The organism is Alishewanella sp. BS5-314 (assembly GCF_025377695.1).
GTDB classification, from domain to species: domain Bacteria; phylum Pseudomonadota; class Gammaproteobacteria; order Enterobacterales; family Alteromonadaceae; genus Alishewanella; species Alishewanella aestuarii.
Genome location: NZ_JACEHJ010000001.1, coordinates 287730 through 345400, shown reverse-complemented (window position 1 = coordinate 345400; position 57671 = coordinate 287730). Strand labels below are relative to the sequence as shown.

The following is a 57671-nucleotide window of genomic DNA, read 5'->3' as shown; positions in this document are numbered from 1 at the left end:
TACCAGCAGTTGCACCAGCAACATCGCCAGGCCAGCGGCCAGCATAATCAGCGCCGTGAGAATTAACACATCATAAATTATTGCGGCCAAACGCCGGGCAAAGCCGGCGCGGGGGGCATCCTGATACATAACTACTCCTGTCACGAATAGCGCTAGTCTAGCATGAGGTCTGGACAGCGCCCAGTAGCCGGCTTGTGTTCGCCGCCATGTCCGCGTTGTTATTGACGGACACCCGGACTGTCCGCGGACACTTTTTTCTCTGTGAAAAATATAAAAAACACAATAAAAACAGTGTGATAAATTCTGGCATTAAAGCTGCTATAGCTGCTGCAGGTTTTCATTATTATCGTAAAACGGATCTCACAGATGCAGCCAGTAGTCATTCAAAGCACCGCTACTCAGGACCGGGTACTTGCCCCCAAGCCATCACGGCAAAAGTATCTGTTATGGACGCTGCCCGCCGTCGCGCTGCTGTTGGTCGTTGCCTGGTTATGGCAGCAGAGCGGCAAGCACGCGACCTTGGTGATCCCGCGGCAGCAGGTACAAATTGCCACTGTTGAACGCGGTGATCTGGTGCGGGATATCGCCGCTCAAGGGCGTATCGTTGCCGCCAATGCGCCGACATTATATAGCCAGGAAGCCGGGCAAATCGCCTTCCTAAAACAGCCCGGCGAATCGGTACAAGCCGGTGAGCTGCTGGCGCGCATTACCAGCCCGGCATTATTAAGTGAATACCAGCAGCAGCAGGCAGTACTCAGTGCCTTGCAATCCGACGCCGAACGCGCGGCGTTGCAGGCGCGTGAGCAACAGCTGGATATGGAGCAAATCTTAAATACAGCACAGGTTAATTTGCTGGCGGCGCGGCGTGAGCTGCAGCGGGCGCAGCAGTCGATCGACCTTGGCGTGATCCGTAAGCTGGATTTTGACGTGGCGCAGGACAGATTAACCCAGGCTGAGCTGGAGTTCGCTCATGCTGAGCGCAAGGTCGCCTTGGCCAGAGACAAGCTGGCTTTTGAGCAAAAATCACGGCAGCAGGACATTCAGCGCCAGAGTCTGGTGGTGGCCGAGCTGTCGCGCAAACTGCAGGCACTGGATATTACCGCGCCGGTCACCGGCCAGTTGGGTAACTGGTTGGTCGAGCAGCAAAGCCATGTACTGGCTGGTCAGATGCTGCTGACGGTAATTGATCTGTCGCGCTATGAGGCTGAACTGCAGGTGCCGGAAAGTTACGCCCGTGACCTGCTGCCGGGGATGGCGGTGGAGATCACCGCCGGTAATCAGCAGTTACGCGGTCAAATCAGTTATGTGGCACCTGAGGTGCGCAACAATCAGGTCAGTGCCCGGGTGCGTTTTGCCGATAACGACGCCCAGAGTTTGCGCCAGAGCCAGCGTCTGACCGCGCGGGTGATTCTGGAAGAAAAGCAGAATGTGCTGAAAATTCCCCGCGGTGACTTTGTTGCCTCCGGTGGTGGCAAGGTCGCCTATCAGCTGGTGCAGGGACAGGCGGTAAAAAAACCGGTTGAGCTGGGTGCCTTATCGGTACAGTGGGTAGAGATCCTCAGTGGCGCCAGTGAGGGCGAGCAATGGGTGATTTCTAACCTGAGCGAATTTAAAGATCAGGCACGCGTCAACTTAAATTAAGCAAGGACAATATCATGATAAGCATCAAAAACTTAAATAAAGCCTTTCGTACTGAGCTGATTGAAACCCAGGCGCTGCGCGATATTCATTTGAACGTTAGCGAAGGTGAATTTGTCGCCCTGACCGGCCCGTCCGGCTCAGGTAAATCCACACTATTGAATATTCTGGGCACCCTGGAAAGCTTTGATAGCGGTGAATACCTGCTCGATGGTCAGGCGGTGCAAGGCTTAACGGACCGCGCTTTGTCGGCACTGCGAAATGAAAAAATCGGCTTTATTTTTCAGAGTTTTAATTTAATCAAAGATTTCAGCATCTACGACAATATTGAGCTGCCACTGCGTTATCGTGGTTTTAGCAGTGCCGAGCGTAAACAGCGCGTAGAGCAGGCACTGGAGCGGGTAGGGCTGGCTGGGCGGCGCAGCTATTTACCAGGGCAATTATCTGGTGGTCAGCAGCAGCGCGTCGCAATTGCCCGGGCTCTTGCCGGTTCACCCCGCATTTTACTGGCGGATGAACCTACCGGTAACCTGGATTCGTTAATGGCACGGCAGGTGATGGAGTTGCTGGAGCAGCTTAACCGTGAAGGTTGTACCATTTTAATGGTGACCCATGATCCTGAGCAGGCACGTCGCGCTGGCCGGCATGTGCAAATTGTTGATGGCATGCTCAGCGAAGCCACAGTTTATCAGCCATTGGCTGTCAATCAGTAAGGGGCCCCAATGCAAAACTTTAGCTACTATTTGCGGCTGTCGCTGCACAATATCAAACGGGCGCCACTGCCTTATGCGTTGACGCTGATGATTTTAAGTATTGGCCTGGGCGTGTTTTTCAGTAACGCGACGCTATATTACTGGATGAACCGCGATCCTCTGCCAGAGAAAAGTCAGACCTTGTTTTTCCCGCGGATCAACGCGGTACAGCAGGCCTGTGACAGTTGTACCGAGCCGCTACGGATCCATAATTATCGGTTGGTGGAAAAACTCAGCAGCTCGGGTATTCCCAGTGCTCAGGCCGGGATGTTCCAAAGTGCCGGTTACGCCCGTCTACCGGAAACCAGCAATGGCCCAACGCCGGTCAGCATCCGCGTAACCCAGCGTGATTTCTTTACACTTTTTAACGTGCCTTTTTTGCACGGCCAAACCTGGGCCGATAACAGCGCCCGGATGGAGCTGGTGTTGCACGCTAACGCCGCAATCAAGTTTTTTGGCCGCACTGCTGTCGTGGGTGAACGCCTGTTACTGGACGGCGAACTGTATACGATCGTTGGCGTGCTGGATAACTGGCAGATGTTACCCCGGCTTTACGATGTTAATAATGGCTTGGCCAGCAACCAGGTTGAAGAGATCTATCTGCCGTGGGAAACCGCCTACGATCTGGCGCTTAAATCCAATACCACCACGCAGATCCGCGATGATCTGGATTACAACAGTAATTTTTCCAGTCTGGCACGGGAAGGCGAGTTTTATCAGGCACAGTTCTGGGTGCAGTTAGACACGCCGGAGCAGGTACAGGCATATCAGCAATTTATGGATAATTTAGTGGCTAGTGAAAAAGAGGCCGGTCGTCATCCGCGGCCCAATGCCAATAAACTGCACAACATTCTGGACATCGCCGATGCCTTTAATGCCCGCAACCGCCAGCTCGACGCCTTTGCGTTGGTGTCCTTGCTGTTCTTGCTGGTGTGTCTATTCAATGCCAGCCACCTGTCATTAAATCGTTATCTGGCGAGCCAGTTTGAATTTAGTCTGCGCCGCGCCCTAGGTGCCAGCCGGTTACAGCTGCAAGGCCAACTGCTGACTGATGTACTGGTAAATGGCCTGCTGGCCTTTACGCTGGCCTTACTGTTTGCCTTACTGATGCTGCTACTGACTAACAGCTTATTGCCGGCAACCTCGGCATTGACCAACTGGCAGCCACCACTGCTGTTAGCGATGCTGGCTGTTGCCCTGCTATCGAGCTATCTGGTGACCTTGTATCCAGCCTGGCGTGCTTCCTATAGCCCGCTGAATCAGCAACTGAAAGCCTGAGGATCTGACGATGAGCTTTTCATTATTGTTAAAGTCTTTACTGCGCCGTAAGGTCGTAACCGTACTATTGCTGATCCAGCTGGCGTTAACGCTGGCGTTGCTAACGAATAGTGCAGTATTAGCCTGGCAGGCAAGGCAGCTGGCGAATCAGGCTACCGGCTTACAACTGGACCAAGTGTTACAGGTGAGGTTAAAGCCCACTCTGCCAGAACTGCGCAAGCAACCCGCGCTGGATGAACTGATTGAGCGGCAGCTGGCGGCAATAAGGGCTGTACCTGGCGTGCAGGCAGCTAGCTGGAGTAATCAGAGTCCGTTGGTATTTGGTGGTATGAATGGCAATATTTTTGTACCAGACCAACAGGAAACCACAGATGTTGGTATGGTGCCGGTGCAAATTAACGGCATCGCGGTAAAAGAAGTGCTGGACTTACAATTGCTGCAGGGGCGTTGGCTGGAAGAAACCGATCAGGGTACCGATGCTCTGGTGATCAGTGACAAGCTGGCGAAACGCTTGTTCGGTGAGCAAAGTCCGGTTGGGCAAGCCGTGAGCCGCGGCACTGTGGTCGGAGTGGTCGCGGATGTGTTTATGCAGCGTTATGCTGATGATCAGTATTATGCCAGCTATAGTTATTACAGTTTACCGGGCGCCGATTATGGTTATCAGTTACTGGTAAAAACGGCTCCTGGTCAACTGGATCAGGTACGCCAGCAGCTACCTCAGGTGCTGAGAGGGGTAGAACTGGAAACTGATATCAGCACTATTCAGAGTTTCCGGGAATTACACCAAACGCTATTTCGTAGTGAAAGCGGGCTGGCGACACTGCTGGCGGTACTAAGTGCACTGATGTTACTGGTAGCCATGATTTCAGCCTATAGCCATGCGCTGTTTCATGGCGTACAGCAGCAAAAAGAAATTGGCATTAAGCGGGCACTGGGTGCCAGCCGGCCGCGGATTATGCTGGAGGTGTTAACGGAGAGCTGGCTGACTACGCTAACCGGCGCCGCTGCCGGTATGCTGCTGGCGCTGCTGTTGCAGCAGCAGTTGGCTAAGGTATTGAGTATGCCGGCGCTGCCATGGTTTTTGCTACCGGCCAGCCTGGTGTTACTGTTACTTTGTGTCAGTTTGGCAACATGGTATCCTGCTCATTTAGCGACCCGGGTATCTCCGGCTACGGCAACTAAGACCTTATAATAAATGATAAAAATACTGGTACTTGATGATAATCCGGCCATAGGGGGAGCGCTGCAAACGCTGTTTAGCCTGCACGGCTATCAGGTCTTGCTGGCGGCAACACCGGCTGAAGCACTGACGCTATTGGCCAGTGCTAAGCCTGATTTACTGCTGCAGGATATGAATTTTGCCGCCGGCGTCAGTGATGGCGAACAGGGACGGGCGCTATTTTATCAGATCCGCCAGCAGTTTCCGGCGCTACCTATTATTCTGATGACCTCCTGGACCCAGCTCAGTATGGTAGTTGAACTGGTGAAAGCCGGTGCGGTGGACTATATCGCCAAGCCCTGGGATGACCAGCGTCTGTTGCTGACTGTTGCCAATGCCGTCAGGCTGGCGCAACTGCAGCAGCAACAGCAACTGGCACTGCAACATCAGCAAAGCCTGTTTGCCGGTAAAGAGCTCTGTGGTTTGGTGTTTGCCAGCCGCCAGATGCAACAGCTGCTGCAAATGACGCTGCAACTGGCGCCGTCACAAGCGGCGGTACTGATCACCGGCCCGAATGGTGCCGGTAAAGAAGGTATCGCCAGTGTGCTGCATGCTAATTCCAGCCGCAGTAAGCAGCCGTTTCTGAAGGTCAATATGGGCGCGCTGCCGGCAGAGCTGATGGAGGCTGAGCTGTTTGGAGCCGAAGCTGGGGCCTATAGTGGCCTAAGCAAAACCCGGATCGGGCGCTTTGAAGCGGCCGATGGCGGCACCTTGTTTTTAGATGAAATTGGCAATTTGCCATTGGCTGGCCAGATTAAACTATTGCGGGTGCTGCAAAGCGGTGAATTTGAGCGGCTCGGCTCCAGCCAGACGCGCCGGGTTGATGTGCGGGTGATCAGTGCGACCAATAGTGATTTGCAACAAGCGATTAGTCGCGGCAGCTTTCGTCAGGATCTGTATTATCGTTTAAATGTGGTGGAGCTCAGATTGCCGCCATTAAAGGCACGGCCAGACGATATATTGCCACTGGCGCGTCACTTTTTAGCGGGCAACAAGGCCCTGGGCGCTGACGCCGAGCAGGCGCTGTTACACTACGATTGGCCAGGCAATGTGCGTGAGCTGCAGAATGTCTGTCAACGGGCGGCGCTGTTGGCCAGTAGCGAGCAAATTACTGCCGCTGATCTTGGTATTGCCGCTGAAGTGTCAGGCCGCAAAGCGCTGGATGATATCGATCAGGCCAGCTTGCTGGCGGCACTGGAGCAGGCCGGCGGTATAGTGTCACGCGCTGCTAAACAGCTGGGGTTAAGCCGGCAGGCCTTTTACCGGCGGCTGGAATTTTACGGGATTAAATTACCATGAGTCGGCGACAGCGCTGGTTGCAGGCTTTGCAACAGCCGGTAGTGCGGCTGAATCTGGCCTTGCTGCTCGGTTTGCTGGGGCTAACTGTGCTGCTGGGCCTGGCAGCACAGTGGCAGTGGTTAAACCCGGCGTTAGCCCAGACCTTGTTAGTTGCGCTGTGGTTACTGTTGCCGCTGTTGATGTTACTGGTACGCTGGCAATTGCAGCCGCTGACGCGAGAGCTAACGGCGCTGAATTTACATGCCCAGAATTTGCAGGATGGCAGTTTTAATACCGGTGCCAATCCGCAGCAATTACGCTTATTAAAACCGCTGGCGGCGCAACTGCAGCAAATGAGTGAACAGCTACGGTTACAACGTAATAGCCTGTATCAGCGCGAGCTCTTGCTCGATACGCTGGTGCAGAGCAATCCGGGGCCGCTGATCCTGACCGATGATCGCGAGCGGGTGCTACTGTGTAATCCGGCTGCCCGCCAGCTGTTGTATGGTGGTAAAGACTTTAGCGGTATGGCTCTGGCTCCATTGGTGTCGCCCTGGCCGGAACTGGCTGCGGCAGTCAAGGCCGGACGTAGTGGGCTAATGCGTCTGAACCAACAGGGGGAAAGCGTCTGGCATCTGGCACTAAGCCAATTTCATTTGCACAACCAGCAGCATCGCTTATATGTTCTGAAACCCCTGAGCCGTGAGATCGCCCGTGAGGAGCTGAACGCCTGGAAAAGCTTGCTGCGGGTGATCAGTCATGAGCTGAATAATACGCTGGCGCCGCTATCGTCGCTGGCATTTTCCGGTAAGGTTGTGGCAGAGCGGCAGCAACAGACTGAGTTATCAGATATTTTTAATACCATCAGCGAACGCTGTCAGAGTTTGAATCAGTTTTTGCAGGCCTATATTCAGTTTGCCAAGTTACCGCCACCGACGTTGGCACCGCTTAATTTTGTAAAGCTAATTAATGAGCTGCAGGATCAGTATGAGTTTGAGTTAATGGGGGAGTTACCGCGGCGCCCCTGGCAGGCTGACCAAGCGCAGCTAAGTCAGTTATTAGTGAATTTGCTAAAAAATGCCCACGAAAGCGGCTCACCACCGGAGCAGATTAGCCTGACGCTGCATGAAACTGCAGAGCGGTTGATCTTTGAACTGCGGGATCAGGGCGGTGGTATGGCTGAAGCTCAGCTACAACAAGCACTCACGCCCTTTTATACGACCAAAACCGGTGGCTCGGGGATCGGCCTGACGCTATGCCGCGACATTATTCAGGCCCACGGCGGCGACTTGCAATTGCAGAACAGCGCCGGTGGTTTGCTGGTACGCTTTAGTTTGCCGGCTATCTAGTCTTCGTTAATCAGCTGGTACTGTGCCGCCAGATAATCGATCAATGCCCGCACCACAGGTAACAAACAGCGTCTTGATGGGTATACCAGATGGATTACCTCGCGTTTGGGCTCCCAGTCCGGCAGTAAACGCACCAGTTGTCCGCTTGCCAATTCCGCTAATAGCATCAGCTGCGGTAGCTGGACGATACCAGTCCCAGCCAGAGCTGCCGTTTTCAGCGCCAGCATATCAGTGGTGACAAAGCGTGGTTGAAAATGCAGCAGCAGTTGCTGGCCATCACGGTGTTGCAGTTGCCAGCTATGCGGCTCCTCCGGCCGGGCGCGGCTTAGCGCCGGTAAACTTAACAGTGCCTGCGGCGTATCCGGCTCGCCAAAGCTTGCCAACAGTGATGGGGCGGCAACGAGGCATTGGCCACGGTCGGACAGGATTTTCAGGACCAGTGAGCTGTCTTCCAGCGGCAGCGGTCTGACCCGCAGCGCTAAATCAAAGCCTTCGGCAATGACATCGACCCGACGGTTGGTCGCCTCCAGCTGGATCTGGACTTTCGGGTATAGCGTCATAAAGTCAGCCAGCATCCGGCTAATATGAAAATGCAGCAAACCCACCGGGCAGCTTAGCCTAATCACCCCGGCCGGCTCGGCCTTTAGCGCATCTATGGTTTGCTGGGCGGCATCGGCTTCAACCAGCACTGTCTGACAATGTAGATAATAGCGTTTACCGGTCTCGGTCAGCGTCAGCTGCCGGGTAGAGCGCTGCAACAAGCGTACCCCCAGCCGCTCTTCGAGCAGGGCCAAACGCCGGCTTAATTTAGATTTCGCTACCCCCAAAGCGCGGCCGGCGGCGGCAAAACCGCCGTGCTCGACCACTTTGGCAAAATAATAAAGATCGTTTAAATCCTGCATTTATCCCTTCCTTCGTTCTCAGAATGGAACGCTGTGTCGCATTCTGATGGACTACTGCTATTCTTAGCTTGCTATAAGCTTACCGGGTAGTACCGGCTGTGCCAAACAGCCTTTTTGTTCGGATGAAACAGGAGACCTGACGATGAACAAACCCTATGTAAGATTAAATAAAGCGGATGCGGCCGTCCTTTTAGTCGACCACCAAACCGGATTACTGTCACTGGTAAGAGATATTGATCCTGACCGCTTTAAAAACAATGTACTGGCTCTCGCCGATCTGGCCAAATATTTTGCATTGCCCACCATTTTAACCACCAGCTTCGAGCAGGGACCAAATGGTCCTTTGGTGCCAGAGTTAAAAGAAATCTTTCCCAAAGCGCCCTTTATCGCCAGACCGGGCCAGATCAATGCCTGGGATAATGAAGACTTTGTGCAGGCGATTAAAGCCACCGGTAAGAAGCAACTGATTATCGCCGGGGTCGTCACCGAAGTCTGCGTTGCCTTCCCGACCCTGTCAGCCCTGGCCGAAGGCTTTGATGTCTTTGTGGTCACAGATGCTTCCGGGACCTTTAACGAACTGACCCGCGACTCGGCGTGGCGACGGATGGAAGCCGCTGGCGCCCAGCTGATGACCTGGTTTGGTGTCGCCTGTGAACTGCACCGTGACTGGCGCAATGATATTGAGGGCTTGGGACAGTTGTTCTCTAATCATATTCCGGATTACCGCAATTTGATCAACAGCTATGTGACCCTGACCGCCAATAAGTAATCGGCAACGGGCCTGCGCTGGCAGGCCCCGGGATAGCCAGAACATGACTACTGAGCATAGCACCAAGGCCGGCGTCTCGGTCGGCATTGACCATCAGGTCAGGATTGAGCAGCAGCAGCGGTATGAGCAATGGCTTGCTGATATTATCCAGGTTGCGGCGGGCTTTCCTGGTCATCAGGGAGTTGTGGTGCTAAAGCCAGCTGCCGGTCAGCAGCGTTATTGTATTTCGGTGCGTTTTTCCAGCCAGCAGGATGCCGAGCGCTGGTTAAGCTCTGCTGAGCGGGCCACGTTAATTGAACAGGTCAAGCCCTGCCTGGCGGTGCCGGAGAATGTGCAAATTCTGTCTGGTATTGATTATTGGTTTGAACCGATGAACCCGCAGTCGCCACATCCGGTGCGCTGGAAACAATGGTTACTGACCACAGCGGTGATTGCCGTGCTAACAATGCTGGTCCCCTTGCTGTTACAACCGCTGTTTGCGCTACTGCCGTTTTTACAATGGTTCGGCGTGCGGCATGTCTTTTCAGCGGCCATCATTGTCGCTCTGGTGATTTATGTCGTCATGCCAAGATTAGTGCCGCTGTTGGCGAAATGGCTGTTTCGCTGAAGGTGCTTTGAGTTTTTCCGGGCTGCTGTGCCAGCCCGGCTTTCCCTGCTTGATACTTTTCTGCCATGATTAGCGGATGAACTTATGCTGAGCAACGAAAAGCATGCGCTATTTGGCTGTGTTGGTAATCTTGCTGCACCTGGTTGGCTGCAGCAACACCCGTTTTATCAAGCTTGAGCAAACCGCGGCACCGGCATTGGATCCGGTAACCAGTCTACTGGCTTACCGCTTTATTAGTTTACAGCAGCAAGATGCTGCCAGTATCGCTGGCTATTGTCAGGCACTACGCGCCCAGTCGCCAAGTGGCCAACTCTATCTGTTGCAATTAGCCTGTGCTGAGCGCTGGCTGGCGCAACCGTTAAGCGACAGCGAACGGCAAGCGGCCATAGCGCTGTACAATGCCGCCTTATTACCACTGGTCAGAGCGGCATTACAGCCCGCTGCACAACAACCCGCTGCACAACAACCTGCCTATCTGGCATTACAGTTAGAAGTTTTGTCAGACGACGGCTTACCGCTGACCCACTTTACGTTGGCCGCTGATGTGCAAGCTAAAGATCCTTTAATGCAGGCTCCTGCGGTGCAGGCGCTTGGCATTAGCCTGGTTGGGCAGCGACCGAACACGGGGCAGGGACGGGATCGCTGGTATCCGCCGGAAGGGATTTTTCGCGCTGTGACAGTGTTACCGGCAGGCTTTGATTTTCGAAACCCGGTGCAACCGGTGCTGCGGCTGCAGGCCCGGGTGATGACTCAGGCTGAGGAGTTGCAGCTTGGCGAGCAGCGTTATCCGGTGCATTATGATTTGGCAACACCTTATTTATTGCTGGCCGAAGCGGCGCAAGTTGACCGCTTTGAACTGACCGGTTTGCTGCGTGCGGCTGAGGTTGAAAGTAAGCTTGGGATCTACGTGATAGAGCCGCTGGTTACCGATAAAATTCCGATCCTGATGATCCACGGTTTATATTCCAGCCCGCTGATCTGGCGGCGTTTAAGCTGGGCCATCTATGCCGATCCGCAGTTGGCCAAACGTTATCAAATCTGGCATGCCTTTTACCCAACAGGTCCGCCCCCCTTTTTCAACGCGATGCGGCTACGCCGTGAGCTGGAGCAACTGCGGGCAGAGTTGCACAACTTAGCTGTCAGTAATACGGCGGCTACTGCACCGGCGCTGGCGCAAATGTGGCTGATTGGGCATAGTATGGGCGGTATTATCAGCCGGACTATGGTGGTCGATAGTGGCAACGCCTTGTGGGATCGCACCTTTAAGGTGGCACCAGAACAGTTAAGGCTCGAGGAGCAGGCCTTAGAACCGCTGCGCGAGATCTTTTTCTTAACACCAAAGCCATATGTCAGTGCTGTCGTTTTTCTTGATACACCGCATCAGGGCAGTGACCAGGCGCGTGGCCTGGCCGGCCGGCTTGCCAGCTCGTTAATCCGCTTACCCGGCAGTATGTATCAGGTGTTTTCCAGATTGTGGCAAGACGAGCGCATGCATTATCTGACTGACGAAATGCGGCCTTATATGTCAGCACAGGGACCAGATAGCGTACGGGTGCTGTCGCCCGGCCACCCACTGCTGCAGGAGCTGAGTAAGTTACCGCCGCAGGTGCCGGTGTATTCGGTAATTGGCAATAACAGACCCAAGCGCTGCCAAACTCCATTAGTATGCCCCGGCCTGAATGATGGTGTGGTCAGCTACCACAGCGCGCACTTACCGCAGGCACAGGCTGAACTGATAGTGCCGTCTAAACACGACTCTTATCAATCACCAGAGGCGATTGCCTTTATTCTGCAGCAGCTAACCGCCTGGCAAAGCGCCAACTGAGTTGCTGTTATTTTCAGCAGTTGAAGCGGGGGGCCGGAAAAAGGGGCGAGAAAGCACTTGCGCCTGCTAAGCGGCATCGTATAATGCAGGCGTTTACCTCAAACAACTCCTCTCTGCCTGGGTGGCGAAATCGGTAGACGCAGCGGATTCAAAATGCAACGCGTCTTCGTAAAAGGTAGACTTAACTATTTGAATAGTTTAGAGTTAAAGAAATAAGAGCTCGTAAAAAAGCTTGTAAAGTTTTGTAAAGGTCTGTAGCTACACTAGATACAGATAAAAAAAGTCCTCTCAATGCCTGGGTGGCGAAATTGGTAGACGCAGTGGATTCAAAATCCACCGTTGGCGACAACGTGCCGGTTCGAGTCCGGCCCTAGGCACCATAATAGATAAGTATTACTAACTCCTCCAAACCTGGTATTTCTAATCGCGATTGATCTTTAGTTGTTGAAATTAAACCATAATATTCAAGCGTTATCGAAATAACAGTCTGATTTCAATGCTAGCATCGAAACTAATCGAAAGTTGAATCGGTTTTATAAAATTCAGCTGCAAGAATGCATTTGGCTTGATTCAAAAATTTAAAATGGCTCCCCACTTAAAATTTAACTTTATAATTACATTTTTGACACTTCTAACTTTTACTAATACCTAGCAAATTTCAAAATGGCTCTTGATATTCCTTTGATAATTAACCTAACTAGTGGTTTTTATATCTAGGGTTGTGGCAGACTCTGGTACAAAGAGTATAAATTCTGGCTCATTTCTCCAAGAAAAATAATTAGCTCGAGTAACGCTTGCGTTGAGAGAGCTTGTAAGGGGGTGGGATTTTTAGTTTTTAATATACTTCTTAAATTCCCGAAATATAGTCATGGATGTTGAAATGGAATCAAACGATTCAGGTGGTGTAGCTGCAAAACACGGTTTTCTATTTCAGGACTGCGTAGCTGCTTATCATGTTACTCGAATGCTCCGAGACAAGAATATTCGAAGTGTTCGCTGTGAGGTCACAGATGACATTGATATTGTATATGACGGTTATATTGATTTCGTTCAGGTAAAAAGTACCGACAAATTGCGATGGAGCACTGCACAACTCGCTCTGAATTCCAAGGGAAGCAACAAAAAAACCATTCCACACAGCTCAATTTTGCATAAATCGATGCAGTGTAAGTCGGATCCAGCTTTTGGCAGAAGATACTCCATAGTAACAGAGGAAAAAGTTAATAATACCCTCGAGTACCTTTTAATCAGTCAGAACGCTAGGCACGGCAAGCCTGGTCGTCAGGAGCTAATTGATGATCTGAACTTACGGACTAACAATTATCAAACAAACTCTGGTATTTGTGTTTCAGATTGGGTCGATTCGGCAACATGGGAAGTATTTTCCTCTCTTCGCGAATTGGAACTACTGGGTATAAAGAACATACGACTTGCCTCTAATGATCTTCATGGAGTTATTCTCAGTTCCGAAACCGTCGCAGAGGATATCTGGTGCGATATTCTTCACTCTGTGACACTTAAAGGCGAACTATCTCGACGCATCAATAGTATTGATGACAAGTCTTACTCTCGGTCCGATCTTCTTAAATGGTTTAAGCAATATGTAGAAAATGATCAATCTCGTTCAGGCCGAAAAATCTATGTCAAAAGAGATTTGCCGCATATATTGACCCCATTCAGAGCTCAAATGATTTCGACCTGCGCTAAGCGCAAAGGGCAAGTCCTGCATCAGCAATATACACTCAAGCAATATCGCTATAAGCACATCGCAGACAATATCTGCCAATGGTTAGATGAGGTCTTTCTCCGTCCTAACGAAATGGCTGATAGTCTGAAGCTCACATTAGTTGAAAAGCGACAGCAGCTAAAACAATCTGTTTTCAACTCGCTAAATGACGTTAGGGAATTCCTGGGCCGAGTGCTGTTGCATGCGACGATCAGGCAATATCACGATAGCCAGCCGATACCCTGTTTACTTTTTATGGAAAAGAATGGAACGGAAAAAATTCTTGAAAACGTACACATCGTTCGCCGGGATCCAGATGATGATCAGCTTTGGATTGGCTTCAGTGAGTTGGTAACTGATATCGACATTGCAGTGAGATTACCAGAGATACGTGATCAGTTGTACGCAGAGATATTGGAGTGTATCGATGTGGCTCGCAAGAAAATACTAGACATCAAAGATGATAACTACTTACTTCGTCACGACATCAATGAAATTCTTGACGGCAGCCAACCTTTCGATGTCCACCTAGATCGATTTACTTTCGTACTGTTTGTAGGTTACAACTCAAAATTACTTACTGAACCAGAAACGTTAGGCTACGAGGATGACTTAGAAAAAGAAACGGTAGAGCTTTTTGACAAATTTGCTTCGGATCTAAAGGACAATTCTCCATTCACGGGAATTTGCGTCCAGGTATTCATCTATCCTGCTCCGAGTCTTGATCGGTTGACCCAGTTGGTTGAGAGTAAAGTAAAGGAGGCCATATGACGTTGGTCTATGAGGAAGCGAAAAGCAGCCTTCGCGATGAATGCTTTTCATGCTTCAAATACCTGCATGCTATTAACAAGTTACTGTCCAACCCTGTATCGAGAGACCTCGGGCGGGACTTAATCGTGCGCGCTCTAGATGTTCCGGAGCGTTTTGTTTCACACTCCACCATCTTGAAAAATATGGTGAGAAAATCTGGCTTGTTTCCGTATTTGGTTAAAGAGTTCTCCGATCTGACGCCGGAAGAGCTCAGAGTGCTTGATGTGTACCGAACGCCATTTTCAGAGAACTTTGTCTTCCATTCTATGCAATTCCAAATATTCGATTTGCTTAAGGCCGGCAAGAATGTGGTACTCAGTGCTCCGACAAGCATGGGAAAAAGCGCTATCGTAGATTCGTTGCTAGGTTTGGGCACATTACATAGGCTTGTTTTGGTAGTTCCAACTGTGGCCCTAGCAGACGAAACTCGCCGTCGATTGCATGAGAGGTTCGGTGACAGATACCAGATCATTCACCATAGTTCTCAAATATGTCATTCTGATAAAGTTGTTTACGTGTTAACTCAAGAGCGGGTTAATGAACGAAACGATATTGTCGACATCGACCTTTTTGTGATTGACGAGTTTTATAAGCTTGCATTCCGACAATTTAAAAATGGCGAGGTAGATCATCATGACGAGAGAGTCGTCGAGTTGAATATTGCGCTGAGCAAGCTGCTCAAGGTTTCAAAGCAATTTTACCTAACCGGACCGTTTGTTAAAGGCATCCATGGTCTCGAAAGGCTAGGTTATTCACATACCTTTGTATCCACTGACTTCAATACAGTCGCATTAGATGTAGAGACATTCAACATCAAACCGACGGATGATGTTGCGAAGAAAAACGCTTTGGCGGCGATAGCTCACAGATGTGTGGGCGCAACGATTATTTATTGCAAATCACCAACGGTCGCAGGCCAAGTCGCTCGTGAGCTTATCAAGCTAGGACATGGCACCTCGTTTAAGAATCCTCATATCGAATGGATCAGTAACGAATTCGATGTCGATTGGGATTATACTGTTGCTCTCAAGAATGGCATAGGTTTGCATTTTGGTGCGCTGCCCAGAGCACTGCAGCAATATACTATAGATCAATTCAATACTGGAAAACTCCGCTTTCTACTCTGTACCTCGACAATAATTGAGGGAGTTAATACTGTTGCAAAAAACGTCGTAATATATGACAACCGCGACGGGATACGCAGCATCGATAAATTCACTCACGGTAATATTAAAGGGCGTGCTGGACGAATGGGAGTTCACTTCGTTGGCAAAATCTTTTGTTTGGAAGCAATCCCTGAAGATAAACTAAATCAAGAAATTGATATTCCACTTGGAATTCAAGACATTGGTACACCGCTCAATCTCTTAGCAAATGTTCAGCCAGATCATTTATCTGAGTTTTCACAAGATCGCTTCAACAATGTCTTTGGCGATGATCGCATTTCCATTAATCTCGTTAAGAGACACTCGTACTTCCGTGTTGAACAACTAGAAGAACTACAAAGCATATTGGAAATGATGGACGACAAAGAATTTGCCTCGCTTGTGTTTCACTGGACACCTGCGACAAACTTCATGAAGACCTTCGCAAATATTATTGCCAGATTAGTTCCTCACACATTCCGCCGAAATGGGGTTCCGATTAAGCCGACTGATGTCATAGTTGCAAAACTTGTAGCCTATTATAATGCGGCAAGCTATTCAGAGTATATTAAAGATCAGATTGATCACGCTCGGCAGAGGATATCTGAAGGGGAAAAAAATACTCTTTCTTTCTATCTAAACAATGACTTGAAGATCATCACAAATACATTCGGATATACACTACCGAAGGTGCTCAGCTTGATGGAAGATGTCGTTAAACACAATGCGCTGAAGAGGGGCTTCAGCAACAAAATTGATTACACTCACGTTAAATTGATGTTTGAGAGTCACCACTTACCGCCAGGAGTTAACTCTCTTGAGGAAATGGGCATTCCTATTCAGACGTTACACAGACTGGTAGAATTGTTGGAGTTTCCAGAACAAGCCGATGTGGATGTGTTAAGCCAGTATCTTCGCGATACTCAAGATATTTGGAATAGATCTATTGGGTACGTCGATCAGGCATTCATTAGGCGAGCGCTAGGTATTTGAATTCCTTGCTAGTATTTATTCTATAAGGTCAATTTTTAAATATAATAAAAATGCTTGCTTAGATGTAAAGCAAGCATTCCTCGTTCTAGATGGAATTACAATTTGTATACCTGGTTTATAGCTGAACGATAATCGATACCTAGCCACTGACAGAGCTCCAGAAACTCCAGAATATCCAACCCCCGAATACCCTGCTCAATCTTGCCGAAGTAGCTATGTGGTAAGCCACTGATCGCTGCCATGTCACGCATAGTAAGACCTTTAGCGTTTCGCTGCTCTCGTAACCAATTACCGAGTGCAATGCGTTTAGGGCTGGCTTTTAAGTGGGCTTCACCCCGTTTAGGTTTGTATGCTTCCATTAGCTTACCCCCACCTCAAAAACCCCCATATCCAGCCAGTAGGTTAAAAAGTTATCTTCCCATATCGGGTAGATTTCTCTTGCGACTTCAATAGGGTAGTAGCCGGTCATATCCTGAAAGGTGCCAGCGATAAACTCGAAGTCCAAAGACTTCACCAGCTCTGCGCAATCGCCGATACCGGCATAACAAAAGTCAGTGATGTAGCAGATGTCATAACGGCCACTGGTGCCGGTCAGTAGTATCTCAACGGGATGGTAGCCGCCATCTTCTGCACTGTATTTCGGGTCCCGAAAGTTCACGCAGACAAACTCTGCCAGTGGCTCTCTGTGCGGCTCGATTACTTTAATCAGTTCATCAATAAATCGCTTTGAAACAGGCAAAGCTAAGCCCTCGTACTGAATACGCATAATGTTTACTCCTGAATAGATGGGGTGTTACTTAAAAATATGACCGTGGGTTTGTCGCATACTGGTGTGCTGGTTTAAGCCGATAATCACATGGTCCAGCACGGTGATATTTAAGATATTGCCAATCTCGATGACCCGCTCGGTAAAGCGCACATCGGCCTGGCTTGGCTCACTTAACCCAGATGGGTGATTGTGAATTAGGATAACCGCCTTTAAGTTTAAAATGACTGCCGTGCGTAGCAGCTCAACAGGCCTTGTGCTGATTGCATCGGCAGTGCCTTTTGCCACCACTTCAAAGCAATTCACTTCGTGCTGTGAGGTGAGGTTCACCACGATAAACACTTCTTTGGTTTCATGCTTTAGGTAGTCAAAAAGCTTGCCTATGACTTCAGGGCTGTTAGCTGTTTTACCGGTAATGTCACAGTCCACCTCTTTAAAGCGGTAGGTCAGTTCTATTTCTCGCAGGGTTGCCATAACGCACCTCCAAAACCTGCTAAACGTTTTTTAACCTGATTGAATGAATTGGCCGGCACAGTGACCGGCCATATCACCTCATTTCTTGTCAGTGGTTTTGGCTTTCGGCGGTTTCGGTGGTTTTGCCGGTGACAGTTGTAATATCTGCGCATCCAGCTCACCGCTTTCTACAGCTTTGATGATGGTGCTGATGACGGTCGGTAAATCTTCTTTTTTACCGACATCAATTGCCGCTTTGCCTTTTTCCAGCTCCAGCGTTTTAAGCCCAACTTTGATTTCAAAGTAGTAGTGCTCGTTGTCATCAAAGTACCAGGGGCGTACCGCTTTGCGTGTGCGTACGGTTTTTCGCTCACCGCTTTCGGGGTCTTTCACCTTTTTATCTTTATAGGCTTCATAAGCCTGACCATCTAACATGGCCTGCGCCATGGCTTGCTGTTCATCCAGCTTTTCAATCAGTTTTAGGCGTTTGCCTAAGATGGGTGCTTTGGGCTCAATTTTTGGGCGAGCGATAACCTTGAGCGAACTCAATATAGACATAGTGTGTTTTCCTTATGATGTTGGCTTAGTGGCTATTGCACAAAGCCGATGGGGGTTTTAGGTTGCTTGCGGTTGTTTTCATCGGTCAGCACGGCAAGCGCTAACTGACGATGTTCGTGCGCTGCGCTAAAGCGCAAACGACGGGTTAAAAGTGCAAAATCGCCGGGTGTTAATCTGCTGAGCGAACTTAGCTGCTCAGTCTCTAACGTTGATAGCTGTGGAACGCTCACAGTGCGCTTGTACAGCGTTAAAACTTGCTGCGCGCTCAAGTAGTCACACTGCAACTTGAAATCAAAGCGGCGTAATATAGCGCTATCCAAAGCTGTTTCGAAATTAGTTGCAGCGAACAGCGGGTAGCTAAAGCACTCAAGCTGCGCCAGCAATTCGTTCACCACTTGCCGCTCATGGTGCATGTTTAACCGCTCCCGGCTCGTGAGCAGGCTGTCTACTTCATCCAGCAGTAACATCTGGTTGTTGCGATGCGCTTGCTGAAATAGTCTGGCGATTTGTTTTTCAGAGCCGCCGACATATTTACTCAGTACATCCGAGCTTAATACGCGCTTCAGTTCCCGCTTATGCTGCTCGGCCAGGTGATGCGCCAGCGCGGTTTTACCGGTGCCAGGTGGGCCACTGATTAACACCCGTATCGGTGCGTTAGTAGCAACAGCATGGTTTATCTGCTTGAGTACCGCTGCGGATTCTTTGATGTTAAGCAGTGACATATCGAACGCCAGCTCCGCCTGATAGCGCATACTGTCATCCCACAAGTCGCAGGCGGTAAGGCTGTTCTCTATCACATCCTCGATAACGCCTTGTGCCAAACTACGTTTAACGCCCAGCGCTCTGGCAACATGGGAGGCGTTAGCCAACAGTGCCGGTGTCAGGTTCGGGGTTTTACTAAGCCGTGTATGAAACTCACTGCTGATGCCTAAGCCTTTAAACTCAGCACGGCTCATTTTCTCAAGCACTTCGTCTTTCGGCGCATTAACCGGCATCACCAATTTAAAGCGGCGAATATAGCTGTGTTCTAACTGGTCAACATAGTTGGTAATCCAGATAGTCGGCACCGCGTTTTGCTCTAATAACCGATGTACAGACTCTTTGGAGTAATGCGTATCGGCGCTATAGAACAGGCTCTCGCACTCATCGACCAGTAACATCATGGCACTGCCGCCCATTAAGCTTTGCAGCATTGTGATGTATTGAATACGCTGGGTGTCTGAGCTTTTGGCGCCAAACTCGTTAGATAAAAAACCTTCGTCCATACGCACGTTACGGGCTTCATAAAGTGGTACTGACAGGCTTTTGGCCAATACTTTCGCCAGTGCTGTTTTACCGCTACCGGCTTCGCCATAGAGCAAGATGTTTACGCCACTAAGCTGCTGGCTGATTGCTTCAGCCAGATAGCCTTGCAGTAGCGCGACATCGACATAGCCAAAATCATCCGTCTTTAACAGTGTTTCGATGCTTGGGCAAAGTAGATGGCGCAGCAATTGCGCTTTGCTTTCTATCTGCTCACTGGTCAGTACATACAAAATACTGGCCGGTATCGTGATGTCCTGCAGTTCATTCAAATACCGGTCTACCAGTATCACGCCGTTTTGCTGTAACACCGATAAGCTGTGCGAGACATCGTTAGCGCTTAAACCGGATACCTCACATAGCAGTCTTTCCAGTGCCTTTTCTTCAAAGTGACCACCCACAAAATCCACCAGCTGATTAAGCCCCTGATTAATGTTCATCAGTACCAAAAAGCCGAGGGCAGGACCAAAGTTTGGTGCGACATTAAACAAAGTGCAGAGTGTCGCTAAGTTCTGCTCTACTCGGGCGGTCAGTTCAGGCGCAGCATCAGCAATAGTTAAGTGCTTAAGCGCTGTAGCCGTAGTCAGCTCAATATTGCTATCAAACACATGGCCGCTGATACGCTTCATAATGGCGCGACTAACATTTGTCATCGCCAAGTCTACATCTATCAAGCTAATCACGTTTCTGGCGTAAAACGCTGCTAAGTAATGACAAGGCAGCGGTGTATTAGGCGGGGTTATCATGCTTGCCCCCGGCAATATCATAGTTAAGTGCCGTTGCCGCTTGCTGCATAAACTGCATATCGCGTTTATCGTAAATGGTCGTGGTGGTAATCGACGCATGACCGGCCATCTGTCGTACTGTATTAAGGTCGATATTCTGCTCTAGCAAGCGCGTAATAAAGGTGCGGCGTAAATCATGCGGTGACGCATTCTCAACACCAATATGCTGTAACTTGTCTTTGATTAGCCTGTACACCAGCCAAACGCTTAAGGCTTTGGCCGGTTTTACACTACCGTTTATCAGCATCGAGCAAAACAGATAGCCAGGCTGCATAGAGCGTAGTTTTAGCCAGATTTGCAGATAGTTCAGGCACCACTTGGGTAAGAATACAGTGCGGGATTTGTTGCCCTTACCGTTACGCACCAGCAGCGTTTGCTTGTTCAATTCGATATCTTTTAGCTCTAGCGCTACCAGCTCACTTCGACGAAGACCAGTACCAAGCAATACTGCAAATAGCGCTATATTGCGCTTACCCACTGCGGATGTTGACCGCTCCAGTAGTGTAAACAGTGCCTGAACCTGCTGCTTTGTTAGCGCAGTACCGGGGTATTCGGCATGTTTAAGCTTGCTTAGGCTACTAAGCTGATTTAGCTGCTCACTATCAGCTAGCTTCATCATCACAGCAATTTTGACGATACTGCGGATAGCTACCTGTGCTCGATTAATCGTGCGTGCAGCCCAGCCAGCATGCTGCAACATAGCCCGGATCTGCAGCATATCCTGATAGTTGATTTGGTGAAATCTTGCTTCATCGTCAACCGGCCAATCCATAACTTTAGCGATACTGCGAAGCTGTGACGCAATAGACGTTTTGCTATTAGCCGATAGCCTGCTCAGGTAAAGCGAATACGGCGAAGCTGTACTCATAGAGCACCTCGTTAGATAGTGATAATCAGATTGAAATAGGGTGAGAGAAGGAGCGCAAGAGATAGCGCTACACTATGGTAGCGCTGGTTTTGATGGGATTGCGAGCGGTATTTATGACACGGTTAACTAGTATTTTCCCTGTACTTTTTGGGCAGCATAAACTTAAGAATATTTCGCAATATGATTTTCTGACGTTCTTCAAACCATGCACTGGCAAATGTTAGCTTGTACCGCTCAATTTGTGCGTGCATCTCAGTAAACATCGATTTTTTTAATTTACGCAAAATTTGTTTCTCTGAGAGATTTGTATACTCCGGTAAAGTTTTCTTTTGCTTGATAGTTTGCTCCAAAAGTTCAGCATTTAATCCATGCGTTTGCTCATAGGATTTAAATAGTGAAAATAAGAATCCTGTTTCCAACGCATCATACTGGCATTCTCCTAACTCTTTAAATGCCGCGGGGCTGTAGAACTGTACTTCTTTAAACATATGAGGCAGGCCTACCAGATCCTTAAGCTTTCGATTTGACCCGTTGCTCTGTAACTTTAGAACCCGTTCAATGCGAGTGTAGTATAGTGGCTGACTATCCGGGCCGTTTATCGTACAAACATGTTTCTGATTTTTCTCTTCTTTTTTCTTAACTTTGTCATATGCCTTAAAGTGTGATGTTGAAATTTTACCAGCGTACTGTGTCTGCAAATATTCCTTTTTAGTTCCATGTTCTTGTGCTGAATGTTCTCTCTTTTTGGCATAGTCATAATGCATACAGCGTGGAGAATTGAAAATAAGAATGGGCGTGGGAACGCCGATTAGATCTGCTGCCAAATCTACTCTAGTGATATTAGCATCTGCTAAGCTTTCCCAGAAGTTTTCAAATACATTTGTATCGTTGATTGCACAGAATAATTTGCGAAGTGAATTGCCGGTAAACACACTAGGGTTTAGCGATATTCTTATTGGGCGGGGAGTACAGTCAGTTTGGCCTCCTACCAAACCTATCCAAAGATAAATCCTCTTATTTGGCTCACCCTCTAACCATACATGCCTTTTCTTTAAATAGCGGGATTTAACACGTCTATCACGTTTTCCTTTGTCTTCCGCGTATTTTACTCTTATCTGTGTACCTTGTGTACCATCGTTATTACTGAAAAACGTAATGGCCCTATTCACCTCTTCTTCTGTTGCAGCCAACGTCAGATTAAGCGAATCCACTATAGGAAACATACCCCAGGCCTGGGGGTTAGATAGTTGTGACGTTAATAGTGTATGGTAGTAGTGAAGGTGTTTATCTTTTAATGATACGGCATCCATGCCTTGCTTATGGGATTCCTCTAATGCCTTAATGTCAGTATTAGAAATATTACAAGCTATAACCTGACTATTAACGTTATCGTATGGATGGATAAAGTTATTTTTAGATCTGAATTCAGCTAGCACCTTATTTATAGTGCTAAAGTCATTAATGTCTATAGTGTTATAACTTATTCTCACACTGCTATCCTTTAATATGTTAATAAAAATCAATAATGTAGCTCTATTACTTAGCCTTCTGCTGCTGATTTGATCTTGTTAAGATTAGTTATAATGGACATGATGTCTTTTTTGTTAAGATTTTCGTAAAGCGCTTCTGCCATATTTCTTAGAAAATCTGGCCTGGTCGTAGATTTTTTGATTTTATTATGGATCTTCGAAATCTTTTCCTTGGTTTTTTTATGCTGCGGTGAAATTTCATCAATATATCCAAGCTCTGTCATTGTTTTCGTGATGACAGTTCGTGTAACGCTTTTTGGATCAGAATGGGATTTGAGCACATTACTAAATACTTCTTTCCGTTCATCTGAATCGAGTTCTTTCAATGCCTCCAGAGCATTACCCGTATATTTACCGACCGCATCTGCACCACCAGCATCGAAAGCAATTTTTGCTTGGCTAAGTATCTTATGAGCGGCTTTATACGAGTGCTCTAAATAATCATCGATAAAATCCTTCATAGTATCGCAATCAAATTGTCGGAAGCTTTCTGTCATTTCAACAGACAATAACAGCGCTTGAAAATTGACATCCTTATTGTCAAAGATTTTCATGTGACTACTGATGCTTTTTTTATCAATAACCGCATCTGGGTTATTAAGGTAATTTATATATTGGCTTCGAATTGAAGAAGATTCACTTTCTGTATTTGTTGAAGTATTTTTATTCTGAATTTTTTTCTTCGGCTTTTCTTTCGCTTTGCCTGCAGGCTTTTTACTGCCAGAGTCTTCCTTACGGCCAATATTAGGTTTTCTTTTAATCATACTTTTCCCTTTTACACTGAAAGCAACCCTAATCGCGAGCTCGCGATTAGGGTCTACTTGTATTATTTGAGTATTGTTAAGTTCAAGGTATGGTCACATCGCATGTGATGCCCCAGAAAAACTCTTAATCAGGCTAAGAAATAATCCGAGGCATGCGTAATGTCTTATTGAGTTTCGTCCAAAATCACAAATTAGGATTTTGAGTGATGTTACTGCAGTAAGCTTAGTGCTGCCTGAGGCCGCTGATTAGCTTGCGCCAATACCGTAGTGGAGGCTTGTTGTAATATCTGAGTCCGTGTTAGTTCTGCAGTTTCTTTTGCATAATCGGTATCTCTTATTCTGCTTCGGGCGGCACTGACATTTTCCTCTACATTACTCAGGTTTCTTATTGTCGCCTGAAAGCGGTTTTGAGTAGCGCCGAGTTTTGCCCTTGCGCTGTCTATCGTGTTTATCGCTTCATCGATAATCTCAAGGTTAAGTCTTGTTATTAAATCTTCATCTTCAGGCGGTGCTATCTGAAACGGCTGAATACCGACTTGGTTAGCACTTAAACCCGTTAATGACATAACAAAAGCTTGGTTTGCTAACGCAGTGGCTTCGTCCGGAGCTGTTCCCGATAGCCGAAACTGAACCGTTGAGTTATTTATCAGTGTAAATGTGTTACCTGCTACCGAAGCTTGAAGATTTACTCCTGTGCCTTCTCTAATTGCTTGACCGAGAATAAGCGCATTAATGTTGGCATTATTTCCAAAAGTAACTTGGCCTGGTGTAGGTGCGCCAGCGTAAGGACTGCCAACAGGCTCTTGCAGTAGTGCAAAAGGGCCACCGTTAACGCTGGCCTGAAGGCCAAATACTGTACCGGGAATGGCGGGTACGCTAAATGTAGTGCCTGTTGGGTTAAACTGACCGGTTATTGCAGGTGAATTAATTCCATCTGTTCCATCTACCACCACTTCAGATAGTCTTAAACCATCCGCAGTCCAACCCTCATCACGTTCAAGGTTAACGTTAATATTTTCTCCGGCATTAGCACCTACAAGAAAATCACGGTTTAACCTGCCATCGAGAAGAGGTATGCCGGCAAAACTGGTTGTCTCAGCAATGCGTGTTATTTCTTTGTTGATCTGGCGGATCTCGTTCTGTAATGCTGTTCTGTCCAACTGGCTATTGATACCACTGCGAGATTGTATGACGAGAGTTCGCATCCGCTGAATTGATGTAGTCATTTCATCCAATGCCCCCTCTGCAACTTGGGAAAGGGAGATACCATCGCTCGCGTTACGAATACCCTGACCGATACCGTTTATCTGACTAGTTAACCTATTTGAGATCTGTAGACCAGCGGCATCGTCAGCAGCAGAGTTGATACGATATCCTGAAGCTAAGCGTTGAAAGCTCACATTTAAAGCTGGCGCATTGATTACCAGACTTCGCTGAGCATTCAAAGACGAAATATTTGTATTCACGAAAAATGACATTCAGAGCTACCGTCCTACCAGGAACTTCAGTAGCTCTTCTATCGACAGGTAAATACAAAAGCATTAGAAAAAACATATAAAAAACAATTAGATATTATTTTTATAAGCAAGCTTATCCCGGTTGCAGTCGCAATCAGGCATGGAGTGTTTTTTAATTTTTGGAAAAAGAAACCAGAGATAACTTTAACTGGTCGTCAAAAGTTTCCCATGCAAGTTTGTCTTAAAGAGGCTAAGAAAATTTCTGAGCGTTAACGTAAATGAATTGGAAGAGAAATTATTAATAAAGCACCATGATTAGAGGTATTGAAATCAAACGTACCATTAAGTGCGCTAACCCTATCTCGAATACCACTCAAACCAAAACCGCCATTGCCATTACTGGCTGTATTTTTGCTGTCAGATTGGCCGTTGTCTTCAATTACCAAATTTACGTTTTCGTCCACTAACCGGATAGACAGTTGGCACTCTGAAGCATTGCTATGTTTTATCACATTGGTAAAGGCTTCCTGGCAGATCCGAAAAATAGCTATTTGGATGTTCTGTGGCAAGGTGTTCAAATCTGTGTCAATAAAGTGTCTGTAGTTGATATCTGCATTCTGCAAAGCGGACACAAGTTCACCCGTTGTAAGAGTATTGTGTAAGCCATACTCGTCTAGCAAGCGAGGCCTTAATTTATGCATCAGCCGATAAACTGATTCATAGATGGATGAGGTAGCGTTCATTATTCTGGGTAGCTGGCGCTTAATCTGTTCATCAGTTGATGTCTCGGCCATAACTTTAAGTTCTACTTTCAAACCCGTTACAATCTGGCCTATCTCATCGTGTAGCTCTTGTGAAACCGATTTCCTCTCATCTTCCTGTACATTAATAAAGCGGTTCGCCAGTTGTTGCAGCTCGGTATTACTCGCCTGTAGAGATTTAGACAGAGCTTTCTGATTTGAAATTACTGCACCGAATCTGAGGGATCCCCACAAATTTACACCTCATAGTATCAGCTCTTTGCCAACTTGATTTGCGCCCAGTCCCACTGAGCAGCCCAGTGCAAGATTTGCTTTAGCCCTTGCTGATAATGTTGCCTGCTGATTGGGAGCTTGGGTTCATTACATAGCAGGATGCCGAGGAAGTTCAGAGCAAGTACCCGTCGATTTCTTACTGTGTTAGCCTGATATCGTAAGTGCACACCTGCTATTTCACCTGCGGCTCCCATCAGGTAGTGGAACCAATTTGCCAGTGCAGCCAATAGCAGCAATATATTCAAACGTGATTTACACTTGGTGCCGTGCAAGTCACTCCCTAAGCCATAGCGCGGGCTTTTCTGGTCGCGGAAACTTTCTTCTATTTGCATCCGGCTGCTGTAGCATTTGGCGATTTTATCCGCATAGTCATGACACTCAGGTAACGATGACACCAATAACCAGGGTTCTTTGTAAGATTTATTTCTATCACGCTTCAAGAGCTTATAGCCTTTACCTACCAGAATAGCGCGGGTTTCATATTGCTGCGTCTGAGTCAGCACGATTGCGCCTACGTGTTTGGGTGTAGCGCGAGCCTTTTTATAAAGAGCATTCACGGTTATAAATTCTGTTTGCTCTGTAAGCTTAAGTTTCACGTTGCCTCTGACTCTGGCGACATAATGCCAGCCTAATTGGCGTACCTGTTTAAGCCAGGGCACCTTGAAGCCAGCATCGGTGACGATAACGGGCTTGCAGTCTTTGGGTAACATGGCCTTGAGCTGTTTTAAAAACGCGCGGTGCAAATGTGGGCAAGTATACTCTTCTGCTGCCGCCACTTTTTGTAATAGCGTCAATGCTCTGCCATCAGCGGCCATACTGGCTCGCAGTATAAAGTGCCGTTTCGCGGTATCAGCGTTGCTCCAGTCAACCAGAATGAGCGGTTGCGATTTACTGCTAACGACAGACTTAGTCATTGCTGCATAGATAAGAGGCAGTTCCCGTTGCAGATTGGCATTGCTGAGTAATCTATCCGCGCGCTTGATACTGATTTTGTCGGACGATCCTGGCATTGCGCGCCCTATGGCGGTCACAGTGCAACGCGCGTCTTTAGCAAGCGCAGTAACCGCGTCTAATAAGACAGAAAATCGCGCTTTATGCATAGTTTTGGGGGTGACAAATCCGAGGAAATCGGCGAGCATTCTTTTCACATTCATGGCTGTTAATGACATGGTTTAGTTTTGGCGAACGATCAGATCAGGAACGGCCATGAATGTTCCCTAATCGCCTAACTTTTTATTTTAAATGCAGAATTTCTGGGGATACCTCAGGCACCGAATAGTAACGCTGAGATATTTAATACTATGACAAACAACTGTATTTGTTGCATGGTCAGTGTGCCTGAGTGACCGTAAACAGATGCAGCCAGAAAAAGATTGGTTAGTGCTGTAGCGAACAACGCACCTGTCCAACCAAAACTATAAGCAAAAAATAGAACAGGCATTAGCGCCAGAGCAACAACTACATACAGCGAGCCAGGGTCAATCTGTAGATAACGATAGATGGCGATTAACAGCAGCGCATAGCTGCTTAGGTAAAGCGTTGTTTTGTTGAGTAGATGAATTCTCTGGGTAGTAATTAACTGATAACAACCCAAGATTAAAGGTGATACCAACAGGCCACCAATAACACCGCCTGTGACAAAGGAAAGCCAAATCTCAATTTTTCGCTCAGCAGGCACGTTGCTATAAAACTCAACAAAGTATGTAAGGTTGGTTGCCGCTACCATACTCTGCCCGATCAACGCTGTTATAAGCAGGATGCAGTACTTCACATTGTTCATGCTTACTTTTTTAAGTAGGAGCTTAGCCGGTAAGGCGACAAGCGAGTAAGCAGAATACATTAGGATGACTTTCCCAAATGTGGCGAAAAATGGGGGTAACGCAAAAGTGCCATAATAAACAGTAATAAACCGATTACAGCTAAACTCTGTGAATAGCAGCGTCGGCCAATATCTGATTGGTAAAATCAACATGGCAGCAACGCGAATACCATTTGGCATAAACCAAGTTGACCAGCCTTGATGAGTGAAAAAATTTTTTGATAACGCATAGAAGATTAAAAAACAAACTGCGTAGCATGCAGTGACGAGTAAATGCCTAATTAGCAACTCACCGGCATTGCTGGTATTTAGGAATTCCTTTTTAACTTGCATCAATGTTTGATACATTCGCCGTACCTTATGTCTCGGAATCTACTTATGCACCCAGCCCGCATAATGCTTGTTGATGATCATCCAATAGTCCGTGAAGGTTTTCAAAGATTACTCAGTCTTAACGAGCATTCTACAGTGGTTGCTGAACAAGGCAATGCACAACAGGCGCTTGAGTTTTTAACGGAAAATCAGTGTGATATCGCTGTCATAGATTATGCATTACCTGACATGCATGGCTCCGAGTTAATTCGGCAGATATCTAAGCTGCATCCTGCCGTAAAGTGTCTTGTGGTATCAATGTATGACAACGATCCCTTCGTTAGCAGGGCTATTGATGCCGGTGCCTTGGGTTATATTTCTAAGCGCTGTGCTGCTGATGAGTTGCTGGAAGGGATAGCTACTGTGAGCGCCGGTGAGACCTACCTTAGCAGTGACGTTATCAAAAACCTTAAATTCAACGACAAACAATATCGTGCTACCGGATTAGCCACATTGTCAGAACGTGAGTACGAAACATTTATTCAGCTAGCCCGAGGGCTCGGAGTTAAAGGCGCAGCCAAAGCCCTGAATGTTGCTACAAAAACCATACATAGCCATCGAGCAAACCTGCTGGCTAAGCTTGAATTACAGAACGATTTCCAGTTACTTCAGCTGGCCTTAAAGCATGGTATTTTGGCATTTACAGATATTGTGTGCTGAATTTTAAAATTATTGGTTACAGTGGATAGCGAGAAATGCGATTTCATTGCACAAAAAAACTTTTTGATAAACTGGATTTACCTGATGAGCAAATGCAGACCAATTCTGAGAGTGAGTTAATTAAGCGTTGGATCAACTGGCATGCTAATGTGGTTACTATCCAACGTCGGCAGAATTTGATATTTGTAAACGATGCCACCCGCTTCGCTGTATTTTTGCCTTGTATTACTACAAAGCAGCTCAAGAACTTACCGCTGGTATTTCAGGATTTTTTTATCAACAGCCTCTTAAAAGCAGAGTTGCCTACAGAGTTGATTGAAAAGGCCGCATCGTCGATACAATCTGAGAATTATAGTTTTGATTCCGAATGCAGTCGTTCAGTGCAAGGCACAATGCGACTAATGGTCCTCGATGTTGAAATTACGCTGAATTACCGCAATCAAAAAATTACAGAGTTACTACCTTACTCAACTTCAGTGATGCTCTCAGATCGTCCATGCACCGTAAAGGGAATAAAAGAAGCTATTTGGCCGATTAGAGAGATGGCTCAGCTTCTCAAGCAACTACCAGCTGTCTGAAAGCTACCATAATGAATTTAAAACGTCATTAATCCATATCGACATGAGTTGACGGCGCAATAACATTGTAAGCGCTCGGTTTATCTACCTGTGTAACAATCAGGTCATAGGGTATATGTGGCTTCAGTAGTGGCTCAAATTCACTAGGGTCGGTAATACTCTCATCCAGCCAGAGGTTCACCAAAGCCATGTCTAACGGCAGTAATAGTGGTGATGCCTTGCTATGAATATGCACAAGCTTGGGGTGCGGCGGTAGGGTAATCACTGAGCAAGATAGTGCGGATTCGCCGGTATCTTTGTTAATCCATTCCCGGCACAGGCCGCCAAGTAAAATAGCGCCATCTTTAGCCACGAGGTCATGGTAATGAAGTGGCTTGTTGTTCACATACTCAGATTCACCAAAGCCTTTAGCTGGAATAACACACCGACTATGGCGGTATGCCTGGTAGCCAGCAGAGCCCTTAACATTTAGCTTATCATAGCGAGTGTTAAACGAAGTGTACTTAGATGGCTTAAAGCCGGTAGCAGATGGTTCAAGTAACAGCCACCAAATAGCATTGTCCATTCTACGGACGCCATCTTTCTGCCTGACAATACTGACCTGATTTGTAGCCCTGATAAACCTGCTAAATATTTGGCTCTCAGGGAACAGCTGAATCTGCAGCCCTTCACACAGTTCTCGAACGCCGGGATCGTCAATGACGTTAAGTCTGCCGCACATGCCTTAAACTCTATTTACCGTTTAGGTGATAGTAGTATGAGCTATTCAGTGGGTTTGCAGACACTTATTCTGCTGTGTGCCAGTAGCGGACGTGACTTTCGGTATCTCACTTGGAGTTTGAGTCGTGTATTTGTACCTAGCTTGCAGTTAAAAACTCTCTGTGCTTTGTTAGGCAGGTTGCTCCGTATTTGTCGCCGGCTTAAGTAGTAGTTGTACTATAAGTTGTTGTATGTTTTAAAGAAGCGGTGTAATGTTGCTGTACAATAAATGCACAAAAACGGGTTGGCCCGCGTTTAAATATGGGACGATCCGCTAAAGCATTAGTTTTACAGTGCTTAGCCGAGAAGGGATTTATGGCAAGAGTAAAGAAAATCAGAAAAGAAAAGCTATCTATCTATTTGGCTAGAGATGGCAGCAAGCCAGATTCCGACGTTATAAAGCTAGAAAATGCTAAGCAACCTATTGAAATGGACTTGCCAGAGGCAGAATCGGCCCGTCTTTACATAAAAAAGCAGCCACCTAAAAATGCCCCTCCTTGGACTAGATTATTTACAACAGATAACCAAGTTGATGCTTCTGAATTTGGCATCTCTTCAAATGTAGGGGCAGTATTCATAGTAAGAATTTCAGGAGCTACATTTATACTGTCTTTTGGCACTGGTTTTCATCTTCTAAAGCAAGAGTCTATCGAGCGTGATTTCGGTTTAAAGGTGACGCTGAACTCTGTAGATCCTGACAAACTGAGAAGTTTGGATAAAGCTAGCTATGATCACAATCCACTGAACTCAAGAACACAAAGCACACGGGATGTAGATATATTTAATCTCCATTTAGATTCTGAGATGGAAATGCTTTACGCTGTGACAGGCACATCATTAGTAAAAGAATTTGGTAGTTATGTAACTGGCAGGGATGCTCTTACAATAGCTGTAGAGATCAACCTTTCACATATACCCGCGATTCTTTCAAAGTCTATTAAACAATATCGTTCTAATCTTCCAGATAAATTCAGCTGGGTAGAAAATATCAATAGGGTTCGAGACTATGACGAGATTGAAATACTTGATTTGGAACTAGATAAATACTTGAGTAGTAACAATGTTTCTAATTTCTGGTTAGGGGAACCGGAAATAGTAGACTGGGAAGATCAAATCGGCTACTCATTTGATATGTACCCAAAAACCCTTCGCCATGTGGTTTTATCTTTCGATGACTATATAGCATACCTCGGTGGTGTTACTCCTACAGTTGAGTTAATGAAAAGTAACGTTGTTCACGTAAACAACAATGAGTATCAGTCTGTAAAAAATTGGCCAGTCTACCGCTGTTTGTATGCTGAAATTAAATTTGGAAAAGATCAGTACATTTTAAGAAATGGAGTATGGTACAAGATTAATTGCGACTTTGTTTCAGCGGTTGATGATTACCTCAGCGATCTCGAAACTTATCAATTTTCGTTTCCCATATATGCTCATGATGATGAGGGAGACTATAACAAGCAAGTAGTTAAAACGAAAAGTGGCTTTTGCTTAATGGATAAAAAGAATATTCAAATTGGCGGCCCTTATGACAAATTAGAGCACTGTGATTTGATAAAAGATGGAAAGGAGTTTGTCCATGTCAAATTATATAGAAGCTCAAGCACACTAAGTCATCTCTTCTCACAAGGGTTTGTGGCTGCTGAAGCATTTATCAAGGACTCTGAATACAGGGAAAAACTAAATCCAAAATTACCTGCATCAATTAAATTAATAGACCCTAAGGAAAGGCCAGATCCAAGCAAATATAGGGTGGTGTATGCAATTGCTACAACCAAGAATATACCTGCTGAACTCCCGTTCTTTTCGAAGGTGACTCTGAAAAATTCCTTAAAAACATTAAAGGCATTAAATTACAACATTTCAATTTCGAAAATAGATATTGATCCCACATGGTTAAAGACTAAAAAATGCAAGCCAAAGAAAAATTAACAAGGAGCTGCTAGCGGACAAATTTTCCACAGCACTCCAAATTTGCCGCAGAGCGCGGCGTTATGCTTCATCAGGTTGTATATAAAAAGGTCAGATAAATGGATTGGTTGACGTTTATTAGTAAAGCTATTGATTCTCTAGCTTGGCCAAGTGTAATTCTGATTTTGGGGGTGGTATTCCGCCGTCAATTATCGGATTTACTCCCATATCTTAAAAAGCTTAAGGCGGGTCCAGTCGAAGCAGAATTTGAAATGGAAGCCAGGCAGGCTCTCGTTAACTCGGAAAAGCTATCATTTCAATTTATGAAAGGAAGCGCCTTAAAAATAGAAAAGCCTACGGAAGAGAAAGAGGCATTAGCCAAATTAATTGGTGCTCGAAATGATCCAGCAGGAATGATTATTGAGGCTTGGACGGGAGTAGATGGAGCACTATTCCGTTTGGGCAAGCAAACTGGATTGATCGTAGATCCGCTAGAAAATACTCGTAGTGTGTATAGGTCAATTGTCTCGTCGGACTTACTATCAGATGAAGCTAAGCGGCTTGTAATGGAACTTTATGAGTTGAGAAACCGCGTCGCGCACGCAAAAGTTAAACCAACAGTTGTCGCGGCACAGGATTACGTGCTGGCGGCAGATAAAGTCATACATATGTTAGAAGTGAAAACACAAAAATTGGCCTCAATCGAAGCATCATCAAAGTGAAGAGTGAAAATTGTACAAAGTCTAACAAACGCATATTGATCAGCCGCTGCGCGGCTTGGAAACCTCTCCCCAATAAAGTAGACGCCTATCATTACAATGAGGTAGGCACAAAAAGGAATTGAATATATGGCTAAGAAAATCAATATTTCACAATTACGAAGTAAATTGCGTCAGATTGAAAGTAAGCAGCGTCAAGCCATGAACAAATACAACAACGCTGTAAGACAACACAATGCTCGTTTAAGAGCAAACCGTCAAAGAATTATAAATGAGCTAAACAGATTGCAAAGCCGCACAACGGTGCGGTATCAGGTCCTACACACATCTACAGTTTCGCTTAATAGATCTTATCAAAGCCTAGAAAAGCGCGAACAAGAGTTTGAGAACATCCCTTTCGGGAACCAGTTTCTTGATTTATCTGAGAAAGAAAACGCGAATAGCCTCTCGGTTTCAAACGCTCTGGAGTCAGATGAGCCACAAACAAACGCTGGCAATGATGGCGATCTCGTCTCAACATCTATCACTGACGAACTAAGTGAAATATCACCTGATTTAGATAGCAGGTGGAAAGGTGCACTCTTTTCTCTGAGCCCTATGAATCCGGACGCTTCGCGTCACTTTTGTACGAGTGCCAGAGAAATATTTATACAAATTCTTGATCACTTTGCTCCCGATACCGACGTTCTTACCCGCTTCCCACAATGTGAAAAAACAGATAAAGGTCAGCCTACTAGGCGCTGGAAAATCAAACACATTTTGGTCAATTCTGGTATCGTCAGTGAGGAAGCTGTTGAATTCGTTGATGAAGATATTACCAACGTCCTGCAGCTTTTTCGTGTATTCAACGATGGTACTCATGGTTCGGCTGGAAGATTCGAGTTTTCGCAGTTGCGTGCCATAAAAGAAAGGGTCGAAAGTGGTATCGTTTATCTCACCACCATCTGTAAAAATGCCTAAAAAAAATTAAAGTCGCCCGTAAGCGGGCTGGAACCTCAAAAGCTATGCTTTTTCGGCCCCTCTTAAGTGAGCGTTAACGTCCGTAGATCGCTCAAAGCAGAAATTATCTCGCTACCGGAAGTTCACGCCAGTTTGTTGTATAAGCTGGCGAGAGCAGCTCGCGTTTCATACCCCATTCTTGCTTTGTGCCCTGGCTGGCGAACCATAGTGACTTGCTATGTTTGCTATTAAGGGTATCCATTAGCTGCATCAGTTTTTGGTCAGTTTCTTTTTGTACCATGGGTTCATCAAACAGGCCAGGTTGACACACGCCGGGATCATAAAAGTCGGCCAGCATAACCCCTGCTTTGGCATAGCGGTAACCGTTTAACCACAGGCCATCCAGTAACTGCATTGCCTTATTCAGAAATATTCGGGTGTCGCTACTTGGTTTATCTAACTCGATACTTTTGCTGGCGCTGTAGGGCGCATCTTTATCGCTAAACGGACTGGTGCGCAGAAAAACTGTAAGATGTTTCGCTGCTTGCTGCTCTTGGCGCAGCTTCTTGCAAGCCCGGCTAACGTATTCACTAATTGCCTCACGCATTTGCTGCTTATCGGTGATGCGTTCACCAAAGGCGCGGCTACTGACAATCTGTTTTTTAGTCGGTGCCATCTCTTCCAGTGCAATACAGCTTTCGCCGTTAAGTTCTCGCACTGTGCGCTCAACCACCACAGAAAATTGCTGGCGAATATACTCAGGGTCTGCATCGGCAAGTTGCAGGGCGGTATTGATGCCCAGTTGCTGTAATCTCTTAGTCAGTTTCCCACCTATACCCCACACCTCATTTACCGGCAACAAGGCCAATAACTTGCGCTGGCGCACTTTGTCAGTTAAATCGACAACGCCACCTGTTTTCGGCCAGGTTTTGGCTGCATGGTTAGCCAGTTTTGCCAGTGTTTTGGTTGGTGCTATACCCACGCAGACGGTAATGCCGGTCCACTTCTGCACTACCTTTCGTACCTGCATGCCAAAGTCAGTCAGGCTCTGGCTAAAATCAACGCCGGTTAAATCCAAGAAAGATTCGTCGATGGAATACACCTCCACCCTTGGGGCCAGGCTTTCCAGAGTGTTCATTACCCGCTGCGACATATCAGCATAAAGGGCATAGTTGGAAGAGAATGCCACTACACCATGTTTCTGGATTAACTCACGCACCTGAAATACCGGAACACCCATTTTAATGCCGAGTTTCTTCGCTTCTTTAGACCGGGCGACCACACAGCCATCATTGTTAGATAACACAACGACCGGCTTGTCTGTTAGGTCAGGTCGGAATAATTTTTCACAGCTGGCGTAGAAGTTATTGCAGTCTACCAGTGCAAATACCGGTTTTGTCATTTGCGTTTCATTTGCCTGATAACGTTGGTCACTACGCCAAAGATGTTAAACTCTTCACCGTTACGTGGTCGTATCGGTTTGTAAGCCGGGTTGCGCGGTAACAACATGAGCGATGGTCGGGTACATAGCTCTTTAACCGTAAACTCGTTGCCTACTGCGGCGACCACGATATCACCATGTTCAGCATCTATAGAGCGGTCTACTACCAATACATCACCATCATATATACCAGCCTCTATCATCGAATCACCCTCAACCCGAACAAAAAACGTGGCATTAGGATGGCGAATGCATAGCTCGTTCAAATCTAGCGTTCGCTCAACATAGTCTTGTGCCGGTGAGGGAAAGCCTGCCTTTACCGGATCGCTAAAGAAGGGAATTTGTTGTTTCGGCCAGAAATCGGCATTACCAATAAATATTGCTGACATACCTACCTCATATATGTACATATATACAGTATATCAGTCAGGCCAGAATTGGCAATTCTGATACTGATGAGTGTAATGCTGACTCAGTTAGGTAACCGGATTGCCGTCAGGGTTCTATCTATTAAGGTGCCTAAGTAGTTCATTGCTTCTGCATAGCAGCTATAAGTTTCACCAACTTGATACCATTGATTGCACAGATAGTCAGGTAGTAGTAAAAGTATTGCTTGTTTATTTTTGGTTGGAGAGAGTTTAGCTATAGACGGCAAATCCCGGCCAATATCATTCCATTGCCGCAGTAGCTTCAATGCTTGTTGCTCATTGATGCGCTGATTGTCCACAATAAAACCCCAAAAGATAATATTTTGTTAAAAATAGATGTGCAAATGGCTTCTGTCAAATAGCGTACTTGTCGAAAAGTTTAGTGAATTAGAGTGGCGGAAGGGGGCTAAGCGGGATTTAATCAGCAATCCAAATCGTTATTAGGCAATAAATCTCTGGCATTACAATCAAGCGCTGTCGAAACTTTAAGCAGTGCTTCAATGCTCACGTTGACCTGGCCACGCTCTATACGACTGATGTAGCTCAAGTCGATACCCGCTGCATGACAAAGCTCAAGCTGCGTCCACTGCTTTTGCAGACGTCTGTTCTTCACGTTTTGCCCGAGGGCGCTTAAAAACTGCTTACTCATCAAAAGCCTCTTAAATTTACGCGACTATGATGATTTGCCCTTATTCGGTCTATAGTTTATAGTCCTAGGCATATAATCCTATTTGATGAGGGAGTGCATGGAGAGGTACAAGTTAATCTTTGACGGGCAAGTTAAAGAGGGTAAGGACAAGCAGGTAATTGGCGTATTCCTATCTAAATTCTTAAAGATATCAGAAAGTAACAAGGATAAGCTATTTTCAGGTCGCTCATACTCGCTTCGAAATAATCTAAATCAGCAACAAGCTAACGAGCTTCATGCAAAATTGGAACAAGCCGGAATTTTAACAAAAGTCATCCGGGAAAAATCATTGCAAGAAGACGTGACTTATCAAGAAACCGTCGTTAACTCAGCGCCCAGCTCAGTGAATCACGCAATTGATGACTATAGAGTGACTGTTAGTAACAAAATCCTGTGTAAGCACTGTGGCTCTTTACTGCAAGATGGAGCAGTTAACACTCAGCTTGCTAACACTCACCCAGATCCAGCTAAGGCTATACCCGTTTTACAAAAAATACCTGATCGCCAAATTAACGATGCAGTTAAACCTGTTGAGCTGGATTCGTTCAATCTGAGTCCTTGGTGGAAGGAGCGATTTAAGCTCTTACAAGACAGCGGTGCAGCTGAGATGGGGTTAAAAGAATACTTTGTGAATGGCATTACCAAGCTCCCCAAAACTGATTCAAAAAAGCTGACGTTTCAGTGGTTCTCGATGTTAATCGGTTTAGTAATTGGCCCGTTGTTGTATCTGTTCAAAGGCATGTTTAGGAAAGGGCTGTTTTTAACGCTATTGAGCACCGTCATTTCAACTATTGTTGCGATTTGTCTGAGGTATCCCCAGAAATTCTGCATTTAAAATAAAAAGTTAGGCGATTAGGGAACATTCATGGCCGTTCCTGATCTGATCGTTCGCCAAAACTAAACCATGTCATTAACAGCCATGAATGTGAAAAGAATGCTCGCCGATTTCCTCGGATTTGTCACCCCCAAAACTATGCATAAAGCGCGATTTTCTGTCTTATTAGACGCGGTTACTGCGCTTGCTAAAGACGCGCGTTGCACTGTGACCGCCATAGGGCGCGCAATGCCAGGATCGTCCGACAAAATCAGTATCAAGCGCGCGGATAGATTACTCAGCAATGCCAATCTGCAACGGGAACTGCCTCTTATCTATGCAGCAATGACTAAGTCTGTCGTTAGCAGTAAATCGCAACCGCTCATTCTGGTTGACTGGAGCAACGCTGATACCGCGAAACGGCACTTTATACTGCGAGCCAGTATGGCCGCTGATGGCAGAGCATTGACGCTATTACAAAAAGTGGCGGCAGCAGAAGAGTATACTTGCCCACATTTGCACCGCGCGTTTTTAAAACAGCTCAAGGCCATGTTACCCAAAGACTGCAAGCCCGTTATCGTCACCGATGCTGGCTTCAAGGTGCCCTGGCTTAAACAGGTACGCCAATTAGGCTGGCATTATGTCGCCAGAGTCAGAGGCAACGTGAAACTTAAGCTTACAGAGCAAACAGAATTTATAACCGTGAATGCTCTTTATAAAAAGGCTCGCGCTACACCCAAACACGTAGGCGCAATCGTGCTGACTCAGACGCAGCAATATGAAACCCGCGCTATTCTGGTAGGTAAAGGCTATAAGCTCTTGAAGCGTGATAGAAATAAATCTTACAAAGAACCCTGGTTATTGGTGTCATCGTTACCTGAGTGTCATGACTATGCGGATAAAATCGCCAAATGCTACAGCAGCCGGATGCAAATAGAAGAAAGTTTCCGCGACCAGAAAAGCCCGCGCTATGGCTTAGGGAGTGACTTGCACGGCACCAAGTGTAAATCACGTTTGAATATATTGCTGCTATTGGCTGCACTGGCAAATTGGTTCCACTACCTGATGGGAGCCGCAGGTGAAATAGCAGGTGTGCACTTACGATATCAGGCTAACACAGTAAGAAATCGACGGGTACTTGCTCTGAACTTCCTCGGCATCCTGCTATGTAATGAACCCAAGCTCCCAATCAGCAGGCAACATTATCAGCAAGGGCTAAAGCAAATCTTGCACTGGGCTGCTCAGTGGGACTGGGCGCAAATCAAGTTGGCAAAGAGCTGATACTATGAGGTGTAAATTTGTGGGGATCCCTCAGGCGATTTGTGTGACGTTCATGGGGTATGAATTTCAACCCTTCATTAGCAGCGTGATTGCTATGGTGATCGTGGCTCAGCTCTATGTCTATGACTATTTCCGGTACAAAGTTCTAAACGAAACCTTTTGGCCGGGACTACCAAAATGGCTGGGAAGTCCCGTGACGATTACGTTGGGATGGCTAGCACTCATCGGATTCATTTATTGGATATCAGAGATTATTTAAGAATGTTTATCAGCGCCTATGGGCGAAAGACCGAATTAAGAATTATGACGATAAAAATCAATATTTTTTATTAACTGGAGTAATGTATGGGAAAGTTTGTATGTTTATTGTTGTCAGTGTCGCTTTTAACGGGATGTTTTAGTTCATTGCCAAAGTGCTCAAGCGATGCATCCAAAGAGATTTTATTGGACCTGTTGATTAGAGATATGCTCAACGCAAGTCATGAAGTACTAAGCGATAGAGATTTAAATAAGTATATTAGCGTAATCAACGTTAGAACCACCGACTACGATAAGAAATTTAAGCGATATTCCTGTGAGGCGGTCATTAGGTTTTCAGATCAACTAGACTATCCAATATACTATGAATCGGTTATCGATGAAGAAAGCGGTGAGCACATGATCTACACTAATCGGCTTAACATACAGCAGGCATTCGGCTTAACTCATGTTGTGAATGGTATCATTCTGAAAGTAAATCAAGGAAAGAATAAATAAACGATCATACAATTCCTATCGGCATGGTAACTTATCAATTTTAAGTCAGGCTATATCGACAGAAAAATCTGATACTATACAGAGCTGAACTTTAAGCCGGAAGTTCTGCTTAGCTTATGGCAAGATAGGCTGGCAATTTTAGTCCCTAGTTATTTTCGCTGGGGACTTATTCTCTCTGCATATGAGAAGTTATGGCAGGAAGCAAGTTAGTACCCATTAAAATTCCAGAGGACAATATAATGTCGATTCTGTTAGACAAGCGCGAGTTAAAAAAAGCAGCAAAGGAATTGTCGCTTGTAAAACTGCAGGAAGTAATTTCAACGTTAAATGCGGTTATTGCTGAACGAGAGAAGGAAGCAGAGATTATTGGTCAGCTTGAACAGCTGGCAAAGTCACAAGGCTTCACGCTGGAGCAACTAGGTTACAAACTCAGTAACGATGTCATCAGCTCACCTATCCAGCAAGACAATACTGAAACCGGTAAGCGCCCAGTTAAACCAAAGTTCAAAACGATCAACAAAGATAAGCAGTACTTCTACTTAGAAAATGGCCAACTTAATCTGCTGCGCACCCATACAATGAAAAAGGGGTTACAAGAGCGCGGTGTGGAAGTTGTGCCGGTGACAAAAGTAGATAAGAAGTATGCTAAACAGGTTGATGCAATAATCGCTGAAGCAACAGCGCAAGCGCTAGAAAACTACAACTCCAAAGTTGATGCCTGGAACGAATGGGCAGCAGTTAATGGCGAAGAAATTTTATCTAAAAAGTAACCTAGTAATGGTGCCTGGCCAAGCTGGGCACTTGTTCTCCCCAGATACCAAGAAATTCCCTCCTGAAAATACGCTGCTATGTGATTACATATGCTTAAGTCAGCATCTGCTGTTCAGCAGCGCTCAGAACTTAACTGTGTTGCATAAGTGTGAAGTTTAGCTAAAGTAGTGACAGCAGTATCGAAATTAACTATGTTAGTGACAAGGTATGCACTTTGTCGCTGATCTAGTTAAAAATCTGCACTTTAATAGACATTAAAGTGCAAGAAGCAAATTTTATAGAAAGCACGACGCGTCTATTAGATTAGAAGACGCCTAAGCAATAGTGGGCTGCAAATTCTATTGGTAGATTGGATCTAGCAGTGAGTAAAAAACTTTACATAGTCGGAAATGGTTTTGATTTATGGCATGATTTGCCAACTAGCTATTGGGACTTCTCAAAATTTGCATACGAGTTGCTTTCTGAAATTGAGAATTACTATGCTCTGGATTTTAATCAGTACAACCCATGGCATGATTTCGAAAATGCACTTGGTGATTTTGACCCTGATGCTTTCTTTGATAGTTACAATGAGATAGATGTCAGTGCCGATAATTTTAGACCTAGCTTTATATATGGTCTTGAAGATGAAATAACCGAACAAACCAATACACATGTTGACACTATCAGGGAAGCCTTTACTGACTGGATCAATCAGATTGATGTAAGCAAAGCTATTGCGAAATTGAAGTTTCCCGAATACTCATTATTTATGTTGTTCAACTACACATCGACTTTGCAGACCGTTTACGGCATCGATGGCAATCGAATATTACATATTCATGGAAATTCAGAGAACCTTGATGAACTGATTTTTGGTCATGGTGAAGAAATTCATGAGAATCTAGCGTATGACGGAGATGGCGAGCCAACTGGTGACATGTTTTCGGATGCTAGGGGCAATGCCAGATACCCACTTTATGCCCTCAAGAAACCTGTGGACGAAGTATTAGCTAGGCATGAGGATTACTTTGATAAGTTACATAATATTGAAAACATAATAGTTATTGGTCACTCACTGAATAAAATTGATCACCCATATTTCAGGAAGATCAATCAAGTTGCTTCTAATGCCTATTGGACTGTGGTCTATTACCCTGAGGAGCTAGAAAGTGGTTTTATTCAAAGTTTGATTGATTGCGGAGTAAATCCTGAGCACATCCAATGCTATGAGTACGATATTTGGATTTCCCAAATTACGACTGACTTGGAAGGTGCTAAGACAACGCATATGCATTCTATCGTGTGTTGAAGTGCAAACAGGGTCTTGATTATAACAGCTCCACTATTCAGTCGATGATAGTGGTCAGAACGAAAGCAGAGTTTCGTAGATTAGGAGCAATTTAGTTGGTAAGGGAAAACAAACAACTGTTACTGGCGGAGGTTCTTCGGGAGTTTGAGATAAATGGGACAGTTTTTACAGCTGAAATGATTGCTGCAAGAACTACATACAACAAGAATTCGGTACATAAATATATCACTGAAAAACTATTAGATAAGTATGTATTTCAGTCAGGCGGTAGAAGCACGTATCGTTGCGATGGGGTAGCGTCGCTTTCAAATGACGAATTTATTTCGGTAATGAGTCAATCTGCGAAAGCTAAAATTAAAACACCGGAGGAACAATTTCATGAAAAACTCATCGGACGCAGTTTAGATGCATTTACTCTTGCTTTAGAAGTTTACAACCGCCCGAGTATGAAGAATAGGGTTGAAGCGTTTGCAATAATGATGGTCAACGCTTGGGAGTTGTTACTTAAAGCTGAGATACTAAAAGTTGATGGGTACGAGAGGATTTTCTACGACGGTGACAAGAGTATATCTATCACTGATGCTATCAAACGTCGATTACAGCAAAAAGACCCTGTTCGAATAAACTTAGAAACCTTAATTGACCTTAGAGACCAAGCAGTTCACCTTCTAATACCAGAATTACAGCCGCAATTATCAAGACTGTTTCAAGCAACAGTTTTGAACTACCAAACGCGTTATAGAAACGAAATGGGAAATGCTCCTCTTTCAGGCCAAAGTGTAGGCATGTTGAGCTTAGTTATTGATGGCCCTGCGCCTGAAATAACTCTAATCCAAAAGCTATATGGTAAACATGCTGCCTCTTCAGTAGCTAAATTTATTCAACATTTTGAAGATACATCTAGAGAGGTAAACTCGACAGAGTTCTCTATACCAATAGACTATCGTCTTGCGTTAGTTAAAAGGGAGCATGAGAGCGATTTATCACTGAGCGTTGGAGAGGCCGGTACAGGCGCAATTATTATAACAAAGACAAAAGATCCAGATGTTTCTCACCCATACCACATGAATACCGCAATTTCTGAAATTAATAAAAGACAGAAATTGGTTGTAATTAAAAGTGGTGCATTTCAGGCAGTACTAAGTAAGCATGGACTGAACGGTCAGAATAAATCAGATATGCGATATGTGATTGATGGAAGGCCAAGATATTCTGAAAAATTCGTAATTTGGTTCGTGAAAAACCTCCAACAACCAAATTGGCTTGAATCGGCTAAGCAGTATCGACGGGCTGAGTTGAAAAAAAATTAACCTCTTAAAGAATATTGGAAATGTATCTTTGAGAAGTAATGAAGGCGGAAAATTACTTTCCGCCCTAAATTTCAGTTATCTGCTTTTAGATGGATTATTGCCTCGTCCTTTACCTGATGGATTACCTGTTTTACTTGGTCCGTTCTGTGGTGTATTACCTTTAGCCATCTTTTGGTCCTTTATATGTTGGGTTGAAATCCAGCTCACCTTAGCACTCTGATTTGGGACATTTAGGGACATGAATGAAAAACTTCAAATAATTAACAAGCAACGACAAATCAAGAGTCTACTGGATGTTATTGGTTGGAGTGTTGCAAAGTTTGCCAGCTCGTTTGTCATTGACACAAATGAGCTTGATGTTGACGAAGACGAAATTGTCAGATTTCAAGAGAAGGTTAAAAAGCAGCTTACCAGAACAAGTTATAGCTCGACCAAATTTACAGTTCTTGATGAATACATCAGATACCTCTTAGCGACGGAAGAATTTAAGAGGGTGAGTTCTCAGAATCGAGCCTTATACGTTGAGCTTACTGGGTTTATCCAGGATTATTGGGTGATTGTCGACGAAGAGAAAGACGCAGAGAAAAGAAAAGTACTTGAAGTGGCTGCAGCGCATGCGCTCTCTATTGGCTCTGCTTGGGATTTTAATGTTGTTAAAGCTAGTGATGATGAGTTTGACAAGCGCTTTATAGTAATCTGGGAGGGTGACGTTGGTCATTGCGGTGGTTCAGGAACATGGGGACCAGTAATGTGTGAAGTTGTTGAAGGCAGTTTTGGCCGCTATTTTGTAGAGTGTACGCATAAATACTTTGAAGCAGGCTTGCGTTGTATTGATGAGGTAGTGGGTTTTTCTGATAACATTTTAATTGTGTCGGGTCGTCGATATGCAGACAGCGATTCAAACAATCATCCATCGCTAAGATTTAGAGTCAAGCTTGAGAAAGGACTCGAAAATTGGAACATTGTCAAAGAAGAATTAATTGGTTAGTAGTATTTCGCTCGCTCACAGTCATTAAGGAAATATTTTGCAGCAAGAAATTCTAGCCGTTTTGCTAGCGGTACTGCCCGCGAGTTTAGGTTATTGGGCAAAGGTGAGAACTGAATCATTAGCTTGCCGCAGGTTAATTTTGTCTTACCTGTTAGAAATCAGACATACGTTGATGTGTACTAGTTTGACTGCCGATAAATTATCAAAAGGCTTCGATAGTGCTTTGGAGAAAATTTTTGCTAAGTATCACCAAGTTGATGATGAACCAACTATAGATGAAGGATTGGGAAAATTAAGGCCAATTGCTTATAAAATGTTCAATGATACAGTATGCGGTATGCTACCAAGCTTTGATGATGCATTTCTAGCTGAGTTTAATTCAACGCTTAGAGAATTTCGAAAAGAAGAACCGCTTCTCGCTTTTCAATTGAAAGGCTGGGAAAAGGAGCAGACCTACCTTCAGATTAAACAGGATTATGCTAATACATTCAGCAATCTAGATGAAATTCAAGGTGCAACATCTTTTAAGCAGTTTTTAGAGAAAACGTTGACTGAAGATGAGGATAAAAGTCTTATCGAAAGTGTTCGTCTACTCGACGGTTTAATTAGCAAAATCGCGAGATCGTCAGGAATACTTACTTTCGTAAAGATTTCTTTTTATCTATACAAGCGTCCTGTAGTAGTCTTCTCAGTAAATGAAGCTGATTTCCTTAATGAGATGTCACCGATTTTAGATAAGCTCGATGAGTTAATAGAGCAACATCTGGCGAATAATCATGACCGGTAACTATTGCTATCCATGAATAATTGGCAAGCAATCGACGAAGTGATGATGCATCTCTCTGATAGGCTCCATGGCTTCCTCGTAACCAGTCAAAATAGATAGCATTTGCATATTTATAGCGGCAACAGCATTGCAGTTTCGAAGAGAATCATAGATAACCTTGGGTTCATAACCTACGCCATTGCTAACAAGTGCGGCAAGACCACTGTGCGTAAAACTGTTAAACGCTGAATTATTAATGCCTCTAAAGTCATTCAACTGGCTGAGAATGTGTGCCGGAGCATCCGAGCTCGAGAGTGCTTTAAGCATATCTGCGATAATTGGCGTTTCAAGCTTCTTGATTTGGTCTGGACCAACTTTACCTGCAGTTACGATTTTATTAAACCAAGCATCTGTATTCGCGTACATAAGCCAAAATCCGCGTATCAGGCTTTCGTATTGGGGCCGCATCAACGCAATACCTGATGATGTAAAGCCGTCAGCAATTAACTTAAGAGAAGAGAGACCATGTTCATATGATAAAATACCAGACTGAAAGGCCATTTGCCATTTAAGCTCCGGTATCGCTCCAAGGTGTTGTAACTGCTCAACATGCTCAGCCATAAAATCATACATTTCAAAGCAGCGTGGCAATATTGCTTCTAATTCTTTTTCGTACACAACTATTCCTTTGGTATCGCAAGGCTAAAATTGAGCGAGAGCGTTTAGATGCCGAAATCTGACAAAGGATTAGCTCGTTATAAGTGTACGGTTGAAATCTCGGCTCATCAACGCGCATACCTTTGCCACTTAATTTACAAGTATGATAATACTTGATTTTGTATAAATAGTGTTAATTTTCACTAGACTAGTGACAAGCCCATCAGATTTGTCTAAGTTAGATACAAGAACAGTACTTTGTCTCTGATTTAGAGCAAAAGACGCACTTTAATACATATTAAAGTGCAAAACTTAAAAATGAGCTGAGTAAGTAAATTTATAAACGTTATTTCCCTGTTTTAGTGAGACATAGCCTTTTAATGCACATTATAGTCTTGCTATTTAGTTCGATGACACTATGGATGTGTATAAATTTTGGTTTGATGAGGCAAATTGAATGGATAGAGCAGTATCAACAGAATCTAATAGAACTTATACCGCTGAGGAATTTGAAGCGTTATCTGAATCGCAACGTAAGGTATTAAAACTAACACTTTCTTGCCTTGGTTGCGGTGATGTAGCTTGGTTCAAATCTGCGACAAAGCCTGGTTCTAAGGTTAGAAGAATTGCTCATTTCAACTCACATCACCATGGTGAAGAATGCGAATTTAGGACGTCATATTTTCTAGTAGATGATGAAACAAATAGCGGTAAAGCAACGTTAGAGCAAGTACCAGTAGTTGCAGAGTACTTCGTTAATTTGGACTCCAAAATCGGTGGAGCGATTGCAGACATTGCACTTGAGCCAATACCTAATGAAGGGTTTTTCGTTCCATCTAAACCGAGTGGTGGAGCCATTGGTAAGGGAGCTGGCTTAGCCTATGAAACACATTTGAGCAAAACACTTCGTCAAATATTGTCATACCTCAAGCGATTCCCTGATTTCAGAACTTCAAATAAAAAGGTTGTTTTGTATTCTGAATCAGGACAATTAAAAGTAAATGGTGCTATAAAAGATCTTGCTGTAAATTTCGAGGATGTCGATGAAACGATGGTTGATCAATACAAATTATTCTGGGGTGTAATAGTAAATGCAGAGAATGAATTTCAGAATAACGGTATTTGGCTGAATAGCAATAGGTCCAAACGTGGTTTAAGCATTAAAATCTACGAAGATATTAGAGATAGATTTTTACAGGCATTTAAAATAGAAGAACTTGAAGCACTTGAAGGTGCTCATGTGTTAGTAGCAGGGAAAATGCATTATTCTGGAAAGAATAACAAACCAATAGTTTACTGCGCAATGCCAAATTTTATTACGATACAAAAATATCGAGAAGTTACTAAATGAGTAATTTTTTCAATTAGTAACAAGAGTAATTAACACAAGGAATATTTAGAGTGAGTATACTCTTTACTGATATGGGGCTAGCTTATCGCAAAGCTAAGGTAGACTTATATTACTCATCGCACCCCTGCCTAACTTCAATTGCTGAATACGAAGAGAATTTGGAAAAAAACCTTCTCGGATTACTCTTTAAAATAGTGGGAGCAGATGAAAGTTGGATCGCTAGCCCTGATTTTTTAGGTAGTTGGACTCTGACAGCAAAGTCAGTTAACACTGAAGAATGGGATAAATACTGCGAGGATAACGGTCATGGTCTTATTTTTTCATCTCCTGCTGATGAATGGGATTATCTTTGCGAAGAGCTGACTGATAAACAAAGTGTCAAACCTCCCATAGCACAGTTTAGAGTAATGGCTGCTTGTAGTCTTGATTTTCACGTACTGTCAACTTTATGGCTTTTAAAAATTGGGCATTTGTTCGATGCAAAACTAACTAAATGCGCTTATGGTAATCGGCTGCGCCGCACTCAAGATGGCAAATCTATTAACCCGCTTTCTCTGGGCTCTTTCACACCATATTTAAAACCATTCCGAGATTGGCGTGATAATGGCATTAAAGCCATGCACACTGCCTTGACGGAACACAAAAAAATAGTTGCGTTGACCGCCGATGTTAGTTCGTTCTACCATGAATTGAACCCTAATTTCATGCTAAACAGCGACTTTCTTGAGCGAGTATTAAACATCTATTTAGATGCTGATCAACAGAAACTGCATCGGTTATTTATCAACGCGCTGAAAGCATGGGCACAAAAAAGTCCGCTAAATAAGGGCCTACCAGTTGGTTTACCAGCATCAGCGGTGATCGCTAATGTTGCCTTGATCGAGCTAGATCGCTTTGTAGAACAACAAGTCATGCCTTTATATTATGGGCGTTACGTAGATGACATTTTATTGGTAATGCAAAACGGTGCAGGGTTTCGTTCTAGTGCCGAAGTATGGGAATGGTTGTTTAGTCGTGCGTTTGGAAAGATAGCGTGGGCAGACAATACAGAGAAAAAAGAAATTGCATTCTCCACCGACTATTTGCGAGACAGCAAAATACGATTCGCGAACAGTAAAAATAAGGTTTTTTTGCTCACTGGTGAACCTGGTAAAGCTTTGGTTGAAGCAATTAAACATCAAATTTACGCTCGTGCCAGCGAATGGCGTGCCATGCCAAGGATACCATTAAGTGCAGAGTACGTAGGTACAGATTTGCTTGCAGCAACGCAGAGCGATGGAGAGGCGGCCGATAATCTCCGTAAAGCTGATAGTTTGACTATGCGACGCGCAGGGTTCGCGATTAAACTCCGTGACTTCGAAGCTTACGAAAGAGATTTACCCCCTGCGGCTTGGCAAGATCATCGTAAAGCTTTCTTTCGTGCATTTATCGATCATGTTTTAGTGCTACCGACATTCTTTGATTTATCCGTTTATTTACCACGGGTAATAAAGCTGGCAACCGCTTGCGAGGATTTTGGCGCTTTACGAAGAATTTTAGACGCCGTAACAGCAGTCTGTATTCAACTAAATAGATCATGTTCGATAAATATAAAAGCGAGTGAAGACGAGAAATCGCTTCCAGATGCCGAGATTGTTAAGATTTGGCGAGTCCAGCTTTTTAAGTCAATATGCGAAAACATTGCAGCATCAATTCCGCCTCGGCTATCAAAATTGGGCAAGCAGTCGTGGCAGAGCAATATGTCAAACTATCGACCATCACTTGACGAAGAGACTGGGTTAAGTTGGCCGACATCTGAAAAAGTCTTTCAGCAACTTCAAGCCAGACTGTTCTTTTTCGATCTTGCGCATATGCCGTTCCGCTTTGTTGGTTTACCGAAGGAGATGATTTCACAGCGCGGAATTCCAGCGCGGAAAGGGGTGATTAACTATTCAACTACACACGAGTTTTTACCTGAAAATATCAAAAAAGGCGTTGCTGAACTTAGCAGTTGGATTAAGTTTAAAGCCATTCCGAATGGGTTGATCTTTGCTACCCGGCCTTTTAACTTGCCTGAGTTATTTATTTTAGACAGAAACGCTTACAAACCGGGGGGGCAAGATGCGCTTCGTGGCGTAGTTTTGGCGACCCGTGGTTTTGTCTTAAATGAAAAAACTCCATGTTTTGACCAAAAGGGTGTTCTGCAAATCCCTGACGGCAGTTCGTCTGAAAAATATACAATAGCCGTATCGAGCTGGAAAACGAACATCCCTAGTTGGACTGCAGCTGTAATGCGAAATTCGGATCCTGATGAAATGCGTTATGCCAGGCTAAATCGCTTACTGGATACTGTTATAGGTGAGCCCAAGCAAAGTAGTTACTTAATTTTGCCTGAGCTGTCGTTACCTGCTCACTGGTTTATTCGTATCGCACGTAAGCTACAAGGTCGAGGTATTTCGCTAATCTGCGGAATAGAGTATCTACATGCACCAAAATCATTAGTTCGCAACCAAATTTGGGTATCCATGACGCATGATGGCCTTGGTTTTCCTTCCTTAATGATTTATAGGCAAGATAAACAGCGACCAGCTTTACATGAAGAGCACGAGTTACAGCGATTGAGCGGCCTTAGTCTTAAACCTGCGCTGCAATGGTCCGAACCGCCAATCATACAACATGGTGATTTTTGTTTCGCACTATTGGTATGTAGTGAACTTACGAATATTCAATATCGCGCTGCATTGCGAGGTAAAATTGATGCTTTGTTTGTACCAGAGTGGAATCAGGACACTGAAACTTTTAATGCGCTCGTTGAGTCTGCGGCATTGGATATTCATGCATATATTGTCCAGTGCAACGACAGACAATATGGTGATAGCCGAATTCGAGCACCCTACAAAGAAAGCTGGAAACGAGATATCTTGAGAGTGAAAGGAGGGATCACTGATTACTGTGTAATTGGTGAGATTGATGTTAAAGCCATTCGCCAGTTCCAAAGCTGCCATCGCTCACCATCTGATCCATTTAAGCCTGTTCCGGATGGTTTTGAAATTAGTCATAACCGGAAATCACTTCCTAAATAATGTTAATGTGTCGGACTTAGTCTCATGAGAACTCTGAGGCTCTAAGTAAAAGAACTTTAAGCAGGGAGTTTAGCTAGGTTTATTACAAGGTAGGTCAATTTTAGCCCCCTCTTGCAGCTAATCTATTTTGCATAAGTGTTAAGTTTAGCTAAAGTAGTACCAAGGCATACACTTTGTCTCTGATATAGCTAGAAATGTGCACTCTAATCGATATTAAAGTGCGAAACTCTTAATTGTCGAGGGAACGCGGTCGATTCAGTTTTCTGCAGCTGGAAATCCAACTGCTTAAGCAGGATCGCACCAAACAGGTAGCTACCATGATCTCGGCTAGGATAGGTAGGAAGCGATGATACACTTCCAATCTATTAAACCGCGCGTTTCGAAATATCCCTTAGCTAATATAGTATAGCTACTATTCGTCTAGCATACTTTTGGGAATGAGCGCATTGCCGTCTCTAATTTCTTCGACCAAATGAATATGGGGGAATGTTTCCCAAAGCTCTTCATTAATATGCTCAAAAACGATCATCTGAAATTCGTCACCTTCTTCATTTGCATTCTGTATGAAATTATTAAGAGGATTTAGTGCCGATTTAACCTTAGAAATGTCGGTTTGTTCTAATGTCTCCTTCTTCTGTTCACCATCACCCCAATAGGGACGGTTAAATTTGTCGATTACAAGGAAAGGCGGAACAAAAGGTGTTTTCCTAATCCGAATGATTTCGTGTAGACCAAGAAATAAGAGCAAATGTAAAAACATGTGGTTAGAGCTGCTGCCAACGTTCTCAATAAAATCCGTTTTTGGTTTTCTAAGCTGCTTCTAATCCTGAGATCGTTCCTAAGACTGCTGGAAAAGGGGCCTGAATAACATAACCTGGAGTAATAGGTGAGCCATTCTGTGTTGGGTTATTAACACCATCACTGCCATCAACTACTACTTCTGATAACCGTAATCCCTCCGCTGTCCAACCTTCATCACGCTCAAGATTAACGTTGATATTTTCTCCAGCGTTTGCGCCAACAAGAAAATCACGGTTAAGTCTGCCATCAAGTAGTGGTATACCTGCAAAACTAGTTGTCTCTGCTATACGGGTAATTTCTTTGTTGATCTGGCGGATCTCATTTTGTAAGGCGGTTCTATCCTCCTGACTGTTGATACCACTGCGAGACTGAATAACAAGTGTACGCATACGTTGAACAGCATTAGTCATTTCATCAAGTGCGCCTTCAGCTACCTGAGATAATGAGATGCCATCATTGGCATTTCTGATCCCCTGATTAATACCGTTAATCTGACTGGTTAGTCTGTTAGAGATTTGCAGGCCAGCAGCATCATCAGCAGCAGAATTAATACGATAGCCCGAAGCCAATCTCTGGAAAGTTTGGCTTAGCGGCGTAGAGAGGTTACTAATCGACCTTTGCGCGGCTAATGAAGAGATGTTCGTATTAACAAACAATGACATAGGCTATCCATGAAATAGGTTAGAGATAGGCATTTTCTGCCTTACAATCACGAATTGAGGACTATAATCCTCATTTGTCTTAGTTATCGTTCCGAAACCTGAAAACTTTAATGCGACTTGAGCTAGTGGACGCTAAGCTCATGATCTGATTGATCTAAAATATTGAAACTTGCTAATGAGGATTATGATCCGTGGCAGGTTAATCCTCTATTTACCATAGTGTCTGCTCCCAATTTTGAGAGCGCACAATGGCTGATCTGGCAAAGCAATTAGGTGAGAACATTCGTAAGAGAAGAGTTGAGATTGGCTTGAGCCAGGATAACCTTGCGCTTAACGCAAATATTGATCGCAGCTATATTGGTCGGATTGAACGCGGAGAAGTGAATATCACTGTTGAGATGCTTTTCAAGATCGCGGCTTATATCAAAATTGATCCGCGTGAGCTACTTCCTATAGCTTTCAGTGAGTAAAAATCAGCATTTCTTCTATGTGCTTAAAGCGGAAATTCACGGCAAGTCAATTAAATTGCTGCTTCTCATTGAAAGCAATATCCCCATGTTTAGCCTCAAGAGCGTGATCCACTGCGAGAATATCGCTGTCTTATATGGCGAATTTTTGACGTCGCGGTGATGTGGCAGGGAAAAAAGGTTCGAGTACCATATCCTGAGCATTGAAGTAGTATGCTTAAAGTCGTTCAACAAGATTAAGTAGTAAGTTAGTAATAAAATCAAAAAAATGTTGACAAGTAGGGTTTTAACTAATAAGTTTTTTCTATTTCAATGAAACGGAGTGAAAATTATGAAAAAAATAGGAAAGACAACATGTATATTAATGGCTTTATTGATTTCTTTATCGGTAAGTGCTGGCACAGTTTGTACATGTGAATCCGGCAGTATGACAGTAGAAATCACTGACGACGGAAAGATAAAAATGAGTTGTTCAGATGGCGGCAGAATTCGTTGTACGATGGGCTAGCCTGATAAAAAAAATTACTGTGGAACGATTTTAATATGAATGAAAAATAATATGGAGTTGTTATGAAAAAATGGAGTGTATTACTATTGATCGTTCCGCTTGTATTACTATGGATGCTATTTGATAGCTCTGATTCTGATAATGAAATATCCATCAGAAAGCATGCAGAAAGTAACTTTCCTTCTGGTTCGTCTGAGTCTGTGCCCAAAGTAGACTCAGAAGAATTCTTATCAGGCACAGCTAATGGTGTTCAGCGAGGTACATCATTGGATAACTCGAACGTTGATGCCGAAGCTAATGATGTATCTCTTGGACTATCACCGCAGTTAGATAGCTACAGTAACAAGTTCTTTGATAAATATGAGTCTGAAAGTGATTTAAATAACGATTTCATCTCAAGTGCTGGATCAATTTACGAAGCGACGCTGGCAGCAGCGTTCAAAAGTAATTTTTCAGATTTTATAGACACAGTTAGCACCTTGAATAAGAGCGTAGAAGCATTTGAAAATGAAACAAAGATCAGTGACGAGATATCAAGAAAGCTTGGTAATAAAGTATTTGATGAGAAACTAAGCTGCGCAGGTAGGTTATGTGTAGTAACGTTTAAATATTATGAAAACGTTGGAAAAGAGATGTTCAATGAAATTCATAATTTTGGATCATTCTATAGCTTTTACAACTACTCGTCAAATTTTGACGATAGCAAGCAGTTAAAGCTTATATTAATATCAACACCAGATTCGTCCAAACTTGTTATAGAAAGATGATTCACTATTTCGATTTTTCCGTTGCAATGGTTTGGCATGTTAAGTTATTTCCGTATTAGATTTTTGAAGCGATTAACTAGTATAATTTTATTAATCACAGTTCTGGATTTTTTCTAGATAATTTATCTATTTGACAGCCTTGTGCGAGAAAAAAACTAGTTGTTTTCATAAATATTATTAATCCTGCTGCCTGACTTTTCTTCTTTGTGTGAAAATTTTATAGCTTTTTAACTTGATTATCTTGGTTAAGTGTTGACATTGTTTGATTTTGTTTAATAGTATGGTTGTGCTCGTTAGTGAGTGTGTTTTAATAAGGGAACTATATGAAAAAATTTATAACATTCGGAATCGGTTTGGTCTTAATATTGAGCTATTTTCACGCATCAGCTTCCTCAATTGAGCAATCAATACGTGAAGATAAAAGAATAAGCGTTTTATGGGAAAATAGACGAGATTTCCATTTGGCGAGTATAAAATCTTCTAACGAACTTCACAAGCTCGAGTCTGTTAATGCATGGCGATCTCTCTCAGAAGAAGGTAAGGAATTATTTTTGGAGAGTTTAGTTATGAATGAGCAAGGACTGGCTAGTTTTAATTATTCAATTTTGGAATCCGAATTGACTGTATCAGAAATACATTCAATATTAAGTATGTTTGGTGCACAGCGACTATCAAGCTTAATGGTTAACGCTAGGGTCGAGTCTGATTTAGACTTTTTGCTCATCAGTAAACCTAGAATTTTGCCCAGGAAAGATAAAGATCGTAACGCTGAATTCTCAGGTTTAAGTTATGAAGATGAAAATGCTAAATTAGACGATCATAAGGATTATCACTGTGAGAGTAGAGCGACCTGCTCTGAACGACAAGGCTCGATCTGTATGAGCAGTTGTTAGTGTAATGTTATATGGGAGATAGTTAAGTGCACTTAACTATCTCCCAAAGAGGCATTTATGAGTATGTGGCTTTTGGTATTTTATTTATTAAATATCGATGGAATTTTTGAAGAACCTCCCTTATGTGACTCCCCTGAGAGCATTTTAAGTGAGGCTAGGCTAATAGAGAGAAAGTTTAATTCACCAATCTATGAGAATGGAATTCTTATCGACAAGAGAAGGGATGTCTTTCTAGATTTTGAGAAATCATGTTTATTCTATTATTTTAAGAATAGTAACGAGTTAATAAATGAAAAGCAAAAGCATTTGCTATTCAGTGCTGCAAAGAAATCATTTTTTTATACAAGGAATATAGATGTTATATCTAATCTAGGCGCTTACTTTGGCTATACCGGTAATCGTTATGAGGTCTTCGAAAGATTCACAAGAGGAATATATTATTATAAATCTAAATTTGATGGGAAAGAATCATTTCTTTCAGAAGGTGGTAATGAGCATTTATTAAGTAAAAAAAACACAATTTTGATTATTTCTTCACCTTACTGCGGATTTTCTAATGGATTAATTAGCTGGTTAGGTAATTATAATTCGGAGAGTTTGGATGTTATTTTTTTATACAAAGCGCCAATTGATTTTAACATAGATAATTTCTATATTTCAGATAAGAATAAGAATTATAAAATAGTTTTTGATGTTTCTGCTTGGAGTGATATTAAATACTGGGGGACACCTACAGTTTACTATTATAGAAATGATGTGCTTGTTAAGCAATTTGTTGGTTTTACTGAAGAGACGAAAGAGTTCCTAACTAACGCATTAAAGGAAAAAAAATAACTGCTATTTGGCAGGTTTTTACTCTTGCTCAGAAATTAGGCTTTTAGCGAAAGCTTCCTCATCATTAGGATTAAACTTAAATCATGCTCCTGTTATATGATAAACGAGAACTGAAAAAGTAGAAACGAGAAAACTCTGGCTAAGCTGAATGAAGTTGTCGACAAACTCAACAACGTACTTGCTGAACATCAAGAAGAAATAGAACTTATTGGCTCAGCTTGAGCAGCATATCTGGCGGCTCAGGTCGCATCACTATAATGGTGGTTTAGCACCGAACTAAAGCTAGCGCAGATATTGGCTTAGCTAAGCCAACTAAGTGACCTTTCCCCGGAATTAATACCAATCCCGTGATGAGATTTTCCAGCTTATGCGGCCTGTTTTGCATATTCAACAGGCGACATGTAATTCAGTGAGCTATGCGGTCTTACATTGTTGTAATGCTCACGCCATAACTCAATTTCATATCTGGCTTCATCCAGTGTTCTGAACCAATGCTGGTTCAGGCATTCGTTCCTGAATTTACCGTTTAGACTTTCAACAAAGGCATTCTGTGTTGGTTTACCCGGCTGAATAAAACCTAATGTGACGCCTGTTTCTTTACTCCAGAAAAACATAGCCTTGCTGGTAAATTCCGTTCCATTGTCACAGACCACCTTGCCAGGTTTACCACGTTGTTCAATCAGCAGACTCAGGGATCTGGCTACCTGCCTGCCACTGATAGACACTTGAACTAATTGGCCAACCATTTCTCGCGAATAGTCATCCACCACATTCAGCACTCGAAAGCGTCTGCCGTTACTAAGTTGGTCAGACACAAAGTCCATTGACCAACGCTGGTTAGGGGCGGTTGGTACTTCAATCGGCTGTCGCGGCCGGGTCAGCTTTTTGCGTTTCTTCGTCCGAACCTGTAAGCCTTCTTCGGTGTAAAGCCGATATGTGCGTTTACGATTCTTCACCCAGCCTTCGCCCCGCAGCAAGCCATGCAACATCAGATAGCCATAACGTGGATATTGCGTTGCCAGCGCTTTTAAGCGCTGTCTAAGGCTGCTATCTGAGCTTGTTTTAGGCTTATAGCGAAACGCCGTTCGGCTTAGCCCCGCCAGCTTACAGGCCACCCGTTCACTCAGGCGAAATGCATCAATCAGATGCTGAACAACAGGTTTGCGTGCCGCTGGCGTCACCACTTTTTTGACAGCACATCCTTCATAGCGTCAACTTCCAACATCTTGTCAGCCAGCATCTTTTTAAGCTTATTATTCTCGGATTCAAGCTCTTTCAGCCGCTTAGCTTCGTTCACTTCCAATCCGGCATACTTGCTACGCCAGTTGTAGAACGTCCCAACAGACACGCCCATGTCGCGGCAAATGTCATCGACCTTTGCTCCGGCTTCATGCTGCTTGATGGCTTTGATGATTTGTTCTTCGGTATAACGCTTTTTCATTTTGAGATCTCCATTGGCTCCATTTTATTGGAAATCTCATCAATGTCATGGTTTTATAATCGGGGGAAAGGTCAGGCGCGTAGCGAGCAGTCTGTCCTCTGTATAAATAGGAGACTGAGAACGGAATTGCACCCCATGTGTTTCCTTTTGTATATCCATGCCAACTTTTCTCGCGACGCTCGCGGTAACCAGCAAGCTCTTGTGATATGTCAAAAAGTGTCGAGGCAGAAACAACTTCCATAGTCAGTCCTCATTAAAATCGAAGGCTATATAAAGCTACATCACTTCACTTTTTGATATCCAGCTCTGCCAGCTCAATTTTTGCGATTCTAACAAAAGCTGCCCTTGCTTCAGCAACATTCATTCGTTCTGGATCAGGATTTTTGGCATATAAATTCAGTAGCGAGTCGAAGAGGTTCTGCGCAGATTTATTTAGTTCTGGAGATGATAATAGCTCTATTTGTGCTAGATATGCTCCTGCTAATTGTAACCTATTAATGTAGTCATTTTTATCATGTAAAGAGTATAGTGCGGACTTGTTTACCTCAGATAAATATTCAGAAAAAATCTTCACTCGCTCATCTTTGCCGCTCTTTTTTATCTGGCAAGAGAATTCAAATAACTTAGCGTTTATATTTGCCCTGTACGTTGCAATGCTTCCCCAAATAACTCCAAAAACTCCTAGTATTGAAGGAAGAAATTTCACTAACTCTTCTGACATATTTCATTACCCTCTAAATGCTTTTTCATTTTATTTCTAGAGCTTAGGCTGTTCTAAGTTTCTTCTTTGAAGAAAAAGTAGTCTATCCAAGTTCTTGACTTTAGTCTTAATATCTCTTTTCCCATGGCTTCTGCTGTTTCCGACAGTTTGTTATTTTTTTTCACAGCAACATCCAGTGATTCACTATATTCCTGATTTAACATTTTTAAAGCTGATATTGTCGAATTCATCTTTGCTGATTCCGTTTTTTGTTTCTCCTGCTTTTCTTGAAAATTTTTAATTATTTCATTCAGTTTGGTAATTTCTAACATCTTTTCTTTTGCAAGGTTACTTATTTTTTCGTTGGCCTCTTGGAGCTTTATTGTTTTGTCGTAATATAATTTTGACTGTGATTTATGAAATTCCAATGATACTGGGTTGGATAGTATTTTTCCAAAAACTTGATTGTTTAACTTTTCTTTAACGTATTCAAAGTATTCTTCCATTAAATCAGAATTCAACACTTTCTTACCAAACTTTCTCTCTATAGACATTGTTTTTATACTAACTTCGATTATAGGGATGCAATGATTTTGAAAGTCATGTATTTTTTCTGGCTCGCATTCATGAGTATGATTCACTTCAATCGCAACTTTATTTCCCCAGCGGCTTGCTAGTGCCTCATTTTCATTAAAAGTGATCATCAGGTCGGGGTAGTAAGATTTACCATTAGACAATATTACTCTTGTCTCAGTGCTTATTGATACAGGAGTTATAGTGAACTCATCATTCCCGCAAATGAATTTTATGCATTCCATTTGTTCCAAAACACTGATAGCTACTGCGTGTGAAAAGGAGTCTGTATCACCATCTCTATTTTCTGTCCGAACTTTATCGTTTGGCCCATACTTAAAGAAACCTCCAATGTTAGGGAACATCTGGGATCGATCTTTTTCATCTCTTTGTGTACTTATGAATTTAATTTCATTATACAGGTGTGGGTTATTTTTTTTCATAGATAACGCCTCCCATATAAAGAACATTCTGTATTTGTGTTTTTCGCCTTTGATATACTCTCCAGCAAGGTTTTTCGCATATGCCCATATTTTCATTATCATGTACTCTGCTTCATAATATATGTTAACTATTTTTTGTAGACGAAATCACCCAGATATATTGTGGTATTTTTGGATGTAAGATTGCATTAATTGAAATTTGATGTCTGTTTAATGACTAAGCCGCTAGATGTGGAAAAAAAAGGGGCGCACACTTAATCTCAATTCATCGTATAAATTTAGAACGACGGATGCATAATTGCAACAAGTTTGGTGTGTTTATTTACAGCGTGTATGTGCATACAGCTTTTTTTGGTAGGTTGTTTTTCTGTAATTCATTGTTTTTATTATTTATTTTTAGTGCGTGCCAATCAC

Annotated in this window: 55 protein-coding genes and 1 tRNA gene (1 of these 56 only partly in view); 31 read left to right on the top strand and 25 right to left on the bottom strand. The window is 44.1% G+C overall.

From position 1 onward, the window contains the following. A protein-coding gene (locus H1D31_RS01620) for an RDD family protein (protein WP_261255377.1) crosses the window boundary here: on the bottom strand, positions 1 to 129 show its 5' end (the start). Its footprint begins 375 nt before the window's first position; only the first 129 of its 504 coding nucleotides appear in the window; its start codon is at positions 127 to 129; its stop codon lies beyond the left edge, outside the window. 237 nt (positions 130 to 366) lie between these two features. Between H1D31_RS01620 and H1D31_RS01615 the strand changes: the two genes are divergently transcribed. From H1D31_RS01615 to H1D31_RS01590, 6 genes are read left to right on the top strand one after another with little or no spacing between them, the layout of a single operon-like run. Further along, positions 367 to 1641 (top strand): efflux RND transporter periplasmic adaptor subunit, encoded by a 1275-nt coding sequence (locus H1D31_RS01615; protein ID WP_261255375.1) that lies wholly within the window; start codon positions 367 to 369, stop codon positions 1639 to 1641. 14 nt (positions 1642 to 1655) lie between these two features. Beyond that, positions 1656 to 2351, top strand: a complete 696-nt coding sequence (locus tag H1D31_RS01610) for an ABC transporter ATP-binding protein (protein ID WP_008951103.1) — start codon at positions 1656 to 1658, stop codon at positions 2349 to 2351. Between the two features lie 9 nt (positions 2352 to 2360). Further along, positions 2361 to 3668: an ABC transporter permease gene (locus tag H1D31_RS01605; RefSeq protein ID WP_261255371.1), complete on the top strand. Its 1308-nt coding sequence runs from the start codon at positions 2361 to 2363 to the stop codon at positions 3666 to 3668. A gap of 10 nt (positions 3669 to 3678) precedes the next feature. Then, positions 3679 to 4860, top strand: a complete 1182-nt coding sequence (locus H1D31_RS01600; RefSeq protein WP_261255369.1) for an ABC transporter permease — start codon at positions 3679 to 3681, stop codon at positions 4858 to 4860. 3 nt (positions 4861 to 4863) lie between these two features. Beyond that, positions 4864 to 6186: a sigma-54-dependent transcriptional regulator gene (locus H1D31_RS01595; RefSeq protein ID WP_261255367.1), complete on the top strand. Its 1323-nt coding sequence runs from the start codon at positions 4864 to 4866 to the stop codon at positions 6184 to 6186. Next, positions 6183 to 7514: a sensor histidine kinase gene (locus H1D31_RS01590; RefSeq protein WP_261255365.1), complete on the top strand. Its 1332-nt coding sequence runs from the start codon at positions 6183 to 6185 to the stop codon at positions 7512 to 7514. Before H1D31_RS01595 ends, H1D31_RS01590 begins: the two co-directional genes overlap by 4 nt. Here the strand turns inward: H1D31_RS01590 and H1D31_RS01585 are convergent. Next, complete coding sequence (locus H1D31_RS01585; RefSeq protein ID WP_261255363.1) at positions 7511 to 8416, bottom strand: LysR family transcriptional regulator; 906 nt, start codon at positions 8414 to 8416, stop codon at positions 7511 to 7513. The two genes, H1D31_RS01590 and H1D31_RS01585, sit on opposite strands and share 4 nt — an antisense overlap. Before the next feature lie 142 nt (positions 8417 to 8558). On the opposite strand from H1D31_RS01585, the gene ycaC reads away from it, so the two are divergent. The 6 genes from ycaC to H1D31_RS01555 all read left to right on the top strand — a co-directional run bounded on the left by ycaC (position 8559) and on the right by H1D31_RS01555 (position 16291). Beyond that, positions 8559 to 9185 carry an isochorismate family cysteine hydrolase YcaC gene (gene ycaC, locus H1D31_RS01580; RefSeq protein WP_261255361.1) on the top strand — a complete coding sequence of 209 codons (627 nt, stop codon included), beginning with the start codon at positions 8559 to 8561 and terminating at the stop codon, positions 9183 to 9185. Positions 9186 to 9228: 43 nt separating this feature from the next. Further along, entirely contained in the window at positions 9229 to 9792 is a 564-nt protein-coding gene (locus H1D31_RS01575) for an antibiotic biosynthesis monooxygenase (RefSeq protein ID WP_261255360.1), read from the top strand. Positions 9793 to 9895: 103 nt separating this feature from the next. Then, positions 9896 to 11617 (top strand): esterase/lipase family protein, encoded by a 1722-nt coding sequence (locus H1D31_RS01570; RefSeq protein WP_261255359.1) that lies wholly within the window; start codon positions 9896 to 9898, stop codon positions 11615 to 11617. A gap of 293 nt (positions 11618 to 11910) precedes the next feature. Continuing rightward, positions 11911 to 11997: transfer RNA gene (locus tag H1D31_RS01565), tRNA-Leu, on the top strand. Between the two features lie 500 nt (positions 11998 to 12497). Beyond that, on the top strand, positions 12498 to 14114 hold the full coding sequence (locus H1D31_RS01560; protein WP_261255358.1) for a dsDNA nuclease domain-containing protein: 1617 nt from the start codon (positions 12498 to 12500) through the stop codon (positions 14112 to 14114). Then, positions 14111 to 16291 carry a DEAD/DEAH box helicase gene (locus H1D31_RS01555; protein ID WP_261255356.1) on the top strand — a complete coding sequence of 727 codons (2181 nt, stop codon included), beginning with the start codon at positions 14111 to 14113 and terminating at the stop codon, positions 16289 to 16291. Before H1D31_RS01560 ends, H1D31_RS01555 begins: the two co-directional genes overlap by 4 nt. A 95-nt stretch (positions 16292 to 16386) precedes the next feature. Here the strand turns inward: H1D31_RS01555 and H1D31_RS01550 are convergent, their stop codons facing one another. From H1D31_RS01550 to H1D31_RS01495, 12 genes are all read right to left on the bottom strand, one after another. Then, a complete protein-coding gene (locus H1D31_RS01550) occupies positions 16387 to 16650 on the bottom strand; it encodes a helix-turn-helix domain-containing protein (RefSeq protein WP_261255355.1) in 264 nt (87 codons plus the stop codon). Continuing rightward, entirely contained in the window at positions 16650 to 17057 is a 408-nt protein-coding gene (locus H1D31_RS01545; RefSeq protein ID WP_261255353.1) for a DUF2787 domain-containing protein, read from the bottom strand. The genes H1D31_RS01550 and H1D31_RS01545 overlap by 1 nt, the downstream gene beginning before the upstream one ends. Before the next feature lie 27 nt (positions 17058 to 17084). Next, positions 17085 to 17531 carry a JAB domain-containing protein gene (locus H1D31_RS01540; RefSeq protein ID WP_261255350.1) on the bottom strand — a complete coding sequence of 149 codons (447 nt, stop codon included), beginning with the start codon at positions 17529 to 17531 and terminating at the stop codon, positions 17085 to 17087. Positions 17532 to 17609: 78 nt separating this feature from the next. Next, positions 17610 to 18068: a DUF6641 family protein gene (locus H1D31_RS01535; protein WP_261255349.1), complete on the bottom strand. Its 459-nt coding sequence runs from the start codon at positions 18066 to 18068 to the stop codon at positions 17610 to 17612. Between the two features lie 32 nt (positions 18069 to 18100). After that, positions 18101 to 20023 carry an AAA family ATPase gene (locus tag H1D31_RS01530; protein ID WP_261255347.1) on the bottom strand — a complete coding sequence of 641 codons (1923 nt, stop codon included), beginning with the start codon at positions 20021 to 20023 and terminating at the stop codon, positions 18101 to 18103. A 76-nt stretch (positions 20024 to 20099) separates the two neighbouring features. Continuing rightward, the gene (locus H1D31_RS01525; protein WP_261255345.1) at positions 20100 to 21023 is read right to left on the bottom strand and encodes a tyrosine-type recombinase/integrase; all 924 of its coding nucleotides are present in this window, start codon (positions 21021 to 21023) and stop codon (positions 20100 to 20102) included. A gap of 122 nt (positions 21024 to 21145) precedes the next feature. Further along, positions 21146 to 22513, bottom strand: a complete 1368-nt coding sequence (locus H1D31_RS01520; protein ID WP_261255343.1) for a hypothetical protein — start codon at positions 22511 to 22513, stop codon at positions 21146 to 21148. Positions 22514 to 22563: 50 nt separating this feature from the next. Further along, the gene (locus H1D31_RS01515) at positions 22564 to 23316 is read right to left on the bottom strand and encodes a fimbrial protein (RefSeq protein ID WP_261255341.1); all 753 of its coding nucleotides are present in this window, start codon (positions 23314 to 23316) and stop codon (positions 22564 to 22566) included. A gap of 209 nt (positions 23317 to 23525) precedes the next feature. After that, positions 23526 to 24794, bottom strand: coding sequence for a flagellin (locus H1D31_RS01510; RefSeq protein WP_261255339.1), 1269 nt, complete (start codon positions 24792 to 24794; stop codon positions 23526 to 23528). A 248-nt stretch (positions 24795 to 25042) separates the two neighbouring features. After that, positions 25043 to 25768, bottom strand: a complete 726-nt coding sequence (locus H1D31_RS01505) for a histidine kinase (RefSeq protein WP_261255337.1) — start codon at positions 25766 to 25768, stop codon at positions 25043 to 25045. 17 nt (positions 25769 to 25785) lie between these two features. Next, positions 25786 to 26976 carry an IS4 family transposase gene (locus H1D31_RS01500; protein ID WP_261255181.1) on the bottom strand — a complete coding sequence of 397 codons (1191 nt, stop codon included), beginning with the start codon at positions 26974 to 26976 and terminating at the stop codon, positions 25786 to 25788. 95 nt (positions 26977 to 27071) lie between these two features. Continuing rightward, on the bottom strand, positions 27072 to 27974 hold the full coding sequence (locus H1D31_RS01495; RefSeq protein WP_261255336.1) for an MASE1 domain-containing protein: 903 nt from the start codon (positions 27972 to 27974) through the stop codon (positions 27072 to 27074). 30 nt (positions 27975 to 28004) lie between these two features. Between H1D31_RS01495 and H1D31_RS01490 the strand changes: the two genes are divergently transcribed. Further along, a complete protein-coding gene (locus H1D31_RS01490) occupies positions 28005 to 28658 on the top strand; it encodes a response regulator transcription factor (RefSeq protein WP_261255335.1) in 654 nt (217 codons plus the stop codon). A gap of 35 nt (positions 28659 to 28693) precedes the next feature. Then, positions 28694 to 29236, top strand: coding sequence for a DUF6933 domain-containing protein (locus H1D31_RS01485; protein ID WP_261255333.1), 543 nt, complete (start codon positions 28694 to 28696; stop codon positions 29234 to 29236). Positions 29237 to 29264: 28 nt separating this feature from the next. On the opposite strand, the gene H1D31_RS01480 is transcribed toward H1D31_RS01485, so the two are convergent. After that, positions 29265 to 29957 (bottom strand): SOS response-associated peptidase, encoded by a 693-nt coding sequence (locus H1D31_RS01480; RefSeq protein WP_261255330.1) that lies wholly within the window; start codon positions 29955 to 29957, stop codon positions 29265 to 29267. Positions 29958 to 30310: 353 nt separating this feature from the next. Between H1D31_RS01480 and H1D31_RS01475 the strand changes: the two genes are divergently transcribed. The 3 genes from H1D31_RS01475 to H1D31_RS01465 all read left to right on the top strand — a co-directional run bounded on the left by H1D31_RS01475 (position 30311) and on the right by H1D31_RS01465 (position 33585). Further along, complete coding sequence (locus H1D31_RS01475; protein ID WP_261255329.1) at positions 30311 to 31927, top strand: TIGR04141 family sporadically distributed protein; 1617 nt, start codon at positions 30311 to 30313, stop codon at positions 31925 to 31927. 98 nt (positions 31928 to 32025) lie between these two features. Further along, positions 32026 to 32628: a hypothetical protein gene (locus H1D31_RS01470; RefSeq protein WP_261255328.1), complete on the top strand. Its 603-nt coding sequence runs from the start codon at positions 32026 to 32028 to the stop codon at positions 32626 to 32628. Positions 32629 to 32754: 126 nt separating this feature from the next. After that, positions 32755 to 33585, top strand: a complete 831-nt coding sequence (locus tag H1D31_RS01465; protein ID WP_261255327.1) for a hypothetical protein — start codon at positions 32755 to 32757, stop codon at positions 33583 to 33585. A 103-nt stretch (positions 33586 to 33688) separates the two neighbouring features. Here the strand turns inward: H1D31_RS01465 and umuC are convergent, their stop codons facing one another. The 4 genes from umuC to H1D31_RS01445 all read right to left on the bottom strand — a co-directional run bounded on the left by umuC (position 33689) and on the right by H1D31_RS01445 (position 36082). Then, entirely contained in the window at positions 33689 to 34966 is a 1278-nt protein-coding gene (gene umuC / locus H1D31_RS01460) for a translesion error-prone DNA polymerase V subunit UmuC (RefSeq protein ID WP_261255325.1), read from the bottom strand. Then, entirely contained in the window at positions 34963 to 35394 is a 432-nt protein-coding gene (gene umuD / locus H1D31_RS01455) for a translesion error-prone DNA polymerase V autoproteolytic subunit (protein ID WP_261255322.1), read from the bottom strand. Before umuD ends, umuC begins: the two co-directional genes overlap by 4 nt. 83 nt (positions 35395 to 35477) lie before the next feature. Beyond that, positions 35478 to 35732: a hypothetical protein gene (locus tag H1D31_RS01450; RefSeq protein WP_261255320.1), complete on the bottom strand. Its 255-nt coding sequence runs from the start codon at positions 35730 to 35732 to the stop codon at positions 35478 to 35480. 122 nt (positions 35733 to 35854) lie between these two features. Further along, positions 35855 to 36082, bottom strand: a complete 228-nt coding sequence (locus H1D31_RS01445) for a helix-turn-helix domain-containing protein (protein ID WP_261255318.1) — start codon at positions 36080 to 36082, stop codon at positions 35855 to 35857. A gap of 97 nt (positions 36083 to 36179) precedes the next feature. Here H1D31_RS01445 and H1D31_RS01440 point away from each other — a divergent pair, with 97 nt between their 5' ends. The 8 genes from H1D31_RS01440 to H1D31_RS01405 all read left to right on the top strand — a co-directional run bounded on the left by H1D31_RS01440 (position 36180) and on the right by H1D31_RS01405 (position 44119). Next, entirely contained in the window at positions 36180 to 36956 is a 777-nt protein-coding gene (locus tag H1D31_RS01440; protein ID WP_261255316.1) for a hypothetical protein, read from the top strand. Positions 36957 to 37025: 69 nt separating this feature from the next. Beyond that, positions 37026 to 38216 carry an IS4 family transposase gene (locus H1D31_RS01435; protein WP_261255181.1) on the top strand — a complete coding sequence of 397 codons (1191 nt, stop codon included), beginning with the start codon at positions 37026 to 37028 and terminating at the stop codon, positions 38214 to 38216. Positions 38217 to 38561: 345 nt separating this feature from the next. Further along, a complete protein-coding gene (locus H1D31_RS01430) occupies positions 38562 to 38972 on the top strand; it encodes a hypothetical protein (RefSeq protein WP_261255315.1) in 411 nt (136 codons plus the stop codon). Positions 38973 to 39211: 239 nt separating this feature from the next. Further along, a complete protein-coding gene (locus H1D31_RS01425) occupies positions 39212 to 39742 on the top strand; it encodes an H-NS histone family protein (RefSeq protein WP_261255312.1) in 531 nt (176 codons plus the stop codon). A 362-nt stretch (positions 39743 to 40104) separates the two neighbouring features. Further along, positions 40105 to 41034: a bacteriophage abortive infection AbiH family protein gene (locus H1D31_RS01420; protein ID WP_261255311.1), complete on the top strand. Its 930-nt coding sequence runs from the start codon at positions 40105 to 40107 to the stop codon at positions 41032 to 41034. Between the two features lie 95 nt (positions 41035 to 41129). Continuing rightward, complete coding sequence (locus tag H1D31_RS01415) at positions 41130 to 42344, top strand: DUF3644 domain-containing protein (protein WP_261255310.1); 1215 nt, start codon at positions 41130 to 41132, stop codon at positions 42342 to 42344. Between the two features lie 238 nt (positions 42345 to 42582). Further along, positions 42583 to 43332, top strand: coding sequence for a hypothetical protein (locus H1D31_RS01410; RefSeq protein WP_261255308.1), 750 nt, complete (start codon positions 42583 to 42585; stop codon positions 43330 to 43332). A 37-nt stretch (positions 43333 to 43369) separates the two neighbouring features. Then, complete coding sequence (locus H1D31_RS01405; RefSeq protein ID WP_261255306.1) at positions 43370 to 44119, top strand: hypothetical protein; 750 nt, start codon at positions 43370 to 43372, stop codon at positions 44117 to 44119. A gap of 6 nt (positions 44120 to 44125) precedes the next feature. Here the strand turns inward: H1D31_RS01405 and H1D31_RS01400 are convergent, their stop codons facing one another. After that, positions 44126 to 44776 (bottom strand): DUF6988 family protein, encoded by a 651-nt coding sequence (locus tag H1D31_RS01400; RefSeq protein WP_261255305.1) that lies wholly within the window; start codon positions 44774 to 44776, stop codon positions 44126 to 44128. Positions 44777 to 45212: 436 nt separating this feature from the next. Here H1D31_RS01400 and H1D31_RS01395 point away from each other — a divergent pair, with 436 nt between their 5' ends. Then, a complete protein-coding gene (locus tag H1D31_RS01395) occupies positions 45213 to 46106 on the top strand; it encodes a hypothetical protein (RefSeq protein ID WP_261255303.1) in 894 nt (297 codons plus the stop codon). A gap of 50 nt (positions 46107 to 46156) precedes the next feature. Further along, the gene (locus tag H1D31_RS01390) at positions 46157 to 49168 is read left to right on the top strand and encodes an RNA-directed DNA polymerase (RefSeq protein ID WP_261255302.1); all 3012 of its coding nucleotides are present in this window, start codon (positions 46157 to 46159) and stop codon (positions 49166 to 49168) included. Between the two features lie 412 nt (positions 49169 to 49580). Here H1D31_RS01390 and H1D31_RS01385 read toward each other — a convergent pair whose 3' ends face one another. Continuing rightward, positions 49581 to 49958 (bottom strand): DUF3732 domain-containing protein, encoded by a 378-nt coding sequence (locus tag H1D31_RS01385; RefSeq protein WP_261256422.1) that lies wholly within the window; start codon positions 49956 to 49958, stop codon positions 49581 to 49583. Positions 49959 to 49977: 19 nt separating this feature from the next. Continuing rightward, positions 49978 to 50631: a flagellin gene (locus tag H1D31_RS01380; protein ID WP_314732987.1), complete on the bottom strand. Its 654-nt coding sequence runs from the start codon at positions 50629 to 50631 to the stop codon at positions 49978 to 49980. Positions 50632 to 50879: 248 nt separating this feature from the next. On the opposite strand from H1D31_RS01380, the gene H1D31_RS01375 reads away from it, so the two are divergent. From H1D31_RS01375 to H1D31_RS01360, 4 genes are all read left to right on the top strand, one after another. After that, positions 50880 to 51101 carry a helix-turn-helix domain-containing protein gene (locus H1D31_RS01375; protein WP_261255300.1) on the top strand — a complete coding sequence of 74 codons (222 nt, stop codon included), beginning with the start codon at positions 50880 to 50882 and terminating at the stop codon, positions 51099 to 51101. A gap of 567 nt (positions 51102 to 51668) precedes the next feature. Then, positions 51669 to 52373: a hypothetical protein gene (locus H1D31_RS01370; protein ID WP_261255299.1), complete on the top strand. Its 705-nt coding sequence runs from the start codon at positions 51669 to 51671 to the stop codon at positions 52371 to 52373. Positions 52374 to 52696: 323 nt separating this feature from the next. Continuing rightward, positions 52697 to 53266: a hypothetical protein gene (locus H1D31_RS01365; RefSeq protein ID WP_261255297.1), complete on the top strand. Its 570-nt coding sequence runs from the start codon at positions 52697 to 52699 to the stop codon at positions 53264 to 53266. 57 nt (positions 53267 to 53323) lie between these two features. Then, positions 53324 to 54100, top strand: coding sequence for a hypothetical protein (locus H1D31_RS01360; protein ID WP_261255295.1), 777 nt, complete (start codon positions 53324 to 53326; stop codon positions 54098 to 54100). A 365-nt stretch (positions 54101 to 54465) separates the two neighbouring features. Here the strand turns inward: H1D31_RS01360 and H1D31_RS01355 are convergent. The 3 genes from H1D31_RS01355 to H1D31_RS01345 form a co-directional block, all read right to left on the bottom strand. Continuing rightward, positions 54466 to 55541, bottom strand: a protein-coding gene (locus H1D31_RS01355; protein WP_261255293.1) for an IS3 family transposase whose coding sequence is annotated in 2 segments (ribosomal slippage) — positions 54466 to 55292 and positions 55292 to 55541 — 1077 coding nt in all. Because the reading frame shifts where the segments join, the coding sequence is not laid out codon by codon here. Positions 55542 to 55827: 286 nt separating this feature from the next. Further along, positions 55828 to 56262: a hypothetical protein gene (locus H1D31_RS01350; RefSeq protein WP_261255291.1), complete on the bottom strand. Its 435-nt coding sequence runs from the start codon at positions 56260 to 56262 to the stop codon at positions 55828 to 55830. 53 nt (positions 56263 to 56315) lie between these two features. Then, positions 56316 to 57353 (bottom strand): hypothetical protein, encoded by a 1038-nt coding sequence (locus H1D31_RS01345; protein WP_261255289.1) that lies wholly within the window; start codon positions 57351 to 57353, stop codon positions 56316 to 56318. Positions 57354 to 57671 lie beyond the last annotated feature (318 nt).

Excerpts from the sequence above, each read along its gene's own strand:
- H1D31_RS01615 (WP_261255375.1), top strand. The coding sequence starts at position 367 with ATGCAGCCAGTAGTCATTCAAAGCACCGCTACTCAGGACCGGGTACTT.
- H1D31_RS01480 (WP_261255330.1), bottom strand. The coding sequence starts at position 29,957 with ATGTGCGGCAGACTTAACGTCATTGACGATCCCGGCGTTCGAGAACTG.
- H1D31_RS01545 (WP_261255353.1), bottom strand. The coding sequence starts at position 17,057 with ATGCGTATTCAGTACGAGGGCTTAGCTTTGCCTGTTTCAAAGCGATTT.
- H1D31_RS01350 (WP_261255291.1), bottom strand. The coding sequence starts at position 56,262 with ATGTCAGAAGAGTTAGTGAAATTTCTTCCTTCAATACTAGGAGTTTTT.
- H1D31_RS01475 (WP_261255329.1), top strand. The coding sequence starts at position 30,311 with ATGGCAAGAGTAAAGAAAATCAGAAAAGAAAAGCTATCTATCTATTTG.
- H1D31_RS01360 (WP_261255295.1), top strand. The coding sequence starts at position 53,324 with ATGAGTATGTGGCTTTTGGTATTTTATTTATTAAATATCGATGGAATT.
- H1D31_RS01430 (WP_261255315.1), top strand. The coding sequence starts at position 38,562 with ATGGGAAAGTTTGTATGTTTATTGTTGTCAGTGTCGCTTTTAACGGGA.
- H1D31_RS01485 (WP_261255333.1), top strand. The coding sequence starts at position 28,694 with ATGCGATTTCATTGCACAAAAAAACTTTTTGATAAACTGGATTTACCT.
- H1D31_RS01595 (WP_261255367.1), top strand. The coding sequence starts at position 4,864 with ATGATAAAAATACTGGTACTTGATGATAATCCGGCCATAGGGGGAGCG.
- H1D31_RS01410 (WP_261255308.1), top strand. The coding sequence starts at position 42,583 with ATGAATGAAAAACTTCAAATAATTAACAAGCAACGACAAATCAAGAGT.
- H1D31_RS01380 (WP_314732987.1), bottom strand. The coding sequence starts at position 50,631 with ATGTCATTGTTTGTTAATACGAACATCTCTTCATTAGCCGCGCAAAGG.
- H1D31_RS01370 (WP_261255299.1), top strand. The coding sequence starts at position 51,669 with ATGAAAAAATGGAGTGTATTACTATTGATCGTTCCGCTTGTATTACTA.
- H1D31_RS01345 (WP_261255289.1), bottom strand. The coding sequence starts at position 57,353 with ATGAAAATATGGGCATATGCGAAAAACCTTGCTGGAGAGTATATCAAA.
- H1D31_RS01470 (WP_261255328.1), top strand. The coding sequence starts at position 32,026 with ATGGATTGGTTGACGTTTATTAGTAAAGCTATTGATTCTCTAGCTTGG.
- H1D31_RS01535 (WP_261255349.1), bottom strand. The coding sequence starts at position 18,068 with ATGTCTATATTGAGTTCGCTCAAGGTTATCGCTCGCCCAAAAATTGAG.
- H1D31_RS01605 (WP_261255371.1), top strand. The coding sequence starts at position 2,361 with ATGCAAAACTTTAGCTACTATTTGCGGCTGTCGCTGCACAATATCAAA.
- H1D31_RS01440 (WP_261255316.1), top strand. The coding sequence starts at position 36,180 with ATGGAGAGGTACAAGTTAATCTTTGACGGGCAAGTTAAAGAGGGTAAG.
- H1D31_RS01525 (WP_261255345.1), bottom strand. The coding sequence starts at position 21,023 with ATGAGTACAGCTTCGCCGTATTCGCTTTACCTGAGCAGGCTATCGGCT.
- H1D31_RS01490 (WP_261255335.1), top strand. The coding sequence starts at position 28,005 with ATGCACCCAGCCCGCATAATGCTTGTTGATGATCATCCAATAGTCCGT.
- H1D31_RS01375 (WP_261255300.1), top strand. The coding sequence starts at position 50,880 with ATGGCTGATCTGGCAAAGCAATTAGGTGAGAACATTCGTAAGAGAAGA.
- H1D31_RS01550 (WP_261255355.1), bottom strand. The coding sequence starts at position 16,650 with ATGGAAGCATACAAACCTAAACGGGGTGAAGCCCACTTAAAAGCCAGC.
- H1D31_RS01425 (WP_261255312.1), top strand. The coding sequence starts at position 39,212 with ATGTCGATTCTGTTAGACAAGCGCGAGTTAAAAAAAGCAGCAAAGGAA.
- umuC (WP_261255325.1), bottom strand. The coding sequence starts at position 34,966 with ATGACAAAACCGGTATTTGCACTGGTAGACTGCAATAACTTCTACGCC.
- H1D31_RS01395 (WP_261255303.1), top strand. The coding sequence starts at position 45,213 with ATGGATAGAGCAGTATCAACAGAATCTAATAGAACTTATACCGCTGAG.
- ycaC (WP_261255361.1), top strand. The coding sequence starts at position 8,559 with ATGAACAAACCCTATGTAAGATTAAATAAAGCGGATGCGGCCGTCCTT.
- H1D31_RS01585 (WP_261255363.1), bottom strand. The coding sequence starts at position 8,416 with ATGCAGGATTTAAACGATCTTTATTATTTTGCCAAAGTGGTCGAGCAC.
- H1D31_RS01530 (WP_261255347.1), bottom strand. The coding sequence starts at position 20,023 with ATGACAAATGTTAGTCGCGCCATTATGAAGCGTATCAGCGGCCATGTG.
- H1D31_RS01500 (WP_261255181.1), bottom strand. The coding sequence starts at position 26,976 with ATGTCATTAACAGCCATGAATGTGAAAAGAATGCTCGCCGATTTCCTC.
- H1D31_RS01610 (WP_008951103.1), top strand. The coding sequence starts at position 1,656 with ATGATAAGCATCAAAAACTTAAATAAAGCCTTTCGTACTGAGCTGATT.
- H1D31_RS01570 (WP_261255359.1), top strand. The coding sequence starts at position 9,896 with ATGCGCTATTTGGCTGTGTTGGTAATCTTGCTGCACCTGGTTGGCTGC.
- H1D31_RS01575 (WP_261255360.1), top strand. The coding sequence starts at position 9,229 with ATGACTACTGAGCATAGCACCAAGGCCGGCGTCTCGGTCGGCATTGAC.
- H1D31_RS01600 (WP_261255369.1), top strand. The coding sequence starts at position 3,679 with ATGAGCTTTTCATTATTGTTAAAGTCTTTACTGCGCCGTAAGGTCGTA.
- H1D31_RS01465 (WP_261255327.1), top strand. The coding sequence starts at position 32,755 with ATGGCTAAGAAAATCAATATTTCACAATTACGAAGTAAATTGCGTCAG.
- umuD (WP_261255322.1), bottom strand. The coding sequence starts at position 35,394 with ATGTCAGCAATATTTATTGGTAATGCCGATTTCTGGCCGAAACAACAA.
- H1D31_RS01590 (WP_261255365.1), top strand. The coding sequence starts at position 6,183 with ATGAGTCGGCGACAGCGCTGGTTGCAGGCTTTGCAACAGCCGGTAGTG.
- H1D31_RS01365 (WP_261255297.1), top strand. The coding sequence starts at position 52,697 with ATGAAAAAATTTATAACATTCGGAATCGGTTTGGTCTTAATATTGAGC.
- H1D31_RS01560 (WP_261255358.1), top strand. The coding sequence starts at position 12,498 with ATGGAATCAAACGATTCAGGTGGTGTAGCTGCAAAACACGGTTTTCTA.
- H1D31_RS01515 (WP_261255341.1), bottom strand. The coding sequence starts at position 23,316 with ATGATTAAAAGAAAACCTAATATTGGCCGTAAGGAAGACTCTGGCAGT.
- H1D31_RS01445 (WP_261255318.1), bottom strand. The coding sequence starts at position 36,082 with ATGAGTAAGCAGTTTTTAAGCGCCCTCGGGCAAAACGTGAAGAACAGA.
- H1D31_RS01540 (WP_261255350.1), bottom strand. The coding sequence starts at position 17,531 with ATGGCAACCCTGCGAGAAATAGAACTGACCTACCGCTTTAAAGAGGTG.
- H1D31_RS01435 (WP_261255181.1), top strand. The coding sequence starts at position 37,026 with ATGTCATTAACAGCCATGAATGTGAAAAGAATGCTCGCCGATTTCCTC.
- H1D31_RS01555 (WP_261255356.1), top strand. The coding sequence starts at position 14,111 with ATGACGTTGGTCTATGAGGAAGCGAAAAGCAGCCTTCGCGATGAATGC.
- H1D31_RS01495 (WP_261255336.1), bottom strand. The coding sequence starts at position 27,974 with ATGTATCAAACATTGATGCAAGTTAAAAAGGAATTCCTAAATACCAGC.
- H1D31_RS01510 (WP_261255339.1), bottom strand. The coding sequence starts at position 24,794 with ATGTCATTTTTCGTGAATACAAATATTTCGTCTTTGAATGCTCAGCGA.